The following is a 54,631-nucleotide window of genomic DNA, read 5'->3' as shown; positions in this document are numbered from 1 at the left end:
TGGTCACGCGGCACACGAACCTCGGCGAGGCACGCACGCCGTCACGGCAGCAGATCACTTTCAACGACTGCGCCGACGACCTGTTCGGCATGATCGCCTCGGGCGACTTCCCCGACCTGGCCGCGCCCACCTCGCCGCGGCGCGGCGCCCCGCGCGCGTCGGACGGACTCATCCGGCTCGACGTCGACGGCGTGACGACGTTCGCGAGCCCGAACGCGCTGTCGGCGTTCAACCGACTGGGCTTCGACGACGAGCTCGAGGGCGAGTCCCTGGTCGAGGTGGTGACGCAGATCCTGCCGGCCAAGCGCCAGTTCGACGAGTCCCTGCCCGTCGTCGTCACCGGTCGCGCACCCTGGCGGGCCGATCTCGAGGCGCGCGGCGTGACCGTTTCACTGCGTACGATTCCGCTGCGCGACCACGGCACGCGCATCGGCGCGGTCGTGCTGTGCCGCGACGTCACCGAGATCCGTCACCAGGAGCAGGAGCTGATCACCAAGGACGCGACGATCCGCGAGATCCACCACCGCGTCAAGAACAACCTCCAGACGGTCGCCTCGCTGCTGCGCATCCAGGCGCGGCGCTCGCACACCGAAGAGGCCCGCGAGGCGCTCACGCAGGCCATGCGCCGCGTCTCGGCGATCGCCGTCGTCCACGACACCCTGTCGGAGGGGCTCGCGCAGAACGTGGACTTCGACGAGGTCTTCGCGCGCGTGCTCAAGCTCGTCGCCGAGGTCGCCGCGGCGCCCAACACGCGCGCCAAGACGCATTCGACAGGGCGCTTCGGCACCCTGCCGAGCGAATACGCCACGCCGCTCGCGCTCGCGCTCACCGAGCTCGTCACGAACGCGGTCGAGCACGGGCTGGCGGGTCAGGAGGGCGACGTCGAGATCATCGCCGAGCGCACCGACGACCGCCTCGAGGTGCGCGTGCGCGACACCGGGTCGGGCCTGCCCGAAGGACAGGTCGGCCGCGGCCTCGGCACGCAGATCGTGCGCACGCTCATCCAGGGCGAGCTCGGCGGCACGATCGACTGGCACACGATCATGGGCAGCGGCACGGAGGTCACGATCGACATCCCGCTGCGGTACATCGAGCGCAGCAAGGGCTGACGGGCGGGTCGCCTTCCGCGAGGGAGACGGATGCCGCGGGCCGCGGCATCCGTCCTCGTCCGCGTCTGCGCTCGCGAGTTGCGGTCGCATGCGGCAGCCGACCCCGCCGACGAAGGAACCGGGGGAAGGCGGCCGACGGGGGCGTCAGCGAGCAGGCGGTGCGCGGCGCGCGTCAGGACGCGCGGCGGGCGCGGGCGGCGCGGCGCTTGAGTGCGCGGCGCTCGTCCTCGGAGAGGCCGCCCCACACGCCCGAGTCCTGACCGGTCTCGAGGGCGTACTGCAGGCAGATCTCGGTGACGGTGCAGCGTGCGCACACCGACTTGGCCTTCTCGATCTGATCGACGGCAGGCCCGGTGTTCCCGACGGGGAAGAACAGCTCGGGGTCGACGGTCAGGCAGGCGGCCTTGTCGCGCCAGTCCATGGGGGTGCTCCTTGATGACGGATGGTGTGGGACGAAAGGGTCGGTTCGGGTCCGATACCCTGTGGGAAGTGCGAGATGACTCGCCCCACGTCGCTGTGGGAGCACACGGCTTCACCAATCGTCCCATAGCGGTTTACCTGAATCAAGGGTTCATCGGCGGGTTTGTGTAGGACTTGCTGAGTGTTCCCGGTGGGGCATGGAGGGTTCGCACAAACGACCGCCGGAGCGAGAAGGAGTCGACGTCGTATGCGGACAAACCTGTCCGGAAAGATCGCCGCGGTGCTGGTGGGGCTCGAGGGGCTGGCGTTGGCCGGCCTGACCGTGCGCGAGGCCGTCGCGATCGCCGGCGGCGACACCGACTCCGTCGCGAGTGCGCTCGCGCTGCTCGTGCTGACGCTCGTCGGGGCGGCGGCGGTCATCGCGTTCGCCGTCGCGATCTGGCGCGGTCAGTCGTGGGGGCGCTCGGGCGGCATCGTGACGCAGCTGCTGATCCTCGCCGTCGCGCTCGGAGCCGCCACCGGCGCCTTCGCGGATCCGGCTGTCGCGCTGGCGCTGGCCGCTCCGGCGATCCTGACGCTCGTGCTGCTCGTGCTCGCCGTCCGCGATGCCGGCCGCGCCGCGCACGAGGCGGACGGGCGCGGATCCGACGGCCAGGGCTCGGCATCCCGCTGATCCGCCCGCGCGGCAACGCTGCAGACGCCGGCCCCGGGGCGAGCGCCCGCCGGCGATGCTCAGACGCCGAGGAGCGTGCGCACCCGCGCAACGTGACCGGTGGCCCGCACGTTGTAGAGCGCGTGCGCGATGCGGCCCTCCTCGTCGATCACGAAGGTGGAGCGGACGACGCCCATGAACGTCTTGCCGTAGTTGACCTTCTCGCCCCACACGGCGTACTCCTCGTGGACGGCGTGGTCGGGGTCGCTGAGCAGGTCGTACGTCAGGCCGTCGCGCTCGCGGAACCGGCGCAGCTTCTCGGGCGCGTCGCGCGAGATGCCGAGGATCGTGTAGCCGGCGGCCTGCAGCGGAGCCAGGCTGTCGCGGAAGTCGCACGCCTCCTTGGTGCAGCCGGGCGTCATGGCCTCGGGATAGAAGAAGAGGATGACGCGCCCGCCGCGCAGGTCGCCCAGCGAGACCGTCCGCTCATCCTGGTCGACGAGGGTGAAGGCGGGGGCGAGGGAACCGGATTCGAGGCGCGTCGTGGTCACCGCTCCACTCTAGGCGGGCCGTCCGTCGTCGCCGGCGCGTGCACGGGCGGCGGATCCGTCGTGACGGATGCCGCCACCGCCCTATGCGCCCGGCTCCTGGGCCCGCTTGGCGAACGTCTCGAGCAGTCGCTGCAGCGAATCCAGTCGCGCCGGGCCGCCGGGGCCGAGGCGCCCCTCCTCGACGGCTTCGGCGATCGCGCAGTCCGGGGCGTCCGGCAGGTGCGTGCAGCCGCGGGGGCATTCCTCGGCGACCTCCGCGAGGTCCGTGAACGCCCGCAGGACATTGGCGGGATCAACGTGGCCGAGCCCGAACGAGCGGACTCCGGGGGTGTCGATCACCCAGCCGTTGCCGCCGTCGCTGCGGTAGCGGAGCGACACCGTCGAGCTCGAGGTGTGGCGCCCGCGGCCGGTCACCACGTTGACGTGGCCGGTCGCGCGGCGCGCGTCGGGGACGAGGGCGTTCACGAGCGTGGACTTGCCGACGCCGGAGTGACCCACGAAGACCGTCGAGTGCCCGACGAGCGCAGCGCCGATCCGCTCGAGCGGCATCTCCTCGCGGCCGCTCGTGAACACCTCGAGGTCGAGTCCTTCGAAGTGCGCGAGGAAGACGGCCGGGTCGGCGAGATCGGTCTTGGTGACGACGAGGAGGGGACGGATGCCGGCGTCCAGTGCCGCGACCAGGTACCGGTCGACGAGCCGGGGGCGGGGTTCGGGATCCGCGGCGGCGACCACGACCAGCATCTGGTCGGCGTTGGCGACGATCACCCGCTCGACCTGGTCGGTGTCGTCGGCGCTGCGCCGCAGCAGGGACGTGCGCTCCTCGATGCCGACGATGCGGCCGAGCGTGCCGTCGTCGCCGGAGGCGTCGCCCACCACGCGCGCCCGGTCGCCCGTCACGATCGGCGTCTTGCGCAGCTCGCGTGCCCGGGCGGCGAGCACCGTCCGCTCCTGCGGCTGGTCCTCGTCGACGAGGACGGTGTACCGGCCGCGGTCGACGCCCAGCACGCGGGCGATCTCGGCATCGGCGTGCGCCGGTCGGCGCTTGGTGCGCGGTCGATTGGCCTTGGGGTTGGGCCGCACCCGCACGTCGGTCTCGTCGAAGTCGGGCTCGTCGTCGTCGTCGAGGTCGTCGAGCCAGCTCATACGGTCGCCCTCGTCAGGTTCACGTCGTCGTCCGCGGAGTGCGTCACGTCCATCACCGACCGCTCGCGAGAGCCCACGCGCCGCCTCACGAGGCGCGCATCGTCTCCTCGGAGACGCCGCCCTCGGCGACGCCGCCCTCGAGCATGCGCTGCCAGATCTGCGGGAACTCCGGCATCGTCTTGGCCGTCGTGCCGATGTCGTCGACCTCGACCCCCGCAACGGCGAGCCCGATGAGCGCGCCCGTGGTGGCCATGCGGTGGTCGTGGTAGGCGTGCCACATGCCGCCCTGCAGCGGCCGCGGCGTGATGCGGATGCCGTCGGGCAGCTCTTCGGCGTCGCCGCCCAGGCCCCGCAGCTCGGCGACGAGCGCGGCGATGCGGTCGGTCTCGTGCCCGCGGATGTGGCCGATGCCGTGGAGCGTCGACGGCGAATCGGCGAACGCGGCCAGCGCGAAGATCGTCGGGGTCAGCTCGCCGGCGGCGGAGAGGTCGAGATCGACGCCCTGGATGCCGGCGCCCGCGGTCACGGTGAGCGCCCCGCCCCGTCGCACGACGCGGGCGCCCATGAGCGACAGGATGTCGGTGAGCATCGCGCCGGGCTGCGTGGAGTGCGCCGGCCATCCCGTGACCGACACCGATCCGCCGACGATCATGGCCGCGGCCAGGAACGGTGCGGCGTTGGACAGGTCGGGTTCGATCGAGACGTCCTTGCCGCGGATGGGGCCGGCCGGGACGATCCATTCGCCCACTCCGGGGCGCTCGACGTGGACGCCGCGGTGGGCGAGGGCCTCGACGGTCATGTCGATGTGCGGGATGCTCGGCAGCCGCGCGCCGGCGTGGACGAGGTGCAGACCGACGTCGAATCGCGGCGCCGACAGCAGCAGCCCCGAGACGAACTGGCTCGACGCGCTGGCGTCGATCGTGACCTCGCCGCCGCGCACGTGCCCGTGCCCGCGCACGATGAAGGGAAGGGCCCAGTGGCCGCCGTCGTCGATGTCGACGCCCACATCGCGCAGCGCGGTGATCATGGCGCCCATCGGGCGGTGCAGCGCGCTCTCGTGCGCTGTGAGGGTGACGTCTCCGCGGGCGAACCCGCCGAGGCCGGCGACGAAGCGCATGACGGTGCCCGCCTGACCGCAGTCCACCTCGGTGTCGCCGCGCAGCGGCCACACCGGCGTCACCTCGATGTCGTCGCCGTACGGCCCCGCGCCCTCGACGAACTCGATGCCGACGCCGAGCGCGCGCAGCGCCTCGATCATGCGCGCCGAGTCGTCGGAGTGCAGCGGCGACAGCAGGCGGCTCGGCGCATCGGCGAGTGCGGCGAGGATGAGCTCTCGATTGGTCAGCGACTTGGACCCCGGCACCGTCACCGTGGCGTGCAGCGGACCGGCCGCCACGGGAGCCTGCCACGAGGCGCGCCCGCTCGGCTTCGAAGTCTGGGAATAGCCGTCGCCTGTCATCGGGTTCTACCCTACTGAACCCGGAGGACAGCGGCCGGGAGAGACCCACGGAGCGGAGCCGGATGTTCGCGACCCTCGATCGCCTCGATGTCGGGGCACCCGCGCAGGAGATCCCTGCGGCACACGCCATCGGCGTGCCGGAGACGGCCGCCGTAGACTGGCGCGTGATGAGCGACTCGACCGACCAGGCTGATCCGACCGACCAGCCGCAGGATGCGCGCGCGCAGTTCGAAGAGCAGGCCCTGCCCTTCATGGACCAGCTGTACGCGGCGGCGATGCGCATGACGCGCAATCCCGCGGATGCGGCCGACCTCGTGCAGGAGACGTTCGTCAAGGCGTTCGCGTCGTGGAAGACCTTCACGCAGGGAACCAACCTCAAGGCGTGGCTGTACCGCATCCTCACGAACACCTACATCAACACCTATCGCAAGAAGCAGCGCGAGCCGTATCAGGGCACGATCGACGACCTCGAGGACTGGCAGCTCGGCGGCGCCGAGTCGACCACCGCGACGAGCACCCGCTCGGCCGAGGCGGAGGCGATCGACCACATGCCTGCCTCGGTGGTCAAGGACGCGCTGCAGTCCATCCCGGAGGACTTCCGGCTGGCGGTGTACCTCGCCGACGTCGAGGGCTTCGCCTACCAGGAGATCGCCGACATCATGAAGACCCCCATCGGCACGGTCATGAGCCGCCTGCACCGTGGCAGGCGAATGCTGCGTGAGCTGCTGGCCGACTACGCAAAAGAGCGCGGCATCGCCACTGCCGCCACAAGGAGCACGAAATGACCGACTGCGGCTGCGAGAAGGCGCGGCGCGACCTCGAGGAGTACCTCCGCAACGAGGTGTGCAAGACCGAGCACTCCGACATCGCCGAGCACCTCGAGCACTGCCCCGGATGCCGTGACGAGGCGCTCGTCGCGCGCACCCTGACCGAGGTCGTCGCCCGCGCGTGCAAGGAATCCGCCCCCGAAGAGCTGCGCGACCAGGTTCTGGCCCGGCTCCGCGAGGTCCAGGCCGCTCACTGACCTCCCGACCGCGCGGTATCAGCGCGGCGGGGGAGTGAAGACGGTGAGCGCCTCGCGCGCGACGTCGACGGTGATCGGGAGCACCCCGATCGGGTCGCCGTCGGCATAGGCCGTCACGCCGGGGGCGTTCAGCCGCACCGACCGCACGCGCCGCACCGACACCTCGGAGACGCTGGTGTGCGTGCCGGCGTAGACGCGCGGCAGGAGCCGCAGCAGCCGGAGGCGTCCCGCGGGTCGCACCAGGACGACGTCGAGCAGCCCGTCGGCCGGATCGGCGTCGGGGCAGATCGGGATGCCGCCGCCGTACGTGCGTCCGTTGCCCACCGTCGCCATCACGAGGTCGCCGGTGATCCGCTCCGTCGCGCCGTCGGGCAGCTCGAGCTCGACGGCGTAGGGGATCCCCGCCAGGGTGAGGAACTCGACCAGGATCGCGATGTTGTAGCGCGACCCGCCGCGAGGCCAGCGCATGGCGTTCGCGCGATCGTTGACCTTCGAGTCGAAGCCGCTGGCGAGCACCGAGCCGAAGTAACTGTGGGATCCGTCGGTGCGCGTCACCCGGGCGAGGTCGACCGCGCGCGTGCGGCCCCCGGCGATGGCGTCGGCGGCAGCCGTGACGTCCAGCTCGCGCAGCCCCAGGGTGGCGGCGAAGTCGTTGCCGGTCCCCGCGGGGATGATGCCGAGCGGGATGCCGGTGCCCGCGACCTCCTGGATCGCGAGGTTGACCGTGCCGTCGCCGCCGACGACCGCCACCGCGTCGGAGCCGAGGGCGATCGCCGCCCGCAGCAGCTCGGTCGACTCGGCGGCGCTGCCGCCGCTGATCACGGCGGTCTTCACACCGTGCGCGCGCAGGCGCTCGGCCGCGTGCGTTGCGGCCCCGGTGTCGGCGCCGGCACGCGCGGCCGGGTTGACGAGCAGTGCGACGTTCATGCGTCGGCCGCAGGCCCCGACGCCGAGGCCACCAGGGCGCCGGGGTTCATGATCCCGCGGGGGTCGAGCACCGACTTGACCGCACGCAGGACGTCCATCCCCAGCGCGCCGATCTCGGCCTCGAGGTAGGGCAGGTGGTCGCGCCCGACGGCGTGGTGGTGGGTGATCGTCCCGCCGGCGTCGCCGATCGCGCGGGAGGCGGCATCCTTCGCGCTCGCCCACTGGCCCTGCGGATCGGCGGTGAGCGCGGCGACGACCGTGAAGTACAGGGACGCCCCCGCCGGGTAGACGTGCGAGATGTGGCACAGCACGATCGGCTTGGTGCCCGCGGCCGTGAGCGCCTCGGTGAGCGCGGCGGTGACGGCGCGCTTGAGGCCGGGCAGGTTCGCCCAGGTCGTGGCGGTCTCCAGGGTCTCGGCGAGCACGCCGGCGTCCATCAGGGTGTCGCGGAGGGCGGGGGAGGCGAAGCGCCCGCGCTCCCAGGAACGGGCGGGATCCTCGCCGCGCGACGTGGCGCCGTGCGCCAGGAAGACCGCGTCGAGCGCGTCGCGCGTCGCCTCGGCCTCGACGGACGAGGCGCCCTCGAAGGTCGCGATGGCGAGGCATCCGCGCATCCGGGTGAGGTGTCCGCCCATCGCGGCGTTGACGCGCGTCTCGGTCTCGTCGCTCAGCCGCAGCACGGTGGGACGGATGCCGCGCTGCGTGGCCTCGCGGAACGCCGCCGTCGCGGTCGCGAAGTCCGGGAAGCTCCACGCGCGGTACGCCGTGGCGGCGGGGAGGGCACGCACGCGCACGGTGACCTCGGTGATGACGCCGAAGGCGCCCTCCGAGCCGAGGAGCAGCTGACGCAGGTCGGGGCCGGCGGCGCTCGCCGGGGAGCGGCCGAGCTGCAGATCACCCGCGGGGGTGGCGACCCGCAGCGCGTGCACGAGGTCGTCGAACCGGCCGTAGCCGCGCGAGGCCTGCCCGCTCGAGCGCGTGGCAGCGTAGCCGCCGAGTGAGGCGTACTCGAAGCTCTGCGGGAAGTGCCCGAGCGTCAGCCCGCGCGCCCCCAGGAGCTCCTCGGCCTGCGGTCCGGTCGTGCCGGCCCCGAAGGTCGCGAGCATCGACTCGGCGTCGAGGTGCAGCAGGGCGGCGGTCCGGGCGAGGTCGAGCGCGATGACGGCGCGGTGGCCGCCGCGCGCCGGGTCGACGCCGCCGACGACGGAGGTGCCGCCGCCGAACGGCACGACGGCGATGCTGCGCTCGTCGCACACGCGCAGCACCGCGGCCACCTCGGCGTGCGAGCTTGCGCTCACCACGGCATCCGGCGCGGACTGCGGCTCGTCCAGGCGGCGACGCAGCAGATCGGGTGTGCTCTTGCCGCCCAGGTGCAGGGCGCGCGCGTCGTCATCCCGTGACACCCCGTCGGCGCCCACCGTGCCGGCGAGGGCTGCGAGGTCGTCGGCGGCGAGGACCGACGGCATGAGCACGGGCCGCTCGCGGCGCGGCACCGGGTGCGTCTTGCCGGGCAGGAGCGTGGCGACGATCGCCTTGGCGGCAGCGGGCAGGCGCGCGGGGGTCGAGCCCCACGCGTCCCAGGCTCCGCGAGGCCGTGGCGCGGGCGTCGCGAGCGGCGGTGTCGCCGAGACCGGCTCGCTCGGATGATCGGTGTGCGCCCTCGCAGCCATGGCGACAGTATGACACATTCTGTATGGTTGTCACATGGTCGACGGAGTCACCGACACCGAGACAGCGATCCTCGATGCCGCGCTCGCCGAAGTGCTGGCGCACGGCATCCGCCGCACGACGGCGTCCGACATCGCCCGCCGCTGCGGCATCGCCCGGCAGACGCTCTACCGCTACTGGCCCGACGCGCAGGCGGTGTTCGCCGCGCTCGTCACGCGCGAGCTGGTCGCGGCGCTGCCCGCGCGGAAGGGCGAGAGCGCGAGCCTCGACGAGCTCGTGGAGCTTCTGGTCGAGACGGCCGAGCGCGTGCGCCGGCTGCCGCTGGTGGACCGGCTCCGCGACACCGACCCCGAGCTCTTCGCGCGCTACATCCTCGACCGTCTCGGCACGAGCCAGCGCGCCATCCACGCCGAGACGGCACGGCGCATCGGCCTCGGCATCCGCGCCGGCTTCGTCCGCGACGGCGACCCGCAGCAGCTGGCCGCCATGGTGCTCCTCATCGCCCAGTCGGCCGTGCAGTCCGCTCCCCTCGTGGGCGAGTGGCTGCCGGCCGGCGCCTGGCGCACCGAGCTCGGCCGCGCCCTCCGCGGCTATCTCGCCCCGGACGCGGAGGGCGGCGCATGAGCGCGCGGACGGTCGGGCGGACGCCGTTCCCGACCGCGCTGTCGGCCGCCCGCCGGGTGCGCGAGCTCGAGGCGCTCGCCGACGGCGGCGAGCTCGATCTGCTGGTGATCGGCGGGGGCATCACCGGGGTGGGGATCGCGCTGGATGCCGCGAGCCGCGGCCTGCGCACCGTGCTGGTGGAGCGGCACGACCTCGCGCACGGCACGAGCCGGTTCAGCTCCAAGCTCGTCCACGGCGGGCTGCGCTACCTCGCCTCGGGACAGGTGGGCATCGCCCGGGAGAGCGCCGTCGAACGGCACATCCTCCTCACCCGCACGGCGCCGCACCTCACGCGCGCCCTCGCGCAGGTGGTGCCGCTGCACGAGCCCGGGCACGTCGCGCGCGGCGCCTACGTCGGCCTCGGGTACGAGCTCGGGAACGGCCTGCGCCGCACGGTCGGCACGCCCGGCGCGCTGCTCCCGGGCCCCGGCGCGATCGGCCGCGAGGCGACCCTGCGGCTGGCTCCCGCGGTGCGCGCCGATGGCCTCCGCGGCGGGGTGCGCGGCTGGGACGGCCAGCTCATCGACGACGCGCGCCTCGTCGTCGCCGTGGCCCGCACGGCCGCCGGGTACGGGGCATCCGTCCTCACCCGCGTCGAGGCCACCGCCGTGAGCGGCGGCGAGGCGACTCTCCGTGACCTCGTCACCGGCTCCGTGCTGCGCGTGCGCGCCCGCGCGGTCGTGAGCGCCACCGGCGTCTGGGCGGGCGAGCTCGACCCCGACGTGCGGCTGCGACCGAGCCGCGGCACGCACCTGGTCGTCGCGACGGCGCGGCTCGGCGGCTCGGACGTCTCGCTCACCGTGCCGATCCCCGGATCGTCGAGCCGCTTCGTCTTCACCCTGCCGTCGTTGCACGGCCGCACTTACATCGGGCTCACCGACGTGCCCGCCGAGGGCCCGGTGCCCGACGTGGCGCAGGCGACCGGGTCCGAGATCGACCAGCTGCTGGGCACGGTCAACACCGTGCTCGCGCACCCGCTCGGTCGCGACGACGTGCTTACCACGTTCGCGGGGCTCCGGCCGCTGCTCGCCGGTGCCGACGACGACGAGACCAGCGATCTCTCGCGCCGTCACGCGATCCTCGAATCGCGCGACGGCGTGCTGAGCGTCGTCGGCGGCAAGCTCACCACCTACCGCCGCATGGCCGAGGACGCCGTCGACGAGGTCATCCGGCGCGACCCCGGCTTCCCGTCGCGGCCGTCGCCGACGCGCACCATCCCGCTCGTCGGAGCGTGGCCGCGCCACCGTCTCGGCGAGATCACGGCCGCCCCGCGCCTCGTCCGCCGCTACGGTGCCGAGGCGCCGTATGCCGCGGCGCTGCCCGACGGCGCCGGCGCCGCCCGCGGGGTCACGGCGCAAGAGCTCGAGTGGGGGGTGCGCGTCGAGGGCGCCCTCGGCGTGGCCGACCTCCTCGACCGGCGCACGCGCCTCGGCCTCGTCGACTCCGATCGGGAGGAGTCGACGGATGCCGCGGCCGCCGCCTTCGCCCGCGCGGGCGTGGTGCCGATCGACGGGTGAGGCCCGACCCGCGCAGGCGCCGCGCGGTGGCATCCGGACGGTTCTGCCGACATCCGCCCACTTGGCAGGATTCCGCGCGTGCGCGTCTGCGGAGAGCGCAGACGGCACCGGATGCCGAGGCCACACTGGAGCGGTGATGCGCAGCGATCGGCGGGCCGGCCTCGGCATCCCCCAGGGCACGGCGCTGTACATCGCGTCCGTGCTCGGGACGGGGCTGCTGCTGCTCCCGGGGCTGGCCGCCGAGGTGGCCGGTCCGGCCTCGATCGTGGCGGTGCTCGCCGTCATCGCGCTGTCGGTTCCGCTCGCGGGCACGTTCGCGGCCCTCGCGGCGCGCTACCCCGATCCCGGAGGCGTGGCCAGCTATGTGCGCCGGGCACTGGGACGCACGGCGGCGCGGGCCACCGGCTACTGGTTCTTCTTCGGGGTGGCCGCCGGCGTGCCGGTGCTCGCCGCGCTCGGCGCCGAGTACCTCACCGCCGTGCTGCACCTGGATCGGATGGCCGTTCCGATCCTGATGTTCGGCCTCCTGCTCCCGCCGTTCGTGGTCAACATGCTGGGCGTGCGCACCGCGGGCGCCGTGCAGTTCGTGCTCACCGGCCTTCTCGTCGGCATCGTCGTCTTCGTGGTGGCCGCCGCCTTCCCCGCAGTCGAGGCATCCCGCTTCACGCCTTTCCTGCCGCACGGCTGGACGGGCGTCGGCACCGCCATCAGCCTCTTCGTCTGGGCGTTCGCCGGCTGGGAGGTCGGCACGCACATCTCGGGGGAGTTCCGCGACGCCCGCCGCAGCATCCCCATCGCGACGGCCATCGCGCTCGTGGTGACGGGACTCGCGTACCTGCTGCTGCAGATCGTGACGGTGGGCGTGCTCGGCGATGCGGCCGGGGACGGGGCCGTTCCCCTGCTCTCGCTGGCGGACGCCGTGGCGCCGGGATTCGGGCCCACCGCGGTGGGCGCGGTCGCCGCGATCGTGGTGCTGGGGGTCATGAACGCGTACGTGGCCGCGTTCGGCAAGCTGGGCGCCTCCCTCGCGGCGGCCGGCGATCTGCCGCGCGTGCTCGCACCCGGCGCCGAGACCGGAGGCGTTCCGCGGCGCGCGCTGCTGCTGACATTCGCCATCGCGGTGACGTACTGCTCCATCGCCCTCGTGACCGGTGGCGACCTGCGGACGTTCATCCTCATCCACACCAGCAACATGGTGTCGATCTATACGGCCGGGATGATCGCGGCCACTCTGATCCTGCCGCGGCTGACAACGGGCTGGTTCATGGCGGTGGTCGCCGCCGTGCTGTCGGCCGGGCTGCTGGTGCTCGCCGGGGGCAGCCTGATCCCGGCCGCGCTGCTCGCCCTCGCCGCCGTCATCGTCACCCTGTGGCAGCGGGTCCGCCGTTCGCCATCCGCGCGGGGCTCCCGCGCCGGCGCCCCGGCGAGCACCGCTGCCGACTCCGAGCGGTCCGCCGAGGTGAAGACGGCGGCACGCTCGGCGGCACGCGATTCGGCCCTGGACGTTCCCCGCTGAGCGGGGAGCGGTCCAGGGCCGAGTCGGCGGAACGCGGTGGTCAGCCCAGCGTCAGCGCCTGCTTCATGATCGACGCCTGCTCCGCGGCGTGCACCTTGGGCGACCCGGTCGCGGTGGATGCCGCGGCCGCGCGCGAGACACGGCTGATGGTGCGTCCGCGCAGGTGCTTGACGACCTCGAGCGCGATGAACGGCCATGCGCCCTGGTTCTCGGGCTCGTCCTGCACCCACACCAGCTCGGCGTTCGGGTAGGAGTCGATGACGGCGTTCAGCTCGTCGATCGGTGCCGGGTAGTACTGCTCCAGGCGCACCAGCGCGATCTCGGGGTTCGGGTTCTTGTCGAGCTCCGCGCGCAGATCCCAGTGGATCTTGCCCGCGTGCAGCAGCACGCGCTTGACGGCCGACTTGTCGACCGACCGGTCGTCGTCGAGCACGGGCTGGAACTTGCCGCTCAGGAAGTCCTCGACCTTGCTGGTCGCGCCGCGCAGACGCAGCATCGCCTTGGGGGTGAAGACGATCAGCGGCCGACGCGGGCGTGCGTAGGCCTGCCGGCGCAGCAGGTGGAAGTACGACGCGGGCGTGGACGGCCGCGCCACCGTCATGTTGTCCTGGGCGCACATCTGGAGGTAGCGCTCGATGCGGGCCGACGAGTGGTCGGGGCCCTGGCCCTCGTAGCCGTGGGGGAGCAGCAGCACGACGCTCGACTGCTGGCCCCACTTCTGGTCGGCCGACGAGATGAACTCGTCGACGACGGACTGTGCGCCGTTGCCGAAGTCGCCGAACTGCGCCTCCCACAGCACGAGCGAGTCGGCGCGCTCGACGGAGTAGCCGTACTCGAACGCCATCGCCGCGTACTCGCTGAGCAGCGAGTCGTAGACGTAGAAGCGGCCCTGGTCCTCGCTGAGGTTCGTCAGCGGGATCCACTCCTGGCCGTTCGCGCGGTCGTGGAGCACCGCGTGGCGCTGCACGAAGGTGCCGCGGCGCGAGTCCTGGCCCGCCAGGCGCACGTTCGTCTTCTCGAGGAGGAGCGAACCGAACGCCAGCAGCTCGCCGAAGCCCCAGTCGATCGAGCCGTTGCGGCTCATGTCGAGACGCTTGTCGAGCAGCTGCTGCAGCTTGTTGTGGACCGTGAAGCCCCCGGGCTTGTTGACGAACGTGTCGCCGATGAGGTTGACCATCTCGCGCGAGACGCCGGTGGTCTCGGGCTCGCCGGCGGCGGGCTCGGCAGCGGCGTCGGGCACCACGATGGGCGATGAGCCGGTCTCGGCGGCGTGGGTCTCGGCGAAGGCGATCTCGAGGCGGTTCTGGAAGTCCTGCTTGGCCTTCTCGTACTCCTCCTCGGTGATGTCGCCGCGGCCGACGAGGGCCTCGGTGTACAGCCGGCGGACCGAGCGCTTCGCCTCGATGAGGTTCGTCATGAGCGGCTGCGTCATCGACGGGTCGTCGCCCTCGTTGTGACCGCGCCGGCGGTAGCAGACGAGGTCCACCACGACGTCGCGATGGAAGCGCTCGCGGTACGCGAACGCCAGCTGGGCGACCCGGGTGACGGCCTCGGGGTCGTCGCCGTTCACGTGGAAGATCGGCGCCTGGATCGTCTTGGCGACGTCGGTGGCGTACACCGACGTGCGAGCGTCGGTCGGGGTCGTGGTGAAGCCGACCTGGTTGTTGACCACGACGTGCACGGTGCCGCCGGTGCGGTAGCCGCGCAGCTGCGACATCTGCAGCGTCTCGACGACCACGCCCTGACCGGCGAACGCCGCGTCGCCGTGCACCAGGATCGGCAGCCACGTGAAGGTCCCGATGGGCTTGCGGTCCTGCTTGGCGCGGACGATGCCCTCGAGCACGCCGTCGACCGTCTCGAGGTGCGACGGGTTGGCGGCGAGGTAGACCGGCAGCTCGGCCTGGTTGTCGGCGACGAACGTGCCCTCGGTGCCGAGGTGGTACTTCACGTCGCCCGAGCCGCTCTTGGAGCCGATGGCGACGGAGCCCTCGAACTCGCGGAACACCTGGCCGTACGTCTTGCCGGCGATGTTGGTGAGCACGTTGAGGCGGCCGCGGTGCGCCATGCCGATCGCGGCGCCGTCGAGACCCGCCTCGGCGGCACCCTGCAGGATCTCGTCGAGGAGCGGGATGAGCGACTCGCCCCCCTCGAGGCTGAAGCGCTTCTGACCGACGTACTTGGTCTGCAGGAACGTCTCGAAGGCCTCGGCCTGGTTGAGCTTGTCGAGGATCCGCAGCTGCTCGTCGTGGCCGGGCTTCTGGTACTTGACCTCGACGTTCTCCTGGAACCACGCGCGCTGAACCGGGTCCTGGATGTGCATGTACTCGATGCCGATGGTGCGGCAGTACGAGTCGCGGAGCACGCCGAGGATGTCGCGGAGCTTCATCTGGCGCTTGCCGCCGAACCCGCCGGTGACGAACTCGCGGTCGAGGTCCCAGAAGGTGAGCCCGTGGCTCTCGATCTCGAGGTCGGGGTGCGTGCGCTGCACGTACTCGAGCGGGTCGATGTCGGCCATGAGGTGGCCGCGCACGCGGAAGGAGTTGATGAGCTCCTGCACCCGCGCCTGCTTGTCGACGCGCTCGGCGAGGTCGACGTTGATGTCGGCGCCCCAGTGGATGGGAGCGTAGGGGATGCGCAGCGCGGCGAAGATGTCCTCATAGAAGCTGCGCTGCCCGATGAGCAGCTCGTGCACCTTCTTGAGGAACTCGCCGGAGCCGGCGCCCTGGATGACGCGGTGGTCGTAGGTGCTGGTGAGCGTGATCGTCTTGCCGATCGCGAGCTCGTTGAGGGTCTTGTCGCTCGCGCCCTGGAACTCGGCGGGGTACTCGAGGGCGCCGGCGCCGACGATGCAGCCCTGGCCCTTCATGAGCCGCGGCACCGAGTGGACGGTGCCGATGCCGCCGGGGTTGGTGAGCGAGATCGTGGTGCCCTGGAAGTCGGCCGCGGTCAGCTTGTTGCCGCGCGCGCGGGTGACGAGGTCTTCGTAGGTGGTGAGGTACTCGTTGAACGTGAGCTGCTCGGCGCGCTTGATGCTCGGCACCAGGAGGGCGCGCGTGCCGTCGGGCTTGGGCAGGTCGATCGCGATGCCGAGGTTGATGTGCGCGGGCGCCACGAGCGACGGCTTGCCGTCGATCTCGGCGTAGAACACGTTCTGGCTCGGGAACTCCTTGAGCGCCTGGATGATCGCCCACCCGATGAGGTGGGTGAAGCTCACCTTGCCGCCGCGCGTGCGCGACATGTGGTTGTTGATGACGATGCGGTTGTCGATCATCAGCTTCGCCGGCACCGTGCGCACGCTCGTGGCCGTCGGAACCGTCAGCGACTCGTCCATGTTGGCGGCGAGGGTCTTCGGCATGCCGCGCAGCGTCGTGACGACGTCGTCGTCGGACTCGCCGTCGGCCGCCGACGGCTGCGCCTTGGGCGCCTGCGCCGGGATGGGCTGCGGAGCCGCGGGCCGTGCGGTGGTGCGCGCGACCGGCTGCGCGCCGATGACGGGGATCGGCGCGGTCACCGGTCGGGGCTCGGATGCCGCGGCCGGCGCTGCGGGCGGCTTCGAAGCCGCCGCCGCCGGTGCCGCGGGCGCCGCAGCGGCGTCGGCCTTCGGTGTCGCCCCGTCGGCAGGGTGGTAGGCCTCGAGAACGGGCCACCATGCCTTGTCGACGGAGTTCCGGTCGATCTTGAACTGTTCGTACAGCTCCTCGACGAGCCACTCGTTGGCTCCGAACTCTCCCTCGTTCGAAACCCCGACGCCCGTCACCTGGCTCGACACGCTGAATCGCCTGCTTTCATCGGTGAAGTTCTGGGTAGCGCGGGGGGCGCGGATCGCCCTCACACACGACGGTTAAGCCTAGCCCAGTCTCGGCGGGCGGTTCCGGCCCTTGACTTCTCGCAGACTGAAAGAACGCGCAGGATTATCCGCACAGGAACTGTCACTACCCTTGGCGGTCATGGAGTTCTACGGCGAAGCACCCGACGTCGACCTGACCTACTCGGACGTGTTCCTCGTCCCCCGGCGATCGGCGATCACCAGCCGCCTCGACGTCGACCTCGCCCCCGGCGACGGCACGACGGCGACGCTGCCGCTCGTCTCGGCCAACATGAACTCGGTGACGGGCGCGCGCCTGGCGGCGACCCTCGCGCGCCGCGGCGGGCTGGGAGTCCTCCCGCAGGACATGCCGCTGCAGGAGCTGGATGCCGCGATCCGCTGGGTCAAGGCGCAGCCGGTGGCGTGGGACACCCCGCTGGTGCTGCCGCCGGACGCCACCGTCGCCGACGCCGCGCGGCTGCTCCCGCCCACCGACGGCCACGGCATCGTGGTGGCCACCGCCGGCACGTCCGGCCGGATCGACGCGGACGACATCCTCGGCGTCGTCCCCGCCGCGCGCCTGGGTACCGCCCTGGCCGACGCGCGCCTGGGCGACCTGGCGCGCGGGCGCGCGGCATCCGTCGACGCCGACGACATCGAGAGCGCGCGCCACGCGTTCGACGTGATCGTCGCCGCCGAGGCCGAGACGGTGTGCGTGCTGCACCACGGCCACCTCGTGGGCACCCTCTCGCGGCGGAGCGCGCTGCGCTCGACGCTGTACCGCCCTGCCGTCGATGCGTCCGGGCGCCTCATCGTCGCAGCGGCCGTCGGCATCAACGGCGACGTCGCCGCCAAGGCGCAGGCGCTGGCGGCCGCCGGCGTCGACGTGCTCGTGGTCGACACGGCGCACGGGCACCAGGAGGGCATGCTGCGGGCCCTCCGCGCCGTCGCCGATCTCGACCTCGGCATCCCGATCGCCGCGGGCAACATCGTCACCGCCGACGGCGTCCACGACCTCGTCACCGCCGGCGCGACGATCCTCAAGGTCGGCGTCGGGCCCGGCGCCATGTGCACGACGCGCATGATGACCGCGGTCGGCCGCCCTCAGTTCTCCGCCGTGCTCGAGACCGCCGAGGCGGCGCGTGTCATGGGCGCACACGTGTGGGCCGACGGGGGAGTCCGTTATCCGCGCGACGTCGCGCTGGCGCTGGCGGCGGGTGCGGCATCCGTCATGATCGGCTCGTGGTTCGCCGGCACCATCGAGGCGCCCGGCGAGCTGCAGCTGGACGACGCCGGGCGCGCCTACAAGGAGTCGTGGGGCATGGCCTCGACCAAGGCCGTGCACGAGCGGTTCGGCCGCCTCGACCCCTACGAGCTGGCGCGCAAGGAGCTGTTCGCCGAGGGCATCTCGTCGTCGAGGATCTACCTCGACCCGCTGCGCCCGGGGCTCGAGGACCTGCTCGACATGATCACGTCCGGAGTGCGCTCGTCGTTCACCTACGCCGGCGCCTCGACGGTGGCCGAGTTCCACGACCGCGCCCGCGTCGGCCTGCAGTCGGCGGCGGGTTACGAAGAGGGCAAGGCGCTGCCCGTCAGCTGGTGAGGATGACGGATGCCGCGGCCCGCGGCATCCGTCCTCCTCGTCACCGTCCGGAGCGCCGATCGCGCGCGTCGGCCGGCTCATCGTCGCCGTCGTGCTCCTCGCGGATGCGGCGGCCCTCCTCGACGTCCTTCTTCGCCTTCTCGGCGGCCTTGTCGCTCTTGCGGGTGTCGCGCGGGGGGAGCTGGATGTCCTCCTCCGCGGCGATCCCCGCCTGCAGCTGGCGACCGCGCTCGAGCTCGGCGTCGAACTCCGCGCCGAACAGCAGCGCGATGTTCGCGATCCACAGCCACAGCAGGAAGATGATCACGCCCGCCAGCGAGCCGTACGTGCGGTCGTAGTTGGAGAAGTTCGCGACGTACAGGCCGAAGAGCACCGACGCCACGACCAGGGTGAGGATGGCCAGCAGCGAGCCCAGGCTGATCCAGCGGAACTTCGGCTGCTTGGCGTTGGGCGTCGCGTAGTAGAGGATCGCGACCATCAGCACGACGATGAATGCCAGCACCGGCCACTTCACGATCGACCAGATCGTGGTGGCGGCTTCGCCGAGTCCGAGCGCGGAGCCCACGGCATCGGCGACCGGGCCCGACACGACGAGCAGCACGAGCGCCACCACGATCAGGGCGACGCCGATCACCGTCACGAGCAGCTGGGCGGGCTTCAGCTTCCAGAACGGCCGCCCCTCCTCGATCTCGTAGATGCGGTTCATCGCGCGGCTGAAGGCGGCGACGTAGCCCGACGCCGACCAGATCGCCAGCACGAGGCCGAGGACGAGCCCCCAGCCGGCGGCGGGGGAGTCCGCGAGCTGCTCGAGCGGCCCGCTCAGCGTCTCGGCGGTCTCGGGCGACGCGGACTCCACCACGCCCAGGATCGCGTCGGTGGCCTGCCCGTTGCCGGCGATGAGGCCGAAGATCGAGAAGACGGCGACGAGCCCCGGGAAGATCGCGAGCACCGAGTAGTAGGTGAGGGCCGCCGCGATGTCGGTGCACTCGTCGGCCGAGAACTCGCGGATGGTCTTGACGAAGACGTACTTCCACGAGCGCTTCTCGATCTGCGCGGGGGTGTCGGGCTTGTCGCCGTGCTCGGGGTCCGGGGCCCCTCGTCCGTCGCGCTGGTGGTCCGTCGTGGTCATGGCGTCTCCGCTTCGTCGTGCCGTCCGGCGGTGGGGCGCCGGGCCGACCATCCTCGGCGGAGAGCGGCCGACGGGCGAAGGGGGTTGACACGCGCCCGGGCCGGCTCGGCGCGTAGACTTGTCGGCACGATGGACGACCCTCCTCCTTGTAGACCCTCGCCCCACCGACCCTCCACCCCGATCGACGGGGGTGACGTGTGATGGATTACGTCATGTTGGGCGTGGGGCTCCTGCTCACCATCGGCACCGGACTCTTCGTCGCCAGCGAGTTCGCGCTGGTGAACCTCGACCGGGCCGACCTCGAAGCCCGCCAGGCCGCGGGCGAGACGCGGCTGTCGCTCACGATCAGCGCACTGCGCATCACCTCGACGCACCTGTCGAGCGCGCAGCTCGGCATCACCCTGACCACCCTGCTCACCGGTTACACGATGGAGCCGGCGATCTCGAACCTGCTCGCGCCGGTCTTCGACGCGTGGGGCGTCCCGAGCGGCGTCTCGCGGCCGCTCGCCGCCGTCATCGGCGTCTCGATCGCCACGGTGTTCTCGATGATCATCGGCGAGCTCGTGCCCAAGAACTTCGCCCTGGCGATCCCGCGGCAGACGGCCAAGCTCGTGATGCCGTTCCAGGTGGCGTTCACGACCGTGTTCCGCCCCGCCATCGTGGTGCTCAACGGCAGCGCCAACGGCGTGCTGCGCTCGGTGGGCATCGAGCCCAAGGAGGAGCTCTCGGGCGCCCGCACCGCCGAGGAGCTCTCGAGCCTCGTGCGGCGGTCGGCGAGCGCCGGCGTGCTCGAGGAGGACACCGCGTCGCTCCTCGACCGCAGCCTCACCTTCGCCCGCCTCACCGCGGCCGACGTCATGACGCCGCGCCCCAGCATCCACGCGCTCGCCGCAGACGACTCCGCCGAGGACGTCATCCAGCTCGCCCGTCGCACCGGCCACAGCCGGTTCCCGGTGTACGGCGAGGACATGGACGACATCACCGGCGTCGTCCACCTCAAGGCCGCCGTGGGCGTGCCGCGCGAGCGCCGCGCCGACGTGCCCGCGGCCGCGCTGGCGACCGAGCCCCTGCGCTTCCCCGAGACCGTCCACCTCGACGCCCTCGTCGCCGAGCTCCGCGCTCGCGGCTACCAGATGGCGATCGTCGTCGACGAGTACGGCGGCACGGCGGGCGTCGTCACGCTGGAGGACCTCGTCGAGGAGATCGTCGGCGAGGTGCTCGACGAGCACGACCGCCGCCGCGCCGGCATCGTGCGCGTCGACGACACCGTCATCTTCCCCGGCGAGCTCCGGCCGGACGAGGTGCGCGATCGCACCGGCATCCGCATCCCCGAAGGGGACGTGTACGACACCGTCGGCGGGTACATCATGAGCGTCCTCGAGCGCATCCCCGCCGTCGGCGACACGGTCGAGATCGAGGACGGCAGCCTCGAGGTTCAGCGCATGGATTCCCGCCGCGTCGACCGGGTGAGGTTCGTGCCGACCCCGATGCCCCATGCCGAGCCGACCGAGGGGGGTGAGCGCCGATGAACGACTGGGCCGGAATCGCCTGGCTGGTGGTGCTGCTCATCGCCAACGCCTTCTTCGTCGGCGCCGAGTTCGCCGTGATCTCGGCGCGCCGTTCGCAGATCGAGCCGCTCGCCGAGAAGGGCTCGCGCTCGGCCAAGACCGCGCTGTACGCCATGGAGCACGCGACGCTCATGCTCGCGACCAGTCAGCTGGGCATCACGATCTGCTCGCTGCTGATCCTGAACGTGTCGGAGCCGGCGATCCACCACCTGCTGGCCGAGCCGCTCGGGCTCACCGGCTGGTCGGAGGGGGTCGTGGACGCCATCGCCTTCGCGGTCGCCCTGATCCTGGTGTCGTACCTGCACGTCGTCTTCGGCGAGATGGTGCCGAAGAACCTGGCGTTCTCGGTGCCCGATCGCGCGGTGCTGATGCTCGCGACGCCGCTGGTGTGGGTGTCGAAGCTGTTCCACCCCGTCATCGTCACCCTCAACTGGATCGCCAACCACGTGGTGCGCCTCTTCCGGGTCGAGCCGAAGGACGAGGCCGCCTCGACCTTCACCCTCGAGGAGGTCGCGACGATCGTGAACCAGTCGCGCATCGAGGGCGTCCTCGACGACGCCGCGGGCACGGTGGCCGCGGCGGTCGAGTTCACCGACAAGAAGGCGGCCGACATCGCCGTGCCGCTGTCGGCGCTCGTGACGCTGCCCGCGACGACCACCCCCGACGAGATCGAGCGCGCCGTCGCCAAGCACGGCTTCTCGCGGTACGTGATCGTCGACGAGGCGGCCACCCCGCTCGGCTACGTGCATCTGAAGGACATCCTGCGCGCGGCGGAGGGGCCGGATGCCGCGACCGACGTCGCGCGCACCATCCCGCCCAAGCGCATCCACCACATGGTGCCGGTGCTCGAGTCGACCGACCTCGAGGACGCCCTCGCGCTCATGCGGCGCGCCGGGCGGCACCTGGCTCAGGTGCGCAACGACACCGGCGAGATCACGGCGGTGCTCTTCCTCGAGGACATCATCGAGGAGCTCATCGGCGAGGTGCAGGACGCCACGCGTCGCCGCCTCTTCTGAGCCTCACCGCCGTCGTTGAGCGAGGAGCGCAGCGACGAGACGAAACGTCGCCGGATCCGTCCGCGACGTCTCGTCTCGTCGCGCTCGCTCAGCGAGCAGAGACCGCCGGGCGGGCGCGGAGGTACTGCGCGGGCCAGTAGTCGATGTCGGCCCCGAGCTCGGCGGCGGCGCGCAGGCCGTAGTGCGGGTCGCGCAGCCACTCGCGGCCGGCCATGACGGCGTCGGCCGCGTCCTCGGCGAGCACGCGCTCGGCGTGGGCGGCGTCGTCGATCATGCCGACCGCGTTGACGGGCACGCCGGCCTCGCGCCGCACGCGGGCGGCGAGGTCGACCTGGTACCCGGGGCCGGTGGTGATCCGCTGGTGCGCGACCAGGCCGCCGCTGGAGATGTCGAAGAAGTCCGCGCCGCGCTCGGCGGCCCAGCGCGCGACGGTCACGGTCTCGGCCGCGTCCCACCCGCCGTCCGCCCAGTCGGTGGCCGAGAACCGGACGATCACGGGAACGCCGGGCGCGGCATCCGTCACCGCGTCCAGCACCCGCAGCAGCAGGCGCGCGCGGTTCTCGAGCGAGCCGCCGTACTCGTCGTCGCGGAGGTTCGACAGCGGGGAGAGGAACTGGTGCAGCAGGTAGCCGTGCGCGGCGTGAACTTCGAGCACCTCGAAGCCGGCCTCGACGGCGCGGCGCGCGGCCGCCGCGAAGTCGGCCACGACGGCGTCGATGCCCGCGGCGTCGAGCGCGATCGGCTCGGCGTAGCCGTCGAACGCGACGGCCGACGGCGCCACGGTGGTCCAGCCGCCCTCGTCGGCGGCGACGGAGCCCCGGCGGCCCGAGAACGGCGACCAGGTCGAGGCCTTGCGCCCGGCGTGCGCGAGCTGCACGCCGGCGACAGCGCCGCGGCGGCGGATCGCTGCGACGATCGGCGCCCACGCGTCGCGCTGCTCGTCGTTCCAGAGGCCGGTGTCGTCGGGCGAGATGCGTCCCTCGGGCGAGACGGCGGTGGCCTCGGCGACGATGAGCCCGGCGCCGCCCGACGCGAACTGGGCGAGGTGCGTGTGGTGCCACTCCTGCGGCACGCCGTCCACGGCGCTGTACTGGCACATCGGCGACACCCACAGGCGGTTGCGCACCGTGACGTCGCGGAGCGTGAGGGGGGTGAAGAGGCGGCTCATCGTTTCTCCGGGGGAAGGGGCCGTGCGCGGGACGACAGCGGCCCCGATACTGGACCGTATGGAGTCGTCCCGGGCAGTGCCGACATGGACGCGCGACGATTGTGTTCACGCTCTGCGAAGGCCAACCGCCGCCGACGACAAGTATTCCCGAGGGGTGCTCGGCATGCGCACCGGCTCGGAGGCCTACCCGGGTGCCGCCGTACTGGGGGTCGAGGCGGCGTGGCGCACGGGCCTCGGCATGGTGCGCTACCTGGGTCCCGAGCGGCCGGCCGGACTGGTGCTGGCGCGCCGGCCCGAGACCGTCACGGCGGAGGGACGCGTCCAGGCGTGGGTCATCGGGTCGGGAACGGATGCCTCGACCCGCGCCGCGTCCGAGACGGCGGCGCTGCGGGGCGTGCTGTCCGACACCAACCCGGTCGTCGTCGACGCGGGTGCGCTCGACCTGGCCGCCGAGGCGACGGCGCCGCGCATCCTGACCCCGCACGACCGCGAGCATGCGCGCCTGCGCACCGCGCTCGGCCTCGGGCATCCACCCGCCGATCGCGTGGAGGCCGCGCGCGGCACGGCCGAGGCGACGGGCGCGGTGATCCTGCTGAAGGGGTCGACGACGGTCGTCGCCGCCCCGGACGGCTGGGCCGCGACGGTCGAGGCGGGAACCCCGTGGCTCGCGACCGCGGGCACCGGCGACGTGCTCGCCGGTGCGATCGGCGCGGTGGTCGCGGGCGCGATGGCCCGCGAAGAGCCGACGGATGCCGCGTCCCTCGCCGCGCTCGCCGCCTCCGCCGCGTGGCTCCACGGCCGCGCCGGCGTGCTCGCGGCGGCCGTCTCCGGCGACGGGCCCATCACGGCGCTGGATGTGGCCGAGGCGCTTCCGCGCGCGGTCGCCGAGGTCCTGCGACGCTGACAGGTCGCACCGGCCGTGGCAGTCGAGGCCGTGGCGACGGGCGTCCGTAGGATGGTCGGGTGGGGCGACGGGCGGCGGTGTGGATCGCGTTCGTCCTCGTGCACGCCGTCGTCATCTGGCTCGGCTTCGCAGATGACCGGGCCGCCTCGTGGGACGTCGGCCAGCTGTACCGGTGGTGGGCGTGGCAGACGCTCAACGGCCAGGCGTTCCCCGGGATCACCGAGGACTGGATCTATCCCGCGCTGGCGCACCTGCCGATCGTCGTCACCGGGCTGTTCTGGCCGCTGGTCGACTACACGCTGGTGTGGGGCCTGCTGGTCACCGCGCTGGACGCCGCGGCCTTCGCGCTCCTCGTCGGTCGCGGGCGATCGCGCGGACGCCTGACGGCGGCCTGGTTCTGGCTGGCGGCGCTGCTCGCACTGGGCGGCGTCGGCATGTTCCGGCTGGACGCCGTGACGGTTCCGCTCGCCGTGGCCGGCTCCCTGTGGCTGGTGGGGCGCCCCTGGGTGGGCTCGGCGCTTCTCGCGGTGGCGACCTGGATCAAGGTGTGGCCCGCAGCTCTCCTCGCCGCGGCGGTCATCGCCGTGCGCCGGCGCTCCGCCGTGGTCGGGGGAGCGGCCGTCGTCTCGGCGGCTGTGGTCGCCCTCGTCGTGCTGGCGGGCGGCGGGGCGCACCTGTTCGGCTTCGTCGGCGATCAGACATCGCGCGGGCTCCAGATCGAGGCGCCGGTGAGCGCTGTCTACCTGCTGATGGGCATCGCCGGCGTACCGGGTGTGGCGATCGTCCACGACGAGGCCCTCATCACCTTCCAGGTCGAGGGCCCCGCCGTCGACGCGGTGGTCGCCGTGATGACCCCCGTGCTGATCATCGGCATGCTCGCGATCGCGGCGCTCGGCGCCCTCAAGGCATGGCGGGGTGCGACGTTCGTCGGGCTCTTCCCGCCGCTGGCCACGGCGCTCGTCCTGGGCTTCATCGTGCTCAACAAGGTCGGCTCGCCGCAGTACATGGCCTGGCTCGTCGCGCCGATCGTCGTCGGCCTCGCCGTGGATCGTCGCCGCTGGTGGCGGCCGGCCGTCCTGGCGATCGGGATCCTGGGGCTGACCCAGCTGATCTTCCCGTTCTGGTACGACGCGATCCTCCTGCTCCGCCCGGCGGAGGTCTGGGTGCTCGTGCTGCGGAACACGCTGCTCGTCGCGCTCTTCGGGTGGGTCGTGGTGCGCCTCGCACGCGTCGGCGTCGCGCGACCGGTGACCCAGCGGGTGCGAGAGTAGAGGTGCCCGCGGCATCCGTCGCCCGCTCATCCCCTCGAGAACCGGAGGTTCGCATGCTCGTCGCCTTCTCCGTCGCCCCCAGCGGAACCGGCAACGCCGACGGCTCGGTGCACGACGCCGTCGCCGCCGCCGTGCGCGTGGTCCGCGACAGCGGCCTTCCGCACCGCACCACGTCGATGTTCACGGAGCTCGAGGGGGAGTGGGACGAGGTCTTCGACGTCGTCAAGCGAGCGACCGAGGCCGTCGCCGCCTACGGCTCGCGCGTGTCGCTGGTGCTGAAGGCCGACATCCGCCCGGGCTACTCGGGCGAGCTCGACGGCAAGATCGAGCGGCTCGAGGCGGCGATCGACCGCCAGGGGAGCGACGGCGGCGAGGCCGGCTGACGGCGGTTCGGCCCGTGAGCGTCGTGCGGGTCGGGCGATGACCGAATCGATTCGACACGGTGCGACGGCCCGGCTAACGTGACGTGGTGTCCTCCTCGAATCCGATGCCCGCGCCCCGCACCTCGGCCGCGACGTGGGCGCTCCTCTCGCTCGCGGTGGGCAGCTTCGGCATCGGCATGACGGAGTTCGTCGTGATGGGCCTACTGCCGAACGTCGCGACCGATCTGCTGCCGAAGCTCTGGCTCGCAAGCCGCGAGGACGCCATCGCCCAGAGCGGCTGGCTCATCTCGCTGTACGCCCTCGGCGTCGTGGTCGGCGCGCCGACGATCGCCGGCGCGGTGGCGAAGTACCCCCGCCACCGCGTGATGATCGGCCTCGCGCTGGCGCTCACCGTCTTCAACGCGCTGACCTTCCTCGCGCCCACGTTCGAATGGGTGGCGGTGTCGCGCTTCCTCGCCGGCCTGCCGCACGGCGCGTACTTCGGCATCGGCGCCCTCGTCGCGGCCGAGGTGCTCGGGCCGGGCATGCGGGCCAAAGGCGTCGCGTTCGTGCTCACCGGCCTCACGGTCGCGAACGTCGTCGGCGTCCCGCTGGGCACCTACCTCGGCCAGCAGCTCGGCTGGCGCGCCGCGTTCATGGTCGTCGCCGCGATCTTCGCCGCCGCGACGGTGCTCATCGCCTTCTTCGTGCCGGAGCATCCCGGCGATCCGAGTCGCACGCTGCGGGCCGAGCTCAAGGTCTTCCGCATCGGGCAGGTCTGGCTCGCGCTCGGGGTGGGCGCGATCGGCTTCGGCGGCTTCTTCGCCGTCTACAGCTACGTCGCGCCGCTCGTCACCGAGGTCGCGGGATCGGCCGAGTGGGTCGTGCCGATCGTGCTGGTGGTGATGGGCATCGGCATGACGGTCGGCAACCTCGTCGGCGGCCACCTCGCCGACGTCGAACTGCGGCGCACGCTCGTGGGCGGTCTGGTCGCCCTGGCCGTCGCGCTCGCCCTCGTCGCCGTGACCGCGCCGTGGATCTGGGCGCTCGGCGTCTTCGTGTTCGCGGTGGGGCTCGTGGCGTCGGCGCTCAGCCCCACGATCCAGACGCGCCTGATGGACGTCGCGCAGGACAATCAGTCCATCGCCGCCGCGCTCAACCACTCCGCGCTCAACATCGGCAACAGCCTGGGCGCCCTCCTCGGCGGCGTCGTCATCGCCGCCGGGTGGGGCTTCGCCGCGCCGGCATGGGTCGGGGTGGCGCTCGCCGGGGGCGGCCTGCTGCTCGCCATCGCGAGCCTCGTCGCCGAACGCCGCCGCGCGCTCGTGCCGGCATAGGCCCGCGGCATCCGCTGCCCGTCGGGTGCCGCCCGCGCCGGCGGGCATCCGGTGCGCACGCGACCGGTGGAGGGGCTAGCGTGAACGGATGCCGCAACCGACGCCCGACCGCGCGCTGCAGGCGCTCAGCGACTCGATCGGCGGGGCGCGCACCCGTCGCCCGGAGGACGCGACCGACCCGGCGATCCCGGTCGCCGCGACCGTCGTGCTGCTGCGGGACGCCGCGGCCGGCCTCGAGGTGCTGCTCATCGAACGGCCGGACCGCGGCTCGTTCGCCGGGGCCTGGGTGTTCCCGGGCGGCAAGCTCGAGGAGGCCGACCGCCTCACCGCCGATGACGGCGAGGAGCAGGTCGCGCGCCGGGCCGGTGTGCGCGAGACGTTCGAAGAGACCGGGCTGCGTCTCGACCCCGCCGGGCTGACGACGCTGTCGTGCTGGGACCCGCCGCCCGGGCTCGCCCTGCGGATCCGCACCTGGTTCTTCCTCGCCCCCGCGCCCGCCGGCGAGCTGGCGCTCTCGCCCGACGAGGCCGTCGCCGCGGAGTGGGTGTCGCCGGCCGAGCTGCTGGCGCGCCACGGCCGCGGCGAGGCGACGCTCTACCCGCCCACGTGGGTCACGCTCGACGGCCTGCGCGCCCACGCCGACGCGGCGTCGGCTCAGGAGGCCGCGCGTGTGGGCGGGGTGGCGCGCTTCGAGACCGTCGCGCGCCGCGGCGGCGAGGGGCCCGTGCTGCTGTGGCACGGCGACGAGGAGTACGAAGCGGATGCCGGGGCCCCGGCATCCGTCGATCACCCGCCGGCGCGGCATCGCCTCGAGATCGGCGCACTGCCCTGGCGGTACCAGCGCACCGTCTGATCAGGCGTCCAGCAGCCGCCGCACGTGCGCGCCCACGGCGGCGGTCTCGATGAGGAACCCGTCGTGGCCGAAGTCGCTCGAGAGCACGACGGCGCGGTCACCGTCGAGGGTGCGGCGGATGCCCCGTGCGATGCGGTGCTGCCCGTCGATCGGGAACAGCCGGTCGCTGTCGATGCCGAGGACGAGCGCCGTGGCGGTGACACGTGCGAGGGCGTCCTCGATGCCGCCCCGGTCACGGCCGACGTCGTGCGAGTTCATCGCCTCGACGAGCGTGATGTACGAGTTGGCGTCGAAGCGGCGCGTGAACTTGTTGCCGTGGAAGTCGAGGTACGACTCGACGGCGAAGCGCCCGCCGTGCCCGAGCGGGCTGACTCCGGACTGCCAGGTGCGCTGGAAGCGCTGATTGAGCTCGGTGGGGGAGCGGTAGTTGAGCAGCGCCATGCGGCGGGCGAGGGCGAGGCCGCGCGTGGGTCCGTCGCCGTCGGCGGAGTCGTAGTACTCGCCGCCCTGGAAGCGCGGGTCGATCTGGATCGCCTCGAGCTGCACGGAGTTCAGCGCGATCTGGTCGGCGGTGTTGACGGGCGGCGACGACAGGACGCCGAGGCGCTGCACCCGGTCGGGGTGCATGATCGACCACTCCAGGGCGTGCATGCCGCCCATCGACCCGCCGACGACCGCGGCCCACACGTCGATCCCCAGCGCGTCGGCGAGGCGCACCTGCGCCGCGACCTGGTCGCGGATCGTGAGGTAGGGGAAGCGCGAGGCCCACTCGTACCCGTCCGGCCCGATGGAGGACGGACCGGTCGATCCCTGGCAGCCGCCGAGCATGTTCGGCGCGATGACGAACCAGCGGTCGGTGTCGATGGGGGCGCCGGGGCCGACGATGTCGTCCCACCAGCCCGACGTCGGATGCCCCGCGCCGGCCGGTCCGCGGACGTGGCTGTCTCCGGTGAGGGCGTGCAGCACGAGCACGGCGTTGTCACGCGCGGCGTTGAGCTCGCCCCAGGTCTCGTAGGCGAGGCGGTAAGCGGGCAGCTCCCGCCCTCCCTCGGTGCGGAACGCGCCGAAGGCGGCGAAATGCCGGTCGCCCGCCGGGTCGCCGTCGCGCCACGCGCCGGTGGCGGGCGGACGGCCGCCCAGCAGGCGGGCGTCGGCCTCCGTCACGGGCGCGCTCGGCACCGTGTCTTCGGAGGTCTGCCAGTCCATCGGTCCATTCTCGCGTGCGCGCCCTGCACGTCACCGTCTGTTACGGCGCGTGCCGTCGTGCGCCCGGGCGCACCGCCGAGGCGTCACACGGGCATGGCAGGATACGCCCCATGTCGACCTCTGAACCCTTCATGCCAGCCCACGAGCCGCGCCCCGCGCGGCCGCCGCAGGAGCACGACCTCGACCACGACGTCGACGTGTTCCTCGACGAGGCCTCCGATCCCGCTGGGGGCGACGAGGCGCCGTGGCACACCGGCGCCGAGCCGGCCGTCCGCCGCCCGGAGCCGGGCGCGCACCTGACGGCCGAGCAGCTCTCGGCCGACTTCGACAGCGCGGACGACAGCGCGGACGACGGTACCGGAGACGGCGCCGAATGACGGATGCCGCCACCCGGCGCCGTGCGCCCGGCGGCGGCATCCCCACGCCCGAGGAGGAGGACGATCAGGCGCGGGCGGCCTCCGACACGCGCCGGGCCGCCGCGAGCGCCTGCTCGAGGTCGGCCTTGAGGTCTTCGATGTTCTCGAGACCCACCGAGAGGCGCACCAGGCCCGGCGTCACGCCGGCGGTGAGCTGCTGCTCGGGAGTGAGCTGCGAGTGGGTCGTCGACGCCGGGTGGATGACGAGCGAGCGCACGTCGCCGATGTTGGCGAGGTGGCTGAAGAGGGTCAGCGAGTTGACGAACGCGCGGCCCGCCTCGACGCCGCCCTTGAGCTCGAACGACAGAACCGCGCCGACGCCCTTCGGCGCGTAGTTGTTGGCCGCGGCGTACCAGGGCGAGGTGGGGAGTCCCGAGTAGTTCACCGACGCGACGTCGGAGTGGTCCTCGAGCCACTCGGCGATCTCCTGCGCGTTCTGCACGTGGCGCTCGACGCGCAACGACAGCGTCTCGATGCCCTGGATGAGCAGCCAGGCGCTGTTGGGGGCGATGGCCGAGCCGAGGTCGCGGAGCAGCTGCACGCGCGCCTTGATGATGTACGCGAGACCGTCGCCCACGGCGGCCGTGTACGACGCGCCGTGGTACGACGGGTCGGGGACGGTGAGGCCGGGGAACTTGTCGACGTTCTTCGACCACTCGAACTTTCCGCCGTCGACGATGACGCCGCCGATGGTGGTGCCGTGCCCGCCGAGGAACTTCGTCGCGGAGTGCACGACGATGTCGGCCCCGTGCTCGAACGGCTTGATGAGGTACGGCGTCGCGATCGTGTTGTCGACGATGAGCGGCAGGCCGTTCTCGTGTGCGACGTCGGCGACGCCGCGGATGTCGAGCACGTTGATCTTCGGGTTGCCGATCGTCTCGGCGAAGAACAGCTTGGAGTTCGGCCGCACCGCCCGGCGCCACTCCTCGAGGTCGTCCTGGTTCTCGACGAACGTGACCTCGATGCCGAGCTTGGCGAGCGTGTACTTGAACAGGTTGTAGGTGCCGCCGTAGATCGAGCTGGACGACACGATGTGGTCGCCGGCCTCCGCGATGTTCAGCACGGCGAAGGTCGCCGCGGCCTGGCCGCTCGCGAGGAGGAGAGCGCCGGTGCCGCCCTCGAGCGCCGCGAGACGCTCTTCGACGACCGCCTGCGTGGGGTTCTGGATGCGCGTGTAGATGTTGCCGAACTCGGCCAGCGCGAAGAGGTTCGCCGCGTGGTCGGCGTTGTCGAAGACGTACGACGTGGTCTGGTAGATCGGTGTCGCGCGAGCCTTCGTCACCGGGTCGGGCTGGGCCCCCGAGTGGATCTGCTTGGTCTCGAAACGCCAGTTCTCGGGTGCGGACATGGCCTGCTCCTGCGGGATCGGGATGCCGGGAGCGTGCCCCCCAGCCGGAATCGACAGTACGGACATCGGCTTCTTGTCAACAACGCGGCGGAAATGTGACGTAACGCGGTGATGGGTAGCGTGGAGGCATGGCGAACAGACGTGCAGTGGTGACGGGTGCGAGCTCGGGGATCGGGGAGGCCGCGGTCCGCGCGCTCCGCGCGACCGGCTGGGATGTCGTAGGGGTCGCGCGGCGCGCCGATCGGCTGGCCGCGCTCGAGGCCGAGACGGGGGCGGTCGCCTTCGCCGCCGATCTGACGACGGATGCCGACGTCCGGGCCCTGGCGGACTTCCTCGCCGATTCCGGCCCGGTGCACGCGCTGGTGCACGTCGCCGGCGGCGCGCGCGGCACCGATCGCGTCGAGGACGGCCGGGTCGACGACTGGCAGTGGATGTTCGAGGTCAATGTGCTCTCGGCCCAGCGTCTCGTGGCGGCGCTGCTGCCGCAGCTGCGCCGGGCCGCGGCATCCGACGGTCACGCCGACACCCTCTTCGTCACCTCGACCGCCGCGCAGAGCGCGTACGCCGGGGGCGCCGGCTACAACGCCGCGAAGGCCGGCGAGGCGATGCTGGCGCATGCGCTGCGCCTCGAGCTCAACGGCGAGCCCATCCGCGTGGTCGAGATCGCGCCGGGCATGGTGCAGACGCCCGAGTTCACGCTCAACCGCCTCGGGGGCGACAGCGTCGCGGCGGAGCGGGTGTACGAGGGCGTCGTCGACCCGCTGTCGGCCGACGACGTCGCCGACGTCATCGCCTACGCGCTCAACGCGCCCGGCCACGTCAACCTCGACCTCGTCACGATGCGCCCGGTCGCCCAGTCGGCCCAGTACCTGCTCACGCGCGGACCGCTGCGTCCGCGCGGCTCGGAGCTCGAGTGATCCCCGCGAGCGGCACCGTCGTCGACTACCCGGGCGGCGCGACGGCGTCGCGCGGCACGGTGGTGCACGTCGCGGATGTGGGCGACGGACGCCTCGCCGTGGTGCTCGATCGCACGGCGTTCCACCCGGTCGACACCGCGTGGCCCGATCAGCCCGCGGACCGCGGCACGCTGCGGGTGAACGGCGCGGAGCACGACGTGCTCGACGCGGTCGTCGGAGCCACCGACGGCGGCCCGCTGCTGCTCGGTCCCGATGTCCCGGTGCGCACCGGCACCGAGGGGTGGACGTTCGTGGTGGCCCACGTCGTCGACGCCGCTGCGCCGGTCAGCGAGGGCGACGCCGCGGAGGTGACGGTGGATGCCGCGTACCGCACCGCGCTGTCGGCCGGGCATACCGCGTGCCATCTCGCCTCGCTCGCCCTCGACGCCGCGCTCGCGGGCGCCTGGCGCAAGGAGACGCCCGTCGACGCGCTCGGTGCGCCGGCCTTCGACGCGCTCGCCATCGAGGAGTCGAGGATCCTGCCCGACGGCTCGCGCGACGTGTACCGCATCGGCAAGTCGCTGCGCCGCAAGGGCTTCGACCCCGCCGCGCTCGACGACGTCGAGGGCGTCGCCGCCCGGGTGGACGCCCAGCTCGCCGAGTGGATCGCCGCCGGCGGCGCCGTGCGCATCGACCGCGACGGCGACGCGCTCGCCGACCGCCGCGCCTGGGTGTGCGAGCTCGCCGGGGCGGAGGTGCGCATCCCCTGCGGCGGCACGCATCTGACCTCGCTCGGCGAACTGGCGGCGGCGTCGGTGTCGTTCGCGGTGACCCCGGTGGAGGGCGGCCTCGAGCTCGTCATGACCACGACGGCGGAACGTGCCTGACATGCCCATGACGCTGCCTGAGCTCGCCGAGGCAGGGCTCATCGACCCCGCCTGGTCGGACGCCCTCGCGCCCGTCGCCCCCGACATCGCCGCCCTCGGTGATCGCCTCCGCGCCGAGGTCGCCGCGGGGCGCGGGTACCTCCCGGCCGGCGACCGCGTCCTGCGCGCGTTCCAGCGCCCGCTCGCCGACGTGAGGGTGCTCATCGTCGGTCAGGACCCGTACCCGACGCCCGGGCATCCCATCGGCCTGTCGTTCGCGGTGGACGCGCACGTGCGTCCGCTCCCGCGGAGCCTCGCGAACATCTACCAGGAGCTCGAGGCCGATCTCGGCATCCCCCGCGCCGCGCACGGCGACCTGTCCGCGTGGAGCGACCAGGGCGTCATGCTGCTCAACCGCGTGCTCACGGTCGCGCCGGGGGCGCCGGCATCCCATCGCGGCTGGGGGTGGGAGAAGGTCACCGAGCACGCCATCCGCACGCTCGTCGCCCGCGACCGGCCGCTCGTGGCGATCCTGTGGGGGAGGGATGCCGCGAACCTGCGCCCGCTCCTCGGCGACACGCCGATCGTGGAGTCGCCGCATCCGTCGCCCCTGTCGGCCAGTCGCGGCTTCTTCGGCTCGCGGCCGTTCTCGGGCGCCAACGATCTGCTCGCCCGTCAAGGCGCCGAACCCGTCGACTGGCGGCTGCCCGCCGACGCGGCGGCGCGCAGCACGGCTGTCTGAGGAGGACTGCATGCTCGAGGAGGAATACGACAAGGACCGCCGCCGGCTGCCTCGGCACCTGCAGCGTCAGCCCGAGCCGGAGCGACCGTTCTCGTACACGATCCGACCCATCGAGGATCGCGACATCCCCGACATCCGCGAGATCTACAACTACTACGTGACGAACTCGGTCGTGACCTTCGACGAAGACACCTGGTCGGTCGCGCAGTGGCGCAAGAAGAGAGACGGTCTCGCGAAGCAGGGGCTGCCCTTCCTGGTCGCCGAGTCGCCGTCGGGGCAGATCCTCGGCTACGCCCTCGTCCAGCCGATGTCGAGCAAGTCGGCGTACCGCTTCTCGGTCGAGAACTCCATCTACCTCGGGCAGGCGGCCACCGGGAAGGGCCTCGGCCGGGCGCTCCTGGAGGCGCTGATCGAGGCCTCCGAGCAGGCCGGCATCCGGCAGATGGTCGCGGTGATCAGCGACAAGGGCGCCGAGGGCTCGATCGCCCTGCACGAGCGGCTGGGCTTCGTCGAGGTCGGCCGCATGGGCCGGGTGGGGTTCAAGTTCGGCCGGTGGCTGGGGACGATCTACCTCCAGAAGTCGCTCAACCCGGTGAAGGGCGCCGGCCGCGGCAAGAAGGCCGGCGCGGCGAAGAAGAGCCTCTTCGGCCGCTGAGTCGCCGGCTGCGCGGCTATGAGTCAGGTGCCTGCGCGCTTCGCTTCCGTGGGGTGGCTGCTCCACTCCCGCACGGCGTCGACGAGGTCGCGCCATGCCCCGACCACCTCCTGGTCGGGGAGCTCCGCCTCACGGACGTCGGTACCCGACCAGGTCGCCCGGATCCACCACACGAATCCGTCGGGCACCGGTGACCGCTCGCGCTCGAGGGCGTCGTCTGCCGAGCGCGCCGTGCCGCCGTCGTCCCAGGGGCAGCGGTCGATGAGCGAGATCCACTCCGATGCCTCGGCCTCGGGCGGCTGCGCCGACCATCGCCGCGTCATGCCGGCGATGCCGCCAGTGCGCGCGACGTCCACCTCGACCGCGGGCGGCGCGTCCGTCGGGTCAGGACTCGGCTTCTCCGTCATCGGTGATCACGCCGACGCCCGTCCACCCCGCGCGGACGGCGTCGACCTCCTCCGACTCCTCACCGTACTCCGCGGCGGCCGCGGCCAGGGTGGCGCGGGCGAAGGTCGTGAAGTCGGCCGTCGACGGCAGCGCGCCCGAGGTGAGCGCCCGGTACCAGATGAGCCCGGCACGCTCCCACGCGTGACCGCCCAGCGCCTTGGCCGTGAGGTAGAAGGCGTGATTGGGGATGCCCGAGTTGATGTGCACCCCGCCGTTGTCGTCACGGGTCTCGACGTAGTCGCGCATGTGCGCGGGCTGCGGGTCATTGCCGAGCACATCGTCGTCGTACGCCGTGCCCGGCGCCGCGAGCGAACGCAGGGCCGTGCCCTCGACGGCATCGGTGAAGATGCCCTCCCCGATGAGCCAGCTCGCCTCATCGACGGTCTGCCCCTCGCGGTGCTGCTCGGCGAGGGCGCCGAAGACGTCGGCGACCGACTCGTTGAGCGCACCGGACTGTCCGCGGTACAGCAGCCCGCCCTCGTCTTCGATCACGCCGTGGGCGAGCTCGTGCGCGATGACGCTCAGCGAACGGGTGAAACCGCGGAAGACCTCGCCGTCGCCGTCGCCGAAGACCATGCGCTCGCCGTTCCAGAAGGCGTTGTCGTAGTCACGGCCGTAGTGCACCGTCGCCAGCAGCGAGCCGCCTGAACCGTCGACGCTGTCGCGCGCGTAGGCATCCCACCAGAAGTCGTAGGTCGCGCCGAGCCCGTCGTAGGCCTCGTCGACCGAGGCGTCGCCCGACGCCGGGTCGTCCTCGCCGCGCACACGCACACCCGGCAGCACTTCGCGCTGCTGCGCGTCGGAGATCTCGCGGTCGGGCGCGGGCGTGGCCTCCGCGACCAGCGTCCCGGGCTCCTGGATCGACAGTCGCAGGCGGGACCGCGCCGGCCGGTACTCGCGCGGGGCGGCGAGCGTCGAGCGGGCGGCCTCCGCCGCGCGCGCCCAGCCCTCCTCCTGCACGGCGGCGATGCGGGCGAGGAGGTACGGGGGGACGATTCCGGGGGCGGCGGCCATGCTCCGAACCTAGCGGCGACCGCCGACGCCGCCCTTCGCCGCGCCACACCCGCGTTCGTTCGCACCGGTGTACGCGGATCGCGGCCGGGAGCGCCGACATCTGGCGAGCGAACGGCGGGTCCGCGCGGGAGAGGAGGACGCGGCCGACCAGCGGCCATGGGCGGCGGCCGTCAGGACGAGCCGGCGTCGATGACGGGGATGGATGCCAGCAGCCGGCGCGTGTAGGCCACCTGGGGCTGCAGCAGCACCTTCTCGGTCGGACCTTCCTCGACGATGCGTCCGTCCTTCATGACGACGACCTCGTCGCAGAGGTTCTGCACCACGCCGATGTCGTGCGAGACCAGCACGAGCGTGAGCCCGTCGCGTGCCCGCACCTCGCCGAGCAGCTCGAGGATCTGCGCGCGCACCGTCACGTCCAGCGCCGAGAGCGGTTCGTCGCCGACGAGCAGGCGCGGCCGGTGCACGAGCGCCCGCGCGAGTGCGATGCGCTGCCGCTGCCCGCCCGAGAACTCATGCGGGAAGCGGTCGGCCATGCCGGCCTCGAGCCCGACGTCCTCGAGCACCTCGCGCACGCGGGCCCGGCGGTCGCCCTCGACCCCCAGCGCCCACAGCGGCTCGCCCACGATGCGCCCGACGCTCATGCGCGGGTCGAGCGAGGCGTAGGGGTCCTGGAAGACGATCCCCGTCTGCCGGCGCAGCCAGTGCAGCGATCGCGCGGACGCCGTCGCGTCGACGGGGCGCCCGTCGAACTCGACCGTTCCGGAGGAGGGCGTGTCGAGCGCGAGCAGCAGCCGGACGAGCGTGGACTTGCCCGAGCCCGACTCGCCGATGATCCCGACGGCCGAGCCCTCGCGCACATCGAGGTCGGCGTCCTCGAGTCCGGTCGTGAAGCTGCGCCGCTCGAACAGCCCCGTCTTCGGCACCGGGTAGCGGCGCGTCAGCCCGCGCGCGCGGATCAGCGTGGTCATGCCGTGCCTCCCGCCGTCCCGCCCCAGGCGTCGGGCTGCTCCGTCCGCCCCTCCGGCCGCCAGAGCGTCGCGGTGGCGTCGCGAAGCAGCTCGCGTGTGACGACGGATGCCGGAGCCGAGAGCAGCTGCGCGACCGGCGCCGCCTCCACCACGCGGCCGTGCTCGAGCACCACACCGTCCGTCGCGATCCGCGACAGCACCGCGAGGTCGTGCGTGATGAAGACCAGCGACATGCCGTCGTCCCGCGCGAGCGAGAGCAGCAGGTCGAGGATCTCGGCCTGGATCGTCACGTCCAGCGCCGTGGTGGGCTCGTCGGCGATGAGCAGCCGGGGCCGGCAGGCGAGCGCCATCGCGATCGCCACGCGCTGCCGCTGGCCGCCCGAGAGCTGGTGGGGGTAGCGCGCCACGATGCGCTCGGGATCGGGCAGGGCGACGCGCCGAGCCTCCGCGACGGCGCGGGTCGCGGCATCCCGTTTCGACAGCCCTTCGTGGATGCGGATGGACTCCGCGATCTGGCGGCCGACCGTGCGGATGGGGTTGAGGGCTGTCCGCGGCTCCTGGAACACGATGCCGATCTCGTCGCCACGGAGGGCGGCGAGCTCACGATCCGGCAGTCCGAGGATCTCCCGCCCGTTCCAGTGGACGCTGCCCGTCGCCGTGGCTCCGTCGGGCAGCAGGCCGAGAACGGCGAGCGCCGTCAGGGACTTGCCCGAGCCCGACTCCCCGATCAGCCCGAGGCGCGCGCCGTCGGGCACGGCGAACGAGACGCCGTCGACGACGCGGCGACCGGCGATCTCGACCGTGAGGTCCTCCACCTCGAGGCTCATCGCGCTCCCTCCGCCGTGCCCGGCCTGCCGGATTCAGTCTGCGCCGGCGGCGGCACGTCGGTGTTCCGCGGAATGCCGGAGCAGCCGGGCGGCCGCCGGGACGCGCAGGCTGAATCCCGCAGCGCGGCGCGGCCGCTCACGAGACGACCTCGGGGATGTGAAGGCGCGCTCTGCGCGTCGCGAACGGGCTGCGCGACAGCGTCGGATCGGTGACCTCGCGCAGCGCGTCGCCGAGGAGGTTGAGACCGAGCACCGTCAGCGTGATGGCGAGGCCCGGCCACACCACCGACAGCGGGTGCACGCCGATGAACTGCTGCAGCTGCGCGAGCAGCAGCCCCCACGAGGGCTCCGTGACGGGCGCCCCGAAGCCGAGGTACGACAGGCCCGCCTCGGCGAGCACGGCGACGGCCATGCCCCACGAGAGCTGCACGATGAACACCGGCGCGACGTTCGGGAGCAGGTGGCGCCAGAGGTTCTGCGCCGGCGTGAGCCCCGACGCCCTCCCCGCGAGCACGAAGTCGCTGTGCAGCACGCGCCGCAGCTCGGGGCGGGTGACGCGCGCGATGTTGACGCCGAAGCCGATCCCGACGGCCCAGATCACGACCCAGAGCGAGCCGCCCCAGACCGCCGAGATCATCATCGCGATGATCAGCACCGGGAACGCGATCAGGATGTCGACGAACACGGCGACCGACTCGCGCACCCACCGTGCGGTGAGCGCCCCGAGCGCTGCCAGGGCGATGCCGATCACGGTTGCGATGACCCCGGCGCCGACGGCGACGAAGACGGTGGTGCGCGCCCCGGCCATGAGCAGGCTCAGGATGTCGCGACCCGAGCCGTCGGTTCCCAGCAGGTGGGGCCAGCCCGGCAGCGCCCAGCGGTTCGCGATGTCGACCTTGCGGGGGTCGAACGGCGTCCAGAAGCGGGAGACGAGCGCGGTGAGGCAGACGACCGCGACCACGATGAGCCCGAAGCGCCCGGTCGACAGCGCCCACAGTCGGCGCAGCCACCCCCAGCGCGAGCGACGCCGTGACGCGGACGGCGCCGCGGTCGCGGCATCCGTCTGCGCGCCCGTGGCCCGGCCTGTGGAACGGCTCATGACGCCTCCCGCTGCCGAGGGTCGATCGCGCGGTGCACCAGGTCGACGACGAAGCCGACGATGAGCACGAACCCGGTGAGGGCGAGCAGTTCGCCCTGCACCTTGGGCAGATCCCGCGCGGCGACGTCGGCCACGAGCATGCGCCCGATGCCCGGGAGCGAGAACAGCTGCTCGATCACGACGGCGCCGACGATGATGCCCGCCACCTGCAGCCCGAGCACCGTGATGACCGAGAGCCCGACGACGGGGAGGCCATGGCGGATGAGCGCCTGGTCGCGGGTGAGACCCTTCGCGGCGGCCGTGCGCACGAAGTCCTGACCGACCGCCTGCAGCGTCGCGCTGCGCACGAACCGCAGCAGCATCGCGCCCTCGACGATCCCGATGGTGAGCGCGGGGAGGATCAGCGAGCGCAGGGCCGCCCAGGGATCGTCCCACCCCGAGCGCGGGAACCCCTGCGCCGGCAGCCAGCCGAGCCACACGGCGAAGATGACCACGAGCATCATCCCCGCCCAGACGACCGGCACGGCCGCGAGCGCCTGCGCGCCGACGCTGAGGCCGGTGCCCGAAGCCCGGCCGCGGCGCATCGCCGACAGCACGCCGAGGGGCACGCTGATGACGACGGCGATCAGCAGCGCGAGGATGCCGAGCGGCACGGTCACCTCGGCCTTCTGGGCGAGCTCCTCCACGACGCTCGTGCCCGTCAGCAGTGAGGTGCCGAGGTCGCCCCGGAAGAGCCCGCCGATCCACGCGAGGTACTGCGCCGTGAGCGGCTGGTCCAGGCCCAGCCGCTCACGGATCGCGTCCTGCTGCTCGGGGGTCGACCCGACGCCCGCGATGAGCCCCGCGATGTCGCCGGGGAGGACCCGGAGGGTGAGGAAGATGAGCACGCTGGCGACGAGAAGCCCGAGCAGCAGCAGGGCGAATCGGGTCAGCGCGTACCGGATCACCCGTCCAGTTTGCCGATCTCGGCGAGATCGAGGCGCTCGTTCACGTTGATCGAGGGCATACCCGTGATGTGAGACCCGACCGCGACGACCGAGGCGCCGTTGTAGAGCCAGTCTGCGGCGTGGTCCTCGGCGACGATGCGCGCGGCCTGCGCGAGCAGGTCGGCGGCCTCGGACTCGTCGGTCGCCGCGAGCGACTGCGCGTAGAGCTCCTGCACCTCGGGGTTGTCGTAGGTGAAGTAGTAGTCGGGGTTCGCCCAGTTCTCGAAGTCGCGCGCCTCCGTGTGCAGCACGAAGCTGAGGTCGTAGTCCCGGTTGGTGTAGACGTCGGTGAGCCACGTCGAGAAATCGACCGAGTCGACCTCCAGCGTGATGCCCACCTCGTCGAGGTCCGACACGAGGATCTGCGGGATCGTCGTCGAGTAGAAGTTGGGGATCGTGAGCGTCAGCTCGAGGTCTTCCGCGTCGGCCTCCTTCAGCAGCTCCCTGGCCGCCTCGGGGTCGTACGGCGCGACGTCGGAGAGGTCCTCATAGCCCGGGTCGAGCTCGGGGATCGGACCGTACTGGGTCTGGCCGGAGGCGAGGGCCTCGATGATCGCGTCGTGGTCGATCGCCTGCCGGATGGCCTGGCGCACGCGCTTGTCTTCGAGCGGGCTGCCCGGCGCCTGGTTGAACGCGAGCGTGCCCTTGTCGGTGGACTGGCCGAGCACGAGCGCGAAGTCGCCGTCGGCCTCGATCTGCTCCTTGAGGTTCGCATCGAACCCCGTCAGCACGTCGATCTCACCGGCGAGCGCCGCGTTCATCGCGGCCTGGTTGTCGGGGATGTAGTCGAACACCACCTCGGCGACCCCGGCCGGGTCGCCCCAGTACGCGTCGTTGCGCAGGAAGGTGATGCTGTCGCCCTGGCGCCAGTCGTCCAGCACGAACGGTCCCGTGCCGTTCGCGGCGGTCTGATAGTCGACGGTGTCGCCTTCCTTGAGCACGATGCCGGCGCGGCCGGTGAGGTTCCACAGCAGGCTCGAGTCCGGCTCGCTGAGGGCGAGCACGACGTCCTGGCCGTCGGCGGTGATCGACGTGACGTTCGCCAGGCGCGCGGAGTCGCGCCACTCGGGCGAGTCGCGCCGCGTCGTCAGCGACCAGACGACGTCCTGCGGGGTGAGCGGCTGCCCGTCGTGGAAGGTGACGTCCTCGCGCAGCGTGAACGTGTACGTCAGGCCGTCCGGGGAGACCGTCCAGTCGCTCGCAAGGGCCGGCACGATGTCCTGCTCCGGGGTGCGCGCGACGAGTCCCTGGTAGATGTTGTCGACCAGGATCTGGTCGAGCGCCGAGCCCGCCGTCTCGCGGATGTCGAGATTGCCGGGCTCCAGCACCAGCCGGATCGCCACCGAGGCGTCCGGGTCGGGCTCACCGGTGGGCGTGGGCGCGGCGTCGCCACCCCCGCCGCCGCAGGCGGTGAGAGTGAGCAGTCCCGCGACGAGCGCGGCGGCGAGGGCGGAGCGGCGGAGCATGAAGGTCCTTTCGGGAGGGTCCCGTGTGCTGTGCGGCAGCGGCGGCGTGATCAGGCGACGCCGGTGCGCCTCCCAGCCTAGGGAAATCGCGATGGGGCGCGGCGATCCGGTACCCGGAACGCAACAGAAGCGTTAAGCCTTCCCGCCGCCTCGCCGGATCAGGCGTTCTCAGCCTGCGTGCGCAGTCGGCCGCCGAGCTCGAGCGGGATCTCCTCCTGCACGTTGTGGCCGGAAGACACGGTGACGACGGATGCCGCGGGCACGCGCCGCAGGAACTCCTCGGCATCCGCCTCCGTGACGTAGCCGCGGTCGCCGCGGATGAGCGTCGTCGGCGCGGCGACGGCCGCGAGATCCTCCCAGCCCGATTCTCCGAGGACCGCGGCCACGGCGTCGGGCCCGTCGACGGGCGGCGACGCCGGCGGGTGAGGTGCCGCCGGCGCGGGCCCGTTCGCGGACTCGGGCTCAGCCTCCGCGGCGGCCGCCGCGGAGGCCGCGTTCGCGAGGTGCGCGAAGTGGTGCTTCCACTCGACCCGGCCGTCGGGCCGGACCCGGGAGTTGAAGTACACGCCGCGCTCGACCTTGCGCCGCGTGCCGCCGCCGAGTCTGAACGCGATCGCCCGGTCGACCAGCTCGTCGCGCGAGGCCCAGTCCACGGGCCCCGCGAAGAAGTCGCGAATCTGGCTCGGACCGGCGCTCGCGTCGACGCCGGGCGTGATGTCGATGACGACGAGCTCGCGCACCAGGTCCGGCCGCGACGCCGCGACAGCGGCTGCGGTCAGGCCGCCCAGCGACTGCCCGACCAGCAGCTGCGGGGCGTCGGTCCACGCGTCCATGCCGGCGGCGACGTCGGGTGCCAGCACGCGCCCGACGTAGGCGAGATCGTCGCGCCACGACGAGTCGCCGTGCCCGGGAAGATCGATCGCGAGCGCCGGCAGCCCGAGCGCGAGGATCGTGGTGTCCCACGTGTGGGCGTTGAGGCCGGCGCCGTGCAGGAACGTCACGAGGGGCGGGGCCGCCGGCGCGTCGGCGGGGGAGTAGCGCAGCGCGCTCAGCGTGCGGCCGCCCGGCAGGGGAAGCACCAGGCGCTCGCCGCGGGGCGGGGTGGCCTCGATGCCGGCCTCGGCGGCCTGCTCGGGAAGGAACGAGAACTCGTCGATGGGGTCGCTCACCCGCTCATTGTGCCGCAGACCGGGGAGGCCGGCCCGGCGCCCGTCCGCCGTCGATAGTCTGGCGTCATGGCAGAACACCGCGTCCACCTGTCGCGGGCGGCGCGTCCCGCCTACCAGGCCCTCTCGGCCTTCTCGAAGACCGTCGGCGACATCGCGGCCCAGAGCGGCGTCGACGACCGGCTCAAGGAGCTGGTGCAGATCCACGCCTCGCAGCTGAACGGCTGCGCCTACTGCGTGCGCGTGCACGTCGAGCGCGCGGTCGCCGCCGGGGTGACGGCTGACGTGATCGCACAGGTTCCGGTGTGGCGCGACTCCGGGGTGTTCTCCGAGCGGGAGCGCGCGGGCCTCGAGCTCGCCGAGGCGCATGTCTTCATCCACGACGACGGCGTGCCCGACGACGTGTACGACCGGGTGGGGAGCGTGCTCAGCGAGAAGGAGTACGTGGCGCTCAGCTGGATCCTCGTCTCGATCAGCGCCTTCAACCGCATCGCCATCGCGGGCCGCTACAGCGTGCCGCCGCGCGACGACCTCGACGGCGAAGACAAGGACGCCGCCGCGGGCGCCGCGTGGTGACCGAGCGCCCCGGCGCGCCGGCCTGGGCATCCTCCGATCCCGAGCGGCCGGCCGATCCCGTCGTGCCGGGGGCGATGAATCTCCGCGACGTGGGCGGCTTGCGCGCCGGCTCGGCCGCGACGCGCTACCGCGTGCTGTTCCGGTCGGGCAATCTCGCGCGGCTCGACGAGCAGGGCACGCGCGCGCTGGCCGACCTGCGACTGCGCCGCATCATCGACCTGCGCGCCGACGACGAGGTGCAGCGCGAGCCGAGCCGCATCGCCGGGCTCGATGTCGTCACCCAGCGCGTGCCGCTGTTCCTCGGGTCGGTGGAGTCGTTCTTCCGCGACGACCTCAGTCTCGACGAGATGTACCGGCAGCTGGTGGACGACTCGGCCGAAGGGGTCGTCGCGGTGGTCCGCGGCATCCTCGCCGATCAGCCCGTCCTCGTGCACTGCACCGTCGGCAAGGACCGCACCGGCGTGACGATCGCGCTCACCCTCGCGGCGGCCGGCGTCGATGCCGACGCGGTGATCGGCGACTACGCGCGCACCGAGGGTCTGCTCCCGCCGCGCCGCAACCGCCGCATCGTCGAGGTGCTGCGCTCGATGCATCCTGACGCCGTCCATCTCGAGGACCTCGCCACCCGCTCGCCGGCGCCGGTCATGCGCGCGCTCCTGGACGACGTCGCGCGGCGCTACGGGTCGGCAGACGGGTACCTTCGCGCGCACGGCCTCGCCGACGACGAGATCGCCGAGCTGCGTCGGGTGCTGGTGCAGCGCGAGAGCTGAGGTCCCGGCATCCGTCATCGTCCGGTGGTCGACCGCCTCCACTGTTGCCGTCCGTTGCGCTGAGGTTAGGCAACCCTTCCCACGGCGGTATAGTGGAGGCGTCATGTCGCACACCACCGAGTCCCCGGCCGTCGCGCACAACGCGTCGGCGTGCCGTTCGTCGCGTCACACGCGCGTGCAGCACCTCATCACGGCCGACGAGTCGTCGCTGGCCGAGCTCGAGGCGATGCTCGCGACGCTGCCGATCTGCTCGACCGGTCGCGTGTTCATCGAGATCCCGGATGCCTCGTGGCTGGCCGAGATCGCCGCCCCGAGCCGCATGGTGGTGACGTGGCTCGACCGCTCGCAGCGCTCGGGCGCCCCCGGCACCGGCCGTGGATGCGGATCGGGCGAAGCGCTCACGCGCGCCGTCACCGCCTGGGCCGACGAGATGCTGTGCGCCGAGGACGACCAGACGCGCATCCACCTCCTCGGCGGCTACCTCGGCACGGCCGACATCGTCGACCACCTGGTGGCGCTCGGCATCCGCGCGGACGCGATCCACACCCCTGCGCAGTACGGACTCACGACCGCGCGCTGAGCCCGGACGGGCGAAGCCCAGGCGACGCAGGGCGTCACGCCGCGCCGCGCGGCACGTAGTTGCCGTCTTCGAGACCGGCCTCGATCTCGAACCGGTTGCGCAGCGGGTCGCGACCGGCGAAGAGGTACAGCACGGGCATCAGCAGCCCGTACCGCTGCCACTGCCGCTTGTGCACCGCCTCGTGGCGCAGCAGCGCGTCGGTGAGGCGGCCGTCGCCGGTGAGGAAGCAGCCGCCCACGCACGAGCCGCCGCGCGGGAACGTCCACCCCGGCATGCCGCGGAACACCCACAGGCCCTCGCGCCGCTCGACGCGCCCGGTGCTCCACAGCGAGCCCCACACCCACCCGACCGCGCACCCGTACCAGTACCCGACGCGGCTGACGGGGGAGTCGAGCAGGAACCCCGGGATGCGCGCGTCGACGCGGCGGCCGCGGACCACCGCTCGTTCGGCCGCGGCGCGCCACCCGGCGGGCGGCCTCGGGATGGGGCTCACGCGAGCGCCCCGATGACACGCAGGATCGCGCCGAGATCGTCGGTGGCGGCGGCGAGCGACGCGGGGGAGTAGCCGGCGAGGGATGCCCCGACCAGCGGCACGCGCTGGCGCAGCCGCCCGAGGGCGGCCGTGAGCTCGGCCACCGTGACGCCGAACGGCTCGGGATGCGCGTTGCCGGCGATCTCGGCCGGATCGAGCGCGTCGATGTCGACGTGGACGTAGACGGCGTCGGCTCCGGTCGCGGCCACGGCGTCGGCGAGGGCATCGGGGTCGCGCAGAGCGTCGACGGTGAGCGCGGTGATGCCGTGCGCCGAGATGATGTCGAGCTCCGGATCGTCGAACGACCGGGCGCCGCCCACGATCACGCGGTCGGCGGCCACCGCGCCGTCGAGTGACAGCCCGTGCCAGCCGTCGCCGATCACCGCGCGCAGCGCCATGCCCGCGAACGCGCCCGAGGGCGATGACTCGGGCGAGTTGAGGTCGGGGTGCGCGTCGATCCACACCACCGCCAGCCCGGGCGAGCGACGGGCGGCGTGCGCGATCGGCGCGAGAGCGATGCCGCAGTCGCCGCCGATGGTGAGCACCGCCTCGTCGGGTGCGACCGCCGCGTGGGCGTCGAGGGCCTCGGCGATCATGCCGCGCACCCGCACCAGCGAGCTGAGGCGATGGATGCCGCTGCCGAGCGACTCGCCGGCCTCCATCGGGACGTCCAGCATCGTGGTGGCCGCCCGCGGCAGGTCTCCAGCGATCGCCTGGGCGCCGTCGATGAGCTGCATCGCGCGGGAGGACGGGCTCCCCTGCCACTGCGGGACCACGAGATAGCGCGTCATCCCCTCATCTTCCCGCACCCGCGGCTGCCGCGGCATCCGTCCCTCCTACGCCGTCGAGACGCCACAATCCCGGCGAGACGCCACGTCCCTGGCGCCGACGACGTGGAGTCTCGCCGAGACGGTGCGATGTCGATGGGCGGGGGCTCGGGGGCGGGCGCGGGCGCGGAGGCCGAGAACGAGACGAAGGCGCCGGATCCTCGCGGACCCGGCGCCTTCGTCGTGAGCGTCTGGCTCAGTGCTCGATCGCGGCCTGCTGCGGCGTCGCACCGGACTTCAGCGCGGCCAGACGCGCCTCGACCTCGGTGAGCTCGCCGACGTCCTCGAGGGCGTTGAACTGCGCGTCCAGCGACGACGCGGCGAGCTCCTGCTTGCCGGCCGCGAGCGCCTCCTGGCGACGCACCTTGTCTTCGAAGCGGCCGAGCTCGCTGGTCGGGTCGAGCACGTCGATCGACTTGACGGCGTCGTGCACCTTGTTCTGGGCCTCGGCGACCTTGGCGCGCGAGAGCAGCTCGGCGCGCTTGGCCTTCAGCTGCTCCAGCTTCTGCTTCATGCCGTTGAGGCCGTCCTTGAGCTTGGCGACGACCTCGTTCTGCGCGGCGATGGTCGGCGCGATCGCCTTGGCCTCGTTCTCCTCGCTGATCTGGCGCTGCAGCGCGATCTTGGCGAGGTTGTCGAACTTGTCGGCGTCGGTGGTGTTGCCGACCTGGCGCAGCTCGTCGGCCTTGCGGCTCGCGGCGAGGGCCTTGTTGCCCCACTCCGAGGCGGCCTGGATGTCTTCCTGGTGGTCGCGCTCGAGCAGACGCAGGTTGCCGATGGTCTCGGCGATGGCCGACTCGGCGTCGGCGATCGAGTTGGTGTAGTCGCGCACGAGCTGGTCGAGCATCTTCTGCGGGTCCTCGGCCGAGTCGAGGAGCGCGTTGATGTTCGCCTTCATGAGGGTCGAGATGCGACCGAAGATGGACTGCTTCGCCATGGGATTTCCTTCCGGTTGGACTTCAGTGCTGACGAGATCGAGTGATTCCGGATGCCGCGTCCGCCGCGTGCGGACGGCCCGGCCGGTGCGGGGTCAGAAGCGGCCACCCCCTCGGCGCATGCGGGTGCCGCCGCCGCCGAAGCTGCCCGGCCGGAATCCGCCGCCCGAGGAGCGCCCGCCGCCGCCGAGCATGCCGCCGAGGCCGCCGCCCATGCCCCCGCCGAGGCCGCCGGACGAGCGACCGCCGCCCAGCACCGAGTTGAGGACGATGCCGCCGAGCACGGCGCCGAGCATGCCGCCGCCCGACTGCCCGCCCTGGCCGCCGCCGCCGAACATGCCGCCCATCCCGCCCATGCCGCCGCCGAAGGCGCCCACGTCGTTCTGCGCCAGCTGGATCGACAGGCCCGCGAGCTGATCCGCGCGCTGCGCGTGCTGCATCGCCTGCTGCGGGTCGCCCGACTGCAGCGCCTGCGCCCGGGCGAGCGAGGCGCCCGCCTCGGCGAGCCGCGTGCGCGCCTCGGCGCCGACGGCGCCGCGGCGGGCGGTGATGTAGTCCTCGGCCGCCGAGACCTGGGCCTGCGCCTGCATGATGACCTGGCCGACCATCTGCCGTGCCCGCTGCGCCTGGGCCTCGGCATCCCGCACGCCCTGCACGAGGGTGTCGATCTGCGAGTTCGCCGCCTCGAGGCTCTGGAGCGCCGCGAGCGGACGCTTGGCGGTGCCGGTGAGCTGCGTGCGGGCCGCGTCGAGCTGCTGCCGGGTCGCGGCGATGACGCCGGCCACGCGCCCGTCGGCATCGGGCAGCGTCGCCGCGATCGCGAGGTCGCTCTCGAGCTCGGTCACGAGGGCGGCCGCGCTGCGCTCGCCCTCGGCGAGATCGGCGGCGAGCTTGTCGATGGCGTTCTCGAGGAGCGCGGCCTGCCCGACGGCCTCCTCGGCCGCCCGGATGCCGACGGCCGCCTCGCCGCCCTCTCCTGCGCCGATCGCGGCCTGCGCGGCGGTCAGCTGCTCGTCGGCGAACGCGAGGCGCTCGCGCGCCTGCTCGGGGTTGTCGGCGACGGTGGCCAGGGCCTCCGGCGCGTACGCCGCGCGCAGGCTCTGCAGCCGCGCCGTCGCCTGGTCGAGGGCGGCCGCGGCCTTGGCCCGCTCGTCCTGCACGCGTGCGAGCGCCTCGGGGGCGTTCTGCTCGAGCTTGCGCAGCTCGTCGAAGGCCGCCGCCTTCTCGTCGAGCAGCGCGTTGGAGGTCTCGCACAGCGCGATGATGCGCTCGTTCCACGCGCGGGTGTCCTGCTCGCTGTCGGGCTCGGCGTCGTCGAGCCGCTGCTTGAGCCCGAAGGCCTCGTCGAGGCTCTGCCGCGCGGTCGCGAGCGCCGCCTCGAACTCGGCGGTCGCGGCATCCCCGAACTGCGCCTTGGCGAAGCCGAGCTCCTGCGCGCTGGTCTTCAGCGCGTCGTCGGTCTCGACCAGCAGCGACGCCGCACGACGCTCGAGCTCTTCGATGCTCGGCTGCGGGGGGCCGGCGGGCCCGCTCGGCACCGCGCCGCGCTTGCGGCGACGCAGGAACACCACGAGGAGCAGCACGGCCACGCCGACGGCGACGACCACGAGCACCCAGGTGAACCACGACGCCCCTCCGGACGAACCCGCGTCGCCGGCGCCCGACCCGCCACCCTCGGCGTCGGTGATGCCGGTGGCTGCGGCATCCACCGCTCCCAGCCAGTCGTCCTGCGAGAGCGCGGGCTGGATCTGCTGCTGCTCGATGGCCGCGAGCTGCTCGTCGCTCAGCGGACCGGTGGCGTCGCCCCACAGGTAGAACTGGCGGCCGTCGACGGCGACGGCGAGCAGGTACTGGGTCGGGCCGAGACCGTTGTCGTCGGCGGTCTGGTACGTCCATTCGGTGGCATCGGACGGATCGGTGAAGGTATCGACGTACGCGACCCACAGGTCGAGGCCGGTGTCGGACTTGAGCTGCTCGAGGCGCTGCTGCGCCTGGGCCTCCTGCGCGTTCGACAGGACGTCGGCGTCGTCGAGGACGTAGTCCGAATCGAGGGCGACCGGAGGTGTGGCCAGCGCCGCGGACCCGCCCAGCGACGTGGCCGCGATCACCGCCGCGGCCGCCAGCGCTGCAGCCCATCGCAGTCGCATCGATCCCCCTCCGGGACTCGGGTTCCCCTGCGGCGAGTCTATTCAGCCGCGGGGATACGACGATAGCCCACGGCCCCCGCGCCGCATGTGTGTTCGCCGAGAACGTACGGCCGCGCCGACCCCGCCGCCAACTCAACGGGAATGACGTGGAGGACGGATGCCGCGACCCGCCGCTGTGCGCGGCTGGTCGGGCGCGGGCGCGGGTCGCTGCCGGCCGAGGCGCGGGCCGGCGGGTAGCCTGGCCGATCCGGAGGAGGACCATGGACGATCGCTACGGCGCCGATGTGCTGGCCACGGGCTGGAAGGGTCACGGGGTGCGCGAGCTGCCCCGGGTCGCGGCATCCCGCGATCTGGTGGTGGAAGTAGCCGACGACGGCTTCTGCGGCGCCGTCGTCGGGGTGTCGGGCGGCCTGGTCGAGCTCGAGGACCGCCTCGGCCGCCGGCGCATGTTCCCCCTCGGACCGGGCTTCCTCATCGACGGGCGCGACGTCGTGCTGGGGCCGCCGTCTGCGGCGCCGGCGACGACGGGCCCGAAGCGCACGGCATCGGGCTCGTTCGCCGCGGCCGACACCCGCGCCCGCGTCGCGCGCGCCAGCCGCATCCTCGTCGAAGGCCGGCACGACGCCGAGCTCGTCGAGCGGGTGTGGGGCGACGACCTCCGCGCCGAGGGCGTCGTCGTGGAGTACCTCCAGGGCATCGACCTGCTCGACGCCGTGCTCGACGAGGAGCCGCCCTCGGCCGGCCGCCGCTACGGCGTGCTGGTGGACCACCTCGTGCCCGGATCGAAGGAGTCGCGCATCGCCGACGCCGTCGCCCGCGGGCGCCACGGTGCACACGTGCTCATCGTCGGGCACCCCTGGATCGACGTGTGGCAGTGCGTCACGCCGCGCGCCGTCGGCATCGAGCGGTGGCCCGAGGTGCCGCGCGGAATCGAGTTCAAGGTGGGCGTGTGCCGCGCGCTCGGCTGGCCCGCGCGCGACCAGGCCGACCTCGCCCGGGCGTGGCAGCGCATCCTGGCATCGGTGAAGAGCTACCGCGACCTCGAGCCCGCCTTCCTCGGCCGCGTCGAGGAGCTCATCGACTTCGTCACGGTCCCGCAGTAGCCCCGCATCCCACCGCACCGGCGACTCCTGCCCCTGCTCGGACCGCGAGAGTACAGCTGGTGGACGAGAGGTAGGGAAGCACCCCGCACCTCGGCGACCAGCTGTACTCTCGCGGAGACGACGGCACGGACGGCACGGACGGCACGGACGGCACGGACGGCACGGGCCGACCGGCGACGGGAGGTCCCGCGGCCCTGGGTAGCCTGGAGGGGTGACGAATCCCGCCGCGCCCGACGCCCGCACCTTCCGTGAGACCCCGGTGTCGTTCGTGCGCCGGAGTGGGCGGATGTCGGAGGCGCAGGAGCGCGCCTGGACCGAGCTCGCCCCGCAGTACGTGATCGCCGCGCCCCGCGACGTCGCCGCGACGAGCGTCCTGCCGGGATCGGCGATCGACCCGGCGGCGGTGTGGGGGCGCGACGCGCCCCTCGTCGTCGAGATCGGCTCGGGCCAGGGTCACGCCATCGTGCACGCCGCGACGTCGCATCCCGACACCGACTTCCTCGCCATCGAGGTGTTCCGCGCGGGCCTGGCCCGTACGATGCTCGACGCCGACCGCGCCGGGGCGCGCAACCTGCGCCTGGTCGAGGCGAACGCGCCCGAGGTGCTGCAGCACCTGGTGCCCCCGGCATCCGTCGACGAGCTGTGGGTGTTCTTCCCCGACCCGTGGCACAAGAAGAAGCACACGAAGCGGCGCCTCGTCGTTCCCGGCTTCGCCGCCCTCGCCGCGACGGCCCTGAAGGACGGCGGGATGCTGCGCCTGGCCACCGACTGGGAGGACTACGCGCTGCAGATGCGCGAGGTCATGTCGTCGGCGCCCGACTTCGAGGCGACGTTCGAGGGGGAGTGGGCGCCGCGCTTCGACGGCCGCGTGCTCACCGCGTTCGAGCGCAAGGGCGCGCGGGTCGGCCGCGACATCCGCGACCTCTCGTACCGGCGCATCGCGCGGACGTAGCAGCGACGCCACCCGCACCCGACCCGAGGAGCCGCCCCCGCATGCCCGCACAGACCGACGCCGACGCCGCGGCCGCTCCCGCTCTGCCCGCCTGGTCGTGGCGGCTGGCGCCGGCGCTCCTGGTGTGCCTGGCGGCGCCGGCGTTCTTCGTCGTCCGCGTCCCGTGGCTCGGGTGGGTGCTGCTCGCGGCGGGGCTCGCGACCGCGCTGCTGACGGAGAGGACGGATGCCGCGACCCCCGCTCGCAGCGGGCTGCCGGCGGACGGCGGCTCCGGCATCCGTCGACCCTCGCTGCTGCGCGATCTCTCGCTCATCGCCGTGGGGCTGCTCATCGTGAGCGCGATCCCGTTGAAGGCCGAGCTCGACAACGTCGCGATCCTCCGCTTCGGGCTCGCGCTCGGCGGTGCGGTGGCCGTGCCGTACGTGCTGTCGCGCTGGGTGTACCGCGACCGGGCGATCCGCTTCCCCTGGCGCGGCGGTGGACGGTGGACCCGTTTCCAGTGGGCCTGGCTCATCGCGGTGCTGGTGCTCGGCTGGCTGATCCTGCCGTTCTACTTCATCACCTCGGGGGTCTACCTCAACTGGCCCGTCGTCGACACGCCGGACCTCATCGCGCGGCTGTTCGTGGGGGTGGGCGCCGTCGGCATCTGGGACGAGCTGTTCTTCATCTGCACGTGCTTCGCGCTGCTGCGCCGCCACTTCCCGTTCTGGCAGGCGAACGTGCTGCAGGCGGTCGTGTTCGTGTCGTTCCTGTGGGAGCTGGGCTACCAGGCGTGGGGGCCGCTGCTCACGATCCCGTTCGCGCTGCTCATGGGGTACATCTTCATGCGGACGCGCTCGCTCGCGTACGTCGTCACGGTGCATCTGCTCTTCGACGCCGTGGTCTTCCTGGTGCTGGTCCACGCGCACAACCCGGGCGTGCTCGACGGGCTCTTCTTCGTCTGAACGGGCGCTGCGCCGCACGGGCGGTGAACAGGCGGAGCGGGTAAGGTGGCACACGGATCCCACCCGGATCCCCGGACGACGGATCAGTACCCGGTACGCGACAAGACTGGCCAGGAGAACAGTCATGTCGTGGGTCATCCTCATCGTCTCGGGCGTCCTCGAAGCCGTCTGGGCGACCGCGCTCGGCAAGTCCGAGGGCTTCACGAAGCTCTGGCCGACGGTCGTGTTCGGCGTCGCGCTCGTCGCGAGCATGGGCGGGCTGGCGTGGGCGATGCGCGACATCTCGACCGGCACCGCGTACGCCGTGTGGGTCGGGATCGGCGCCTCGCTGACCGTCGCGTACGCCATGATCACGGGCGCGGAGGCCTTCTCGATCGTGAAGCTGCTGCTGATCCTCGGCCTCGTCGGCTGCGTCGTCGGGCTGAAGCTCGTCGGCCACGAGTGATCCTGGAGGACGGATGCCGCGGCATCCGTCCTCCGCCACGCCGACGGTCGCGGAGTATGCCGGGCGGCGGTTTTCGTGCGGATCGCATGAGGCTCGCCCCTGCCTCGCGGGCACTCGCGTGCCAAGGTGGACGTGACCGCGCCATCGATCCAGGAGCCGGAATGCAGCGACCTCTCGCCGGGCTGACCCCGCGCAACCTCGTCACCGAGCTCACCGCCGGCGTCACGCTCCTCGCGATCGCGATCCCGCTCAACATCGGCTACGCCCAGATCGCCGGGCTGCCGCCCACCGCCGGCCTCTACGCGCTGATCGTGCCGACGATCGTCTACGCGCTCGTGGTGTCGTCGCGTCAGCTCGTGGCGTCGCCGGATGCCGCGGCCGCCGCTCTCGTGGCCTCCTCGATCGGCGGGCTCGCGGCGGCGGGCAGTGCGGACTATGCCACGCTGGCGCTCGCGCAGGCCATCATCAGCGGCATCCTGTTCGTGCTGATGGCGGTGTTCAAGCTCGGCTTCCTCGCGAACTTCCTGTCGAAGCCCATCCTCGTCGGCTTCGTCGGCGGGCTCGCGCTCGACATCATGGTGAGCCAGATCGCCAAGATGCTCGGGGTGAAGATCGACTCGGGCGGCGAGTTCGTGGAGAAGGTCTCCGATCTCGTCCTGGGCATGGACACGTTCAACGCGTGGTCGCTCGCCGTCGCGGCCGCATCGGTGGCCGTGCTGCTGCTCGGGCGCGCCTTCCTGCCGCGGATCCCGTGGGCCCTCGTGGTGCTCATCGTGTCGACGGTCGCGGTGGTCGTCGCCGGCCTCGACGACAAGGGCGTCGACGTCCTCGGCGAGGTGCCCGCCGGAGCGCCCTCGTTCACGTGGCCCGTCATCGACTGGTCGCTGTGGCTCGCTCTCGTGCCGTCGGCGATCGCCCTCACCCTCGTCACCACCGCCGAGGGACTTCTGGTCTCGCGGTCGTACGCCGAGAAGCACGGCTACCCGTTCCGCGCGAACCGCGACCTCCTCGCGTTCGGGCTGGGCAACATCGCCGCCGGAGCGCAGGGATCGTTCGCGATGGGCTCCTCGACCTCGCGCACCGCCGCCATGGACCAGTCGGGCTCGCGCACGCAGCTGCCCTCGCTGGTCCTCGCCGCCGGCACGCTGCTGCTCCTGCTGTTCGGCACCGCGCTCCTCGCCGACATCCCGTCGCCCGCCATCGGCGCGGTCGTCGGGGTCGCGATCCTGCCGCTGCTCGGCATCCGCGAGTTCCGTGAGCTGTGGCGGCAGGACCGGTTCGAGTTCGCCGTAGGCGCGGTCTGCTTCCTCGTCACCCTCTTCGTGGGGGCGATCCCGGGCATCCTGGTCGCCTTCGTCCTGGCGCTCATCAATCTCGCCCAGCGCGCGGCCAACCCCGCCATCGACGTGCTCGCGGCGGACGGCGATCCGAAGCGGTCGCTGCTGGCCGACGCGCCCGCCGGCAGCACCACGGCGCCCGGCATGGTCGTCGTCCGTCTGGCGGCGCCGCTCTTCTTCGCCAACGGCACGGTGTTCACCGCCGCCGTCAAGCGCGCCGTCACCTCCGCCGACGAGCAGGTGCACCACGTGGTCCTCGACATGGAAGCGGTCACCGACGTCGATGTCACCGGGGCCGAGGCGTTCGAGACCCTCGAGGCCTGGCTCGACGGCGAGGGCATCGACCTCGCGTTCAGTCGCATGCGCCCCGAGACGCGCGATCGGCTCGTGCAGCTCGGACTGCTGACGGATCAGCAGGTGTTCGAGACGAACCGCGCCGCCGTCGCCGCGCTCGCGGCACCGGCTCGCGGGAACGCCTGACCCCGCGGCACGCCCCGCGGGGCTAGCAGGGCCGCACGAGAGGGTCAAGGCGTTCGCCCGCGGCACGGCAGCGGGGCAGACTCGAGGCATGAGGCGGTGGCGACGCGCGAGCAGCGTGGCCCTGCTGGTGATCGCGCTGTCGGTGACCGGATGCGGCATCACCATTCCCAGCGACCCGCAGGGCACGCTCGATCGCGTGCGCGGCGGCGAGCTGCGTGCCGGCGCGTCTCCGTCGGGTGAACTCGTGACCGTCGACGGGTCGGACGTCGGAGGCTCCCTCGCCGACCTCGTCGAGGGGTTCGCCGACTCGGTCGACGCGCGCGTCACGTGGACGGTCGGCAGCGAGGAGGACCTCGTCGACGCGCTGGAATCGGGAGACCTCGACCTCGCGATCGGCGGCATGACGGATGCCACGCCGTGGTCGCAGCGGGTCTCGGTGACGCGGGCGTACGAAGGCGTTCCCGGCGCTCACGGCCCCGTGGTCCTGCTCGTGCCGCTGGGGGAGAACGCCTGGCAGGCCGACCTCGAGACATACCTCGATCGCGAGGTCGCGCCGTGAAGACGCTGGGACGCACCGATCTGCCGGCTGCCCAGCAGCAGGCGCTGCGCAGCGCGATCCGCTGGGAGTGGTTCACCATCGGCTACACGATCGTCACGATCGGGCTGATCGCGCTCGTCGTCGGCGGCTCGCAGGCGATGAAGACCGCGTGGATCGAAGACATGCTGTCACTGATCCCGCAGATCTCGTTCCTCGTCGCGCTGCTCTTCATCCGGCGCCCGCCCACCCGGGCCTTCCCCTTCGGCCTCCACCGCGTGATGGGAGTGGGCCACCTCGTCGCCGGGGTGGCGCTGTTCGCCGTCGGCGGCAACCTCGCCTACGAGGCCATCAGCGGACTCGTGCGCGCGGAGCACCCGTCGATCGGCACCGTGAACCTCTTAGGGCAGACGATCTGGCTGGGCTGGTTCATGGTGGGCGTGATGAGCCTGGTTGTCATCGGGCCGTTCTTCTACGGGCACGCCAAGGCGAAACTCGCGCCCCGGCTGCACAACAAGGTGCTGTACGCGGATGCCGACATGGCCAAGGCCGACTGGACCTCCACCGTCGCGTCGATCGTCGGGGTCCTGGGCGTCGGCATCGGGCTGTGGTGGCTGGACGGTGCGGCGGCGCTGTTCATCTCGATCGGAATCATCTGGGACGGCTGGCGCAACTCCCGCGCCGCCGTGCGCGACCTGATC

53 protein-coding genes and 1 riboswitch (2 of these 54 cut by a window edge) are annotated in these 54,631 nt (G+C 72.6%); of the genes, 30 read left to right on the top strand and 23 right to left on the bottom strand.

The window, feature by feature from the left end:
- Positions 1-1,109, top strand: partial view of a sensor histidine kinase gene (locus R8Z57_RS11090; RefSeq protein WP_318353825.1) — the 3' portion only. 376 nt of this gene lie to the left of the window's left edge; 1,109 of the gene's 1,485 nt are visible here — the last part of the coding sequence; its start codon lies beyond the left edge, outside the window; its stop codon occupies positions 1,107-1,109.
- A gap of 172 nt (positions 1,110-1,281) precedes the next feature.
- Here the strand turns inward: R8Z57_RS11090 and R8Z57_RS11085 are convergent, their stop codons facing one another.
- Complete coding sequence (locus R8Z57_RS11085; RefSeq protein WP_018171995.1) at positions 1,282-1,530, bottom strand: WhiB family transcriptional regulator; 249 nt, start codon at positions 1,528-1,530, stop codon at positions 1,282-1,284.
- Positions 1,531-1,776: 246 nt separating this feature from the next.
- On the opposite strand from R8Z57_RS11085, the gene R8Z57_RS11080 reads away from it, so the two are divergent.
- Positions 1,777-2,202 carry a histidine kinase gene (locus R8Z57_RS11080; RefSeq protein WP_318353824.1) on the top strand — a complete coding sequence of 142 codons (426 nt, stop codon included), beginning with the start codon at positions 1,777-1,779 and terminating at the stop codon, positions 2,200-2,202.
- 59 nt (positions 2,203-2,261) lie between these two features.
- Here R8Z57_RS11080 and bcp read toward each other — a convergent pair whose 3' ends face one another.
- From bcp to aroA, 3 genes are all read right to left on the bottom strand, one after another.
- Positions 2,262-2,732: a thioredoxin-dependent thiol peroxidase gene (gene bcp, locus R8Z57_RS11075; protein ID WP_318353823.1), complete on the bottom strand. Its 471-nt coding sequence runs from the start codon at positions 2,730-2,732 to the stop codon at positions 2,262-2,264.
- A gap of 81 nt (positions 2,733-2,813) precedes the next feature.
- Positions 2,814-3,875 carry a ribosome small subunit-dependent GTPase A gene (gene rsgA, locus R8Z57_RS11070; RefSeq protein WP_318353822.1) on the bottom strand — a complete coding sequence of 354 codons (1,062 nt, stop codon included), beginning with the start codon at positions 3,873-3,875 and terminating at the stop codon, positions 2,814-2,816.
- Between the two features lie 85 nt (positions 3,876-3,960).
- Positions 3,961-5,334, bottom strand: a complete 1,374-nt coding sequence (aroA, locus tag R8Z57_RS11065; protein ID WP_318353821.1) for a 3-phosphoshikimate 1-carboxyvinyltransferase — start codon at positions 5,332-5,334, stop codon at positions 3,961-3,963.
- 167 nt (positions 5,335-5,501) lie between these two features.
- Between aroA and R8Z57_RS11060 the strand changes: the two genes are divergently transcribed.
- Both R8Z57_RS11060 and R8Z57_RS11055 read left to right on the top strand, forming a co-directional pair.
- Complete coding sequence (locus tag R8Z57_RS11060; RefSeq protein WP_318353820.1) at positions 5,502-6,119, top strand: sigma-70 family RNA polymerase sigma factor; 618 nt, start codon at positions 5,502-5,504, stop codon at positions 6,117-6,119.
- Positions 6,116-6,358, top strand: coding sequence for a zf-HC2 domain-containing protein (locus tag R8Z57_RS11055; RefSeq protein WP_318353819.1), 243 nt, complete (start codon positions 6,116-6,118; stop codon positions 6,356-6,358). The genes R8Z57_RS11060 and R8Z57_RS11055 overlap by 4 nt, the downstream gene beginning before the upstream one ends.
- Positions 6,359-6,376: 18 nt before the next feature.
- Here R8Z57_RS11055 and R8Z57_RS11050 read toward each other — a convergent pair whose 3' ends face one another.
- The gene (locus R8Z57_RS11050; protein ID WP_318353818.1) at positions 6,377-7,285 is read right to left on the bottom strand and encodes a diacylglycerol kinase; all 909 of its coding nucleotides are present in this window, start codon (positions 7,283-7,285) and stop codon (positions 6,377-6,379) included.
- A complete protein-coding gene (locus R8Z57_RS11045) occupies positions 7,282-8,955 on the bottom strand; it encodes an FAD-binding oxidoreductase (RefSeq protein ID WP_318353817.1) in 1,674 nt (557 codons plus the stop codon). Before R8Z57_RS11045 ends, R8Z57_RS11050 begins: the two co-directional genes overlap by 4 nt.
- Positions 8,956-8,989: 34 nt before the next feature.
- Between R8Z57_RS11045 and R8Z57_RS11040 the strand changes: the two genes are divergently transcribed.
- The 3 genes from R8Z57_RS11040 to R8Z57_RS11030 all read left to right on the top strand — a co-directional run bounded on the left by R8Z57_RS11040 (position 8,990) and on the right by R8Z57_RS11030 (position 12,649).
- Entirely contained in the window at positions 8,990-9,577 is a 588-nt protein-coding gene (locus tag R8Z57_RS11040) for a helix-turn-helix domain-containing protein (protein WP_318353816.1), read from the top strand.
- A complete protein-coding gene (locus R8Z57_RS11035) occupies positions 9,574-11,133 on the top strand; it encodes a glycerol-3-phosphate dehydrogenase/oxidase (RefSeq protein ID WP_318353815.1) in 1,560 nt (519 codons plus the stop codon). Before R8Z57_RS11040 ends, R8Z57_RS11035 begins: the two co-directional genes overlap by 4 nt.
- Before the next feature lie 136 nt (positions 11,134-11,269).
- Positions 11,270-12,649 carry an APC family permease gene (locus R8Z57_RS11030; protein ID WP_318354082.1) on the top strand — a complete coding sequence of 460 codons (1,380 nt, stop codon included), beginning with the start codon at positions 11,270-11,272 and terminating at the stop codon, positions 12,647-12,649.
- Positions 12,650-12,689: 40 nt separating this feature from the next.
- Here the strand turns inward: R8Z57_RS11030 and R8Z57_RS11025 are convergent, their stop codons facing one another.
- Complete coding sequence (locus tag R8Z57_RS11025) at positions 12,690-16,418, bottom strand: multifunctional oxoglutarate decarboxylase/oxoglutarate dehydrogenase thiamine pyrophosphate-binding subunit/dihydrolipoyllysine-residue succinyltransferase subunit (RefSeq protein ID WP_318353814.1); 3,729 nt, start codon at positions 16,416-16,418, stop codon at positions 12,690-12,692.
- A 178-nt stretch (positions 16,419-16,596) separates the two neighbouring features.
- Here R8Z57_RS11025 and R8Z57_RS11020 point away from each other — a divergent pair, with 178 nt between their 5' ends.
- Positions 16,597-18,057 (top strand): GuaB1 family IMP dehydrogenase-related protein, encoded by a 1,461-nt coding sequence (locus R8Z57_RS11020; RefSeq protein ID WP_318353813.1) that lies wholly within the window; start codon positions 16,597-16,599, stop codon positions 18,055-18,057.
- A gap of 40 nt (positions 18,058-18,097) precedes the next feature.
- Here R8Z57_RS11020 and R8Z57_RS11015 read toward each other — a convergent pair whose 3' ends face one another.
- The gene (locus R8Z57_RS11015; protein WP_318353812.1) at positions 18,098-19,186 is read right to left on the bottom strand and encodes a YihY/virulence factor BrkB family protein; all 1,089 of its coding nucleotides are present in this window, start codon (positions 19,184-19,186) and stop codon (positions 18,098-18,100) included.
- A gap of 200 nt (positions 19,187-19,386) precedes the next feature.
- On the opposite strand from R8Z57_RS11015, the gene R8Z57_RS11010 reads away from it, so the two are divergent.
- Positions 19,387-20,715, top strand: coding sequence for a hemolysin family protein (locus tag R8Z57_RS11010; protein ID WP_318353811.1), 1,329 nt, complete (start codon positions 19,387-19,389; stop codon positions 20,713-20,715).
- The gene (locus tag R8Z57_RS11005) at positions 20,712-21,770 is read left to right on the top strand and encodes a hemolysin family protein (RefSeq protein ID WP_318353810.1); all 1,059 of its coding nucleotides are present in this window, start codon (positions 20,712-20,714) and stop codon (positions 21,768-21,770) included. Before R8Z57_RS11010 ends, R8Z57_RS11005 begins: the two co-directional genes overlap by 4 nt.
- An 88-nt stretch (positions 21,771-21,858) precedes the next feature.
- Here R8Z57_RS11005 and R8Z57_RS11000 read toward each other — a convergent pair whose 3' ends face one another.
- Positions 21,859-22,938 carry an NADH:flavin oxidoreductase/NADH oxidase gene (locus tag R8Z57_RS11000; protein ID WP_318353809.1) on the bottom strand — a complete coding sequence of 360 codons (1,080 nt, stop codon included), beginning with the start codon at positions 22,936-22,938 and terminating at the stop codon, positions 21,859-21,861.
- Positions 22,939-22,996: 58 nt separating this feature from the next.
- Between R8Z57_RS11000 and R8Z57_RS10995 the strand changes: the two genes are divergently transcribed.
- The 5 genes from R8Z57_RS10995 (at position 22,997) to R8Z57_RS10975 (ending at position 27,665) form a co-directional block, all read left to right on the top strand.
- Positions 22,997-23,842 carry an NAD(P)H-hydrate dehydratase gene (locus tag R8Z57_RS10995; protein WP_404810350.1) on the top strand — a complete coding sequence of 282 codons (846 nt, stop codon included), beginning with the start codon at positions 22,997-22,999 and terminating at the stop codon, positions 23,840-23,842.
- A 59-nt stretch (positions 23,843-23,901) separates the two neighbouring features.
- Complete coding sequence (locus R8Z57_RS10990) at positions 23,902-25,113, top strand: hypothetical protein (RefSeq protein WP_318353807.1); 1,212 nt, start codon at positions 23,902-23,904, stop codon at positions 25,111-25,113.
- A gap of 53 nt (positions 25,114-25,166) precedes the next feature.
- On the top strand, positions 25,167-25,496 hold the full coding sequence (locus R8Z57_RS10985) for a thiamine-binding protein (RefSeq protein WP_318353806.1): 330 nt from the start codon (positions 25,167-25,169) through the stop codon (positions 25,494-25,496).
- A gap of 86 nt (positions 25,497-25,582) precedes the next feature.
- Positions 25,583-26,812: an MFS transporter gene (locus R8Z57_RS10980; protein ID WP_378723955.1), complete on the top strand. Its 1,230-nt coding sequence runs from the start codon at positions 25,583-25,585 to the stop codon at positions 26,810-26,812.
- 88 nt (positions 26,813-26,900) lie between these two features.
- Positions 26,901-27,665 (top strand): NUDIX hydrolase, encoded by a 765-nt coding sequence (locus R8Z57_RS10975; RefSeq protein ID WP_318353805.1) that lies wholly within the window; start codon positions 26,901-26,903, stop codon positions 27,663-27,665.
- On the opposite strand, the gene metX is transcribed toward R8Z57_RS10975, so the two are convergent.
- Positions 27,666-28,871 (bottom strand): homoserine O-acetyltransferase MetX, encoded by a 1,206-nt coding sequence (gene metX / locus R8Z57_RS10970; protein WP_318353804.1) that lies wholly within the window; start codon positions 28,869-28,871, stop codon positions 27,666-27,668.
- A 110-nt stretch (positions 28,872-28,981) separates the two neighbouring features.
- On the opposite strand from metX, the gene R8Z57_RS10965 reads away from it, so the two are divergent.
- A complete protein-coding gene (locus R8Z57_RS10965; protein WP_318353803.1) occupies positions 28,982-29,248 on the top strand; it encodes a hypothetical protein in 267 nt (88 codons plus the stop codon).
- A 64-nt stretch (positions 29,249-29,312) separates the two neighbouring features.
- On the opposite strand, the gene R8Z57_RS10960 is transcribed toward R8Z57_RS10965, so the two are convergent.
- On the bottom strand, positions 29,313-30,635 hold the full coding sequence (locus tag R8Z57_RS10960; RefSeq protein ID WP_318353802.1) for a bifunctional o-acetylhomoserine/o-acetylserine sulfhydrylase: 1,323 nt from the start codon (positions 30,633-30,635) through the stop codon (positions 29,313-29,315).
- 128 nt (positions 30,636-30,763) lie between these two features.
- Here R8Z57_RS10960 and R8Z57_RS10955 point away from each other — a divergent pair, with 128 nt between their 5' ends.
- From R8Z57_RS10955 to R8Z57_RS10940, 4 genes are read left to right on the top strand one after another with little or no spacing between them, the layout of a single operon-like run.
- A complete protein-coding gene (locus R8Z57_RS10955) occupies positions 30,764-31,552 on the top strand; it encodes an SDR family oxidoreductase (protein WP_318353801.1) in 789 nt (262 codons plus the stop codon).
- Positions 31,549-32,418 (top strand): metal-dependent hydrolase, encoded by an 870-nt coding sequence (locus R8Z57_RS10950; protein WP_318353800.1) that lies wholly within the window; start codon positions 31,549-31,551, stop codon positions 32,416-32,418. Before R8Z57_RS10955 ends, R8Z57_RS10950 begins: the two co-directional genes overlap by 4 nt.
- 1 nt (position 32,419) lies before the next feature.
- Positions 32,420-33,139 carry a uracil-DNA glycosylase gene (locus R8Z57_RS10945; protein ID WP_318353799.1) on the top strand — a complete coding sequence of 240 codons (720 nt, stop codon included), beginning with the start codon at positions 32,420-32,422 and terminating at the stop codon, positions 33,137-33,139.
- Positions 33,140-33,149: 10 nt separating this feature from the next.
- Positions 33,150-33,794: a GNAT family N-acetyltransferase gene (locus tag R8Z57_RS10940; RefSeq protein ID WP_318353798.1), complete on the top strand. Its 645-nt coding sequence runs from the start codon at positions 33,150-33,152 to the stop codon at positions 33,792-33,794.
- A gap of 23 nt (positions 33,795-33,817) precedes the next feature.
- Here R8Z57_RS10940 and R8Z57_RS10935 read toward each other — a convergent pair whose 3' ends face one another.
- From R8Z57_RS10935 to R8Z57_RS10900, 8 genes are all read right to left on the bottom strand, one after another.
- The gene (locus tag R8Z57_RS10935; protein WP_318353797.1) at positions 33,818-34,201 is read right to left on the bottom strand and encodes a protealysin inhibitor emfourin; all 384 of its coding nucleotides are present in this window, start codon (positions 34,199-34,201) and stop codon (positions 33,818-33,820) included.
- On the bottom strand, positions 34,179-35,255 hold the full coding sequence (locus tag R8Z57_RS10930) for a M4 family metallopeptidase (protein WP_318353796.1): 1,077 nt from the start codon (positions 35,253-35,255) through the stop codon (positions 34,179-34,181). The genes R8Z57_RS10935 and R8Z57_RS10930 overlap by 23 nt, the downstream gene beginning before the upstream one ends.
- 170 nt (positions 35,256-35,425) lie before the next feature.
- Positions 35,426-36,223, bottom strand: a complete 798-nt coding sequence (locus R8Z57_RS10925; protein ID WP_318353795.1) for an ABC transporter ATP-binding protein — start codon at positions 36,221-36,223, stop codon at positions 35,426-35,428.
- A complete protein-coding gene (locus tag R8Z57_RS10920) occupies positions 36,220-37,050 on the bottom strand; it encodes an ABC transporter ATP-binding protein (RefSeq protein ID WP_318353794.1) in 831 nt (276 codons plus the stop codon). Before R8Z57_RS10920 ends, R8Z57_RS10925 begins: the two co-directional genes overlap by 4 nt.
- Positions 37,051-37,186: 136 nt before the next feature.
- Positions 37,187-38,149, bottom strand: coding sequence for an ABC transporter permease (locus R8Z57_RS10915; RefSeq protein WP_318353793.1), 963 nt, complete (start codon positions 38,147-38,149; stop codon positions 37,187-37,189).
- Positions 38,146-39,096 carry an ABC transporter permease gene (locus tag R8Z57_RS10910; protein WP_318353792.1) on the bottom strand — a complete coding sequence of 317 codons (951 nt, stop codon included), beginning with the start codon at positions 39,094-39,096 and terminating at the stop codon, positions 38,146-38,148. The genes R8Z57_RS10915 and R8Z57_RS10910 overlap by 4 nt, the downstream gene beginning before the upstream one ends.
- Positions 39,093-40,601, bottom strand: a complete 1,509-nt coding sequence (locus tag R8Z57_RS10905) for an ABC transporter substrate-binding protein (RefSeq protein ID WP_318353791.1) — start codon at positions 40,599-40,601, stop codon at positions 39,093-39,095. Before R8Z57_RS10905 ends, R8Z57_RS10910 begins: the two co-directional genes overlap by 4 nt.
- A gap of 158 nt (positions 40,602-40,759) precedes the next feature.
- A complete protein-coding gene (locus R8Z57_RS10900; protein ID WP_318353790.1) occupies positions 40,760-41,770 on the bottom strand; it encodes an alpha/beta hydrolase in 1,011 nt (336 codons plus the stop codon).
- A 66-nt stretch (positions 41,771-41,836) separates the two neighbouring features.
- On the opposite strand from R8Z57_RS10900, the gene R8Z57_RS10895 reads away from it, so the two are divergent.
- The 3 genes from R8Z57_RS10895 (at position 41,837) to R8Z57_RS10885 (ending at position 43,693) form a co-directional block, all read left to right on the top strand.
- A complete protein-coding gene (locus tag R8Z57_RS10895; RefSeq protein WP_318353789.1) occupies positions 41,837-42,343 on the top strand; it encodes a carboxymuconolactone decarboxylase family protein in 507 nt (168 codons plus the stop codon).
- Positions 42,344-42,417: 74 nt separating this feature from the next.
- Positions 42,418-43,113, top strand: a complete 696-nt coding sequence (locus tag R8Z57_RS10890; protein WP_378723262.1) for a tyrosine-protein phosphatase — start codon at positions 42,418-42,420, stop codon at positions 43,111-43,113.
- A gap of 103 nt (positions 43,114-43,216) precedes the next feature.
- Positions 43,217-43,693 carry an SIP domain-containing protein gene (locus tag R8Z57_RS10885; protein ID WP_318353787.1) on the top strand — a complete coding sequence of 159 codons (477 nt, stop codon included), beginning with the start codon at positions 43,217-43,219 and terminating at the stop codon, positions 43,691-43,693.
- Positions 43,694-43,727: 34 nt separating this feature from the next.
- Here R8Z57_RS10885 and R8Z57_RS10880 read toward each other — a convergent pair whose 3' ends face one another.
- From R8Z57_RS10880 to R8Z57_RS10865, 4 genes are all read right to left on the bottom strand, one after another.
- Entirely contained in the window at positions 43,728-44,186 is a 459-nt protein-coding gene (locus R8Z57_RS10880) for a Fe-S oxidoreductase (protein WP_318353786.1), read from the bottom strand.
- Positions 44,183-45,016, bottom strand: coding sequence for an arginase family protein (locus R8Z57_RS10875; protein ID WP_318353785.1), 834 nt, complete (start codon positions 45,014-45,016; stop codon positions 44,183-44,185). The genes R8Z57_RS10880 and R8Z57_RS10875 overlap by 4 nt, the downstream gene beginning before the upstream one ends.
- Positions 45,017-45,248: 232 nt before the next feature.
- Positions 45,249-45,989, bottom strand: a complete 741-nt coding sequence (locus R8Z57_RS10870) for a PspA/IM30 family protein (protein WP_318353784.1) — start codon at positions 45,987-45,989, stop codon at positions 45,249-45,251.
- A gap of 93 nt (positions 45,990-46,082) precedes the next feature.
- The gene (locus tag R8Z57_RS10865) at positions 46,083-48,134 is read right to left on the bottom strand and encodes a TPM domain-containing protein (protein WP_318353783.1); all 2,052 of its coding nucleotides are present in this window, start codon (positions 48,132-48,134) and stop codon (positions 46,083-46,085) included.
- Positions 48,135-48,394: 260 nt separating this feature from the next.
- Here R8Z57_RS10865 and R8Z57_RS10860 point away from each other — a divergent pair, with 260 nt between their 5' ends.
- The 7 genes from R8Z57_RS10860 to R8Z57_RS10830 form a co-directional block, all read left to right on the top strand.
- A complete protein-coding gene (locus R8Z57_RS10860) occupies positions 48,395-49,237 on the top strand; it encodes a DUF3097 domain-containing protein (protein WP_318353782.1) in 843 nt (280 codons plus the stop codon).
- 211 nt (positions 49,238-49,448) lie between these two features.
- The gene (gene trmB / locus R8Z57_RS10855; protein ID WP_318353781.1) at positions 49,449-50,189 is read left to right on the top strand and encodes a tRNA (guanosine(46)-N7)-methyltransferase TrmB; all 741 of its coding nucleotides are present in this window, start codon (positions 49,449-49,451) and stop codon (positions 50,187-50,189) included.
- Positions 50,190-50,230: 41 nt separating this feature from the next.
- The gene (locus tag R8Z57_RS10850; protein WP_318353780.1) at positions 50,231-51,133 is read left to right on the top strand and encodes a type II CAAX endopeptidase family protein; all 903 of its coding nucleotides are present in this window, start codon (positions 50,231-50,233) and stop codon (positions 51,131-51,133) included.
- A 50-nt stretch (positions 51,134-51,183) separates the two neighbouring features.
- A riboswitch (guanidine-III (ykkC-III) riboswitch) is annotated at positions 51,184-51,248 on the top strand.
- Positions 51,249-51,257: 9 nt separating this feature from the next.
- Positions 51,258-51,578 carry a multidrug efflux SMR transporter gene (locus R8Z57_RS10845; protein WP_318353779.1) on the top strand — a complete coding sequence of 107 codons (321 nt, stop codon included), beginning with the start codon at positions 51,258-51,260 and terminating at the stop codon, positions 51,576-51,578.
- A 161-nt stretch (positions 51,579-51,739) separates the two neighbouring features.
- Positions 51,740-53,395, top strand: coding sequence for a SulP family inorganic anion transporter (locus R8Z57_RS10840; RefSeq protein ID WP_318353778.1), 1,656 nt, complete (start codon positions 51,740-51,742; stop codon positions 53,393-53,395).
- 88 nt (positions 53,396-53,483) lie between these two features.
- Positions 53,484-53,954 carry a hypothetical protein gene (locus R8Z57_RS10835; protein ID WP_318353777.1) on the top strand — a complete coding sequence of 157 codons (471 nt, stop codon included), beginning with the start codon at positions 53,484-53,486 and terminating at the stop codon, positions 53,952-53,954.
- Positions 53,951-54,631, top strand: the 5' portion of a protein-coding gene (locus tag R8Z57_RS10830) for a cation diffusion facilitator family transporter (RefSeq protein WP_318353776.1). The gene runs 309 nt beyond the window's last position; 681 of the gene's 990 nt are visible here — the first part of the coding sequence; the start codon lies at positions 53,951-53,953; its stop codon lies off the right edge, out of view. Before R8Z57_RS10835 ends, R8Z57_RS10830 begins: the two co-directional genes overlap by 4 nt.

Origin of the sequence: Microbacterium sp. M3, from assembly GCF_033548675.1 — a bacterium.
Classification (GTDB): domain Bacteria; phylum Actinomycetota; class Actinomycetes; order Actinomycetales; family Microbacteriaceae; genus Microbacterium; species Microbacterium arthrosphaerae.
This window is presented reverse-complemented; position numbering and strand designations above follow the sequence as displayed.

What these genes read in the sequence shown, in the direction of transcription:
- R8Z57_RS11085 (WP_018171995.1), bottom strand. Translation starts at nt 1,530, where the DNA reads ATGGACTGGCGCGACAAGGCCGCCTGCCTGACCGTCGACCCCGAGCTG.
- R8Z57_RS11080 (WP_318353824.1), top strand. Translation starts at nt 1,777, where the DNA reads ATGCGGACAAACCTGTCCGGAAAGATCGCCGCGGTGCTGGTGGGGCTC.
- rsgA (WP_318353822.1), bottom strand. Translation starts at nt 3,875, where the DNA reads ATGAGCTGGCTCGACGACCTCGACGACGACGACGAGCCCGACTTCGAC.
- aroA (WP_318353821.1), bottom strand. Translation starts at nt 5,334, where the DNA reads ATGACAGGCGACGGCTATTCCCAGACTTCGAAGCCGAGCGGGCGCGCC.
- R8Z57_RS11060 (WP_318353820.1), top strand. Translation starts at nt 5,502, where the DNA reads ATGAGCGACTCGACCGACCAGGCTGATCCGACCGACCAGCCGCAGGAT.
- R8Z57_RS11055 (WP_318353819.1), top strand. Translation starts at nt 6,116, where the DNA reads ATGACCGACTGCGGCTGCGAGAAGGCGCGGCGCGACCTCGAGGAGTAC.
- R8Z57_RS11050 (WP_318353818.1), bottom strand. Translation starts at nt 7,285, where the DNA reads ATGAACGTCGCACTGCTCGTCAACCCGGCCGCGCGTGCCGGCGCCGAC.
- R8Z57_RS11045 (WP_318353817.1), bottom strand. Translation starts at nt 8,955, where the DNA reads ATGGCTGCGAGGGCGCACACCGATCATCCGAGCGAGCCGGTCTCGGCG.
- R8Z57_RS11040 (WP_318353816.1), top strand. Translation starts at nt 8,990, where the DNA reads ATGGTCGACGGAGTCACCGACACCGAGACAGCGATCCTCGATGCCGCG.
- R8Z57_RS11035 (WP_318353815.1), top strand. Translation starts at nt 9,574, where the DNA reads ATGAGCGCGCGGACGGTCGGGCGGACGCCGTTCCCGACCGCGCTGTCG.
- R8Z57_RS11030 (WP_318354082.1), top strand. Translation starts at nt 11,270, where the DNA reads ATGCGCAGCGATCGGCGGGCCGGCCTCGGCATCCCCCAGGGCACGGCG.
- R8Z57_RS11020 (WP_318353813.1), top strand. Translation starts at nt 16,597, where the DNA reads ATGGAGTTCTACGGCGAAGCACCCGACGTCGACCTGACCTACTCGGAC.
- R8Z57_RS11015 (WP_318353812.1), bottom strand. Translation starts at nt 19,186, where the DNA reads ATGACCACGACGGACCACCAGCGCGACGGACGAGGGGCCCCGGACCCC.
- R8Z57_RS11010 (WP_318353811.1), top strand. Translation starts at nt 19,387, where the DNA reads ATGGATTACGTCATGTTGGGCGTGGGGCTCCTGCTCACCATCGGCACC.
- R8Z57_RS11005 (WP_318353810.1), top strand. Translation starts at nt 20,712, where the DNA reads ATGAACGACTGGGCCGGAATCGCCTGGCTGGTGGTGCTGCTCATCGCC.
- R8Z57_RS11000 (WP_318353809.1), bottom strand. Translation starts at nt 22,938, where the DNA reads ATGAGCCGCCTCTTCACCCCCCTCACGCTCCGCGACGTCACGGTGCGC.
- R8Z57_RS10995 (WP_404810350.1), top strand. Translation starts at nt 22,997, where the DNA reads ATGGAGTCGTCCCGGGCAGTGCCGACATGGACGCGCGACGATTGTGTT.
- R8Z57_RS10985 (WP_318353806.1), top strand. Translation starts at nt 25,167, where the DNA reads ATGCTCGTCGCCTTCTCCGTCGCCCCCAGCGGAACCGGCAACGCCGAC.
- R8Z57_RS10975 (WP_318353805.1), top strand. Translation starts at nt 26,901, where the DNA reads ATGCCGCAACCGACGCCCGACCGCGCGCTGCAGGCGCTCAGCGACTCG.
- metX (WP_318353804.1), bottom strand. Translation starts at nt 28,871, where the DNA reads ATGGACTGGCAGACCTCCGAAGACACGGTGCCGAGCGCGCCCGTGACG.
- R8Z57_RS10965 (WP_318353803.1), top strand. Translation starts at nt 28,982, where the DNA reads ATGTCGACCTCTGAACCCTTCATGCCAGCCCACGAGCCGCGCCCCGCG.
- R8Z57_RS10960 (WP_318353802.1), bottom strand. Translation starts at nt 30,635, where the DNA reads ATGTCCGCACCCGAGAACTGGCGTTTCGAGACCAAGCAGATCCACTCG.
- R8Z57_RS10955 (WP_318353801.1), top strand. Translation starts at nt 30,764, where the DNA reads ATGGCGAACAGACGTGCAGTGGTGACGGGTGCGAGCTCGGGGATCGGG.
- R8Z57_RS10945 (WP_318353799.1), top strand. Translation starts at nt 32,420, where the DNA reads ATGCCCATGACGCTGCCTGAGCTCGCCGAGGCAGGGCTCATCGACCCC.
- R8Z57_RS10940 (WP_318353798.1), top strand. Translation starts at nt 33,150, where the DNA reads ATGCTCGAGGAGGAATACGACAAGGACCGCCGCCGGCTGCCTCGGCAC.
- R8Z57_RS10935 (WP_318353797.1), bottom strand. Translation starts at nt 34,201, where the DNA reads ATGACGGAGAAGCCGAGTCCTGACCCGACGGACGCGCCGCCCGCGGTC.
- R8Z57_RS10930 (WP_318353796.1), bottom strand. Translation starts at nt 35,255, where the DNA reads ATGGCCGCCGCCCCCGGAATCGTCCCCCCGTACCTCCTCGCCCGCATC.
- R8Z57_RS10925 (WP_318353795.1), bottom strand. Translation starts at nt 36,223, where the DNA reads ATGACCACGCTGATCCGCGCGCGCGGGCTGACGCGCCGCTACCCGGTG.
- R8Z57_RS10920 (WP_318353794.1), bottom strand. Translation starts at nt 37,050, where the DNA reads ATGAGCCTCGAGGTGGAGGACCTCACGGTCGAGATCGCCGGTCGCCGC.
- R8Z57_RS10915 (WP_318353793.1), bottom strand. Translation starts at nt 38,149, where the DNA reads ATGAGCCGTTCCACAGGCCGGGCCACGGGCGCGCAGACGGATGCCGCG.
- R8Z57_RS10905 (WP_318353791.1), bottom strand. Translation starts at nt 40,601, where the DNA reads ATGCTCCGCCGCTCCGCCCTCGCCGCCGCGCTCGTCGCGGGACTGCTC.
- R8Z57_RS10895 (WP_318353789.1), top strand. Translation starts at nt 41,837, where the DNA reads ATGGCAGAACACCGCGTCCACCTGTCGCGGGCGGCGCGTCCCGCCTAC.
- R8Z57_RS10890 (WP_378723262.1), top strand. Translation starts at nt 42,418, where the DNA reads ATGAATCTCCGCGACGTGGGCGGCTTGCGCGCCGGCTCGGCCGCGACG.
- R8Z57_RS10885 (WP_318353787.1), top strand. Translation starts at nt 43,217, where the DNA reads ATGTCGCACACCACCGAGTCCCCGGCCGTCGCGCACAACGCGTCGGCG.
- R8Z57_RS10875 (WP_318353785.1), bottom strand. Translation starts at nt 45,016, where the DNA reads ATGACGCGCTATCTCGTGGTCCCGCAGTGGCAGGGGAGCCCGTCCTCC.
- R8Z57_RS10870 (WP_318353784.1), bottom strand. Translation starts at nt 45,989, where the DNA reads ATGGCGAAGCAGTCCATCTTCGGTCGCATCTCGACCCTCATGAAGGCG.
- R8Z57_RS10865 (WP_318353783.1), bottom strand. Translation starts at nt 48,134, where the DNA reads ATGCGACTGCGATGGGCTGCAGCGCTGGCGGCCGCGGCGGTGATCGCG.
- R8Z57_RS10860 (WP_318353782.1), top strand. Translation starts at nt 48,395, where the DNA reads ATGGACGATCGCTACGGCGCCGATGTGCTGGCCACGGGCTGGAAGGGT.
- R8Z57_RS10850 (WP_318353780.1), top strand. Translation starts at nt 50,231, where the DNA reads ATGCCCGCACAGACCGACGCCGACGCCGCGGCCGCTCCCGCTCTGCCC.
- R8Z57_RS10845 (WP_318353779.1), top strand. Translation starts at nt 51,258, where the DNA reads ATGTCGTGGGTCATCCTCATCGTCTCGGGCGTCCTCGAAGCCGTCTGG.
- R8Z57_RS10840 (WP_318353778.1), top strand. Translation starts at nt 51,740, where the DNA reads ATGCAGCGACCTCTCGCCGGGCTGACCCCGCGCAACCTCGTCACCGAG.
- R8Z57_RS10835 (WP_318353777.1), top strand. Translation starts at nt 53,484, where the DNA reads ATGAGGCGGTGGCGACGCGCGAGCAGCGTGGCCCTGCTGGTGATCGCG.